This window comes from Corallococcus silvisoli, from assembly GCF_009909145.1.
Classification (GTDB): Bacteria; Myxococcota; Myxococcia; order Myxococcales; family Myxococcaceae; genus Corallococcus; species Corallococcus silvisoli.
Genome location: NZ_JAAAPJ010000001.1, coordinates 1 through 57,671, shown reverse-complemented (window position 1 = coordinate 57,671; position 57,671 = coordinate 1). Strand labels below are relative to the sequence as shown.

Below are 57,671 nucleotides of genomic sequence, written 5' to 3'. Positions count from 1 at the left end.
ATGGGCGGGAAGAACCCCAACGTCATCTTCGCGGACTGCGACTTCGACGAGGCGCTGGCCACCACGCTGCGCTCCTCGTTCGCGAACCAGGGGCAGATCTGCCTGTGCGGCCCGCGCATCTTCGTGCAGCGCCCCCTCTACGCGCGCTTCCAGGAGGCGCTGGTCGCGCGCACGCGGGCCCTCAAGGTGGGCGACCCGCTGGAGGCGGGCACGGACCAGGGCGCGCTGGTGTCGCGCGAGCACTTCGACAAGGTGATGGGCTACATCGCGCTCGCGAAGCAGGAGGGCGGCAGCATCCTCACCGGCGGCAAGCGCGCCAGCGTCCCCGGCCGCTGCGAGAACGGCTGGTTCGTGGAGCCCACGCTGGTGGAGGGCCTGACGCCCACCTGCCGCACGAACCAGGAGGAGATCTTCGGCCCGGTGGCCACGCTCATGCCCTTCGACGACGAGGAGGAGGTGCTGTCGTGGGCCAACTCCACGCGCTATGGGCTGGCGGGCAGCGTGTGGACGAAGGACCTGGCGCGCGCGCACCGGTTCGCCTCGCGGCTGCACAGCGGCATCGTCTGGGTGAACACCTGGATGCTGCGGGACCTGCGCACGCCGTTCGGCGGGGTGAAGGAGTCGGGCGTGGGCCGCGAGGGCGGCTGGGACGCGCTGCGCTTCTTCACCGAGCCCAAGAACGTCTGCATCAAGCTTTGACCCCAGGAGCGACACAGTGAGCGCTGGCGAGCGGATTGATTCGAAGAAGGCCCCGGAGCCCGTGGGGCTCTACCCGCACGCGCGCCGCGTGGGGAACCTCCTGTTCCTCTCCGGCGTGGGCCCGCGGGAGCGCGGCAGCAAGGCCATCCCCGGCGTGGAGCTGGACGCGCGGGGCGACGTCGTCTCCTACGACATCGAGACGCAGTGCCACTCCGTGTTCCGCAACGTGCGCTACATCCTGGAGGACGCGGGCTCGTCGTGGGAGCGGCTGGTGGACGTGACCGTGTACCTCACGGACATGAAGCGGGACTTCCCCACGTACAACCGGCTGTGGGCCGAGTACTTCAAGAACGACCCGCCGTGCCGCACCACGCTGGAGATCAACCGGCTGCCCACGCCCATCGCCATTGAACTCAAGTGCATCGCCACCATTGGAGACGAATGACATGGGCCGACTGACCCCCATCAACTTCAAGAAGTGGATCGACGAGCACCGCCCGCTGCTCAAGCCCCCGGTGGGCAATCAGCAGGTGTGGGCGGACCGGGACTTCATGGTCACGGTGGTGGGCGGCCCCAACTCGCGCACGGACTTCCACGTCAACGAGGGCGAGGAGTTCTTCTACCAGTTGGAGGGGGACATCACCCTGCGCGTCATCGACGAGGGGCAGGTGCAGGACATCCCCATCCGCGAGGGGGAGATCTTCCTGTTGCCCCCCAAGGTGCCGCACTCGCCGCAGCGGCCCGCGGGCACGGTGGGCCTGGTGCTGGAGCGCCGCCGCCAGCCGCGGGAGCTGGACTCGTTCCTGTGGCTGTGCCCGAAGTGCGGCGACAAGCTGTACGAGGAGTCCCTGCACGTCACCAACCTGGTGACGCAGCTGCCGCCGGTGTTCGAACACTTCTACGGCAACCCCGAGCACTGCACCTGCAAGCGGTGCGGCACGCAGGTGACGCGGGGTGGTGCGCCCCAGTGAAGGTCGACATCCACACGCACCTCCTGCCCCCGGAGCTGCCCCGCTTCGCCGAGCGCTTCGGCTACGGCGGCTTCATCACGCTGGACCACCACGCGCCGTGCCGCGCGCGGATGCTGCGGGATGACGGGAAGTTCTTCCGCGAGATCGAAAGCAACTGCTGGGACCCGAAGCAGCGCGTCGTGGAGTGCGACGCGCACGGCGTCCAGGTGCAGGTGCTGTCCACGGTGCCGGTGCTCTTCAGCTACTGGGCGAAGCCGCAGGACGGCCTGGAGGTGGCGCGCTTCCTCAACGACCACCTGGCCTCCGCGGTCGCCGCGGCGCCCAGGCGCTTCGTGGGCCTGGGCACGGTGCCGCTCCAATCCACCGACCTGGCGGTCAAGGAATTGGAGCGCTGCGTGCGCACGCTGGGCTTCGCGGGCGTGCAGATTGGCAGCCACGTCAACGACCTGAACCTCTCCGACCCGGCCCTCTTCCCCTTCTTCCAGGCGGCGAGCGACCTGGGCGCCGCCGTCTTCGTGCACCCGTGGGACATGATGGGTGAGGCGAAGATGGCGAAGTACTGGCTGCCGTGGCTGGTGGGGATGCCGGCGGAGGTGTCGCTGGCCATCTGCTCGCTCATCTTCGGCGGGGTGATGGAGCGGCTGCCGAAGCTGCGGCTCGCGTTCGCGCACGGCGGCGGCGCGTTCCCCGGCACGCTGGGCCGCATCCAGCACGGCTTCGAGGTGCGCCCGGACCTGGTCGCGGTGGACAACCCGGTGGCGCCGCGCGACTACCTGGGGCGCTTCTGGGTGGACTCGCTGGTGCACGACGCGGAGACCCTGCGCGCCATCGTGAAGCTGTTCGGCGCGGACAAGGTGGCGCTGGGCAGTGACTACCCCTTCCCGCTGGGCGAGGAGCGGCCCGGCACGCTCATCGAATCGCTGACGGACCTCTCCCCCCCGGTCCGTGAGCGGCTGCTCTATCGCAACGCCCTGGAGTGGCTGGGGCGCTCGCACGAGGACTTCGCACCATGACGGCCCCTGTCTACGAAAGCTCCGACGCGTTCGCGCACCGGCTGGACGCCGAGGATCCGCTGCGGCCGTTCCGCGACGAGTTCCTCCACCTGGCCGCCCCCTCCGGCGCGCCCGCCATCTACCTGGCGGGCAACTCCCTGGGGTTGCAGCCGCGCAAGGCGCGCAAGTACGTGCAGATGGAGATGGAGGACTGGGAGCGGCTGGGCGTGGAGGGCCACGTGCACGGCCGCCACCCCTGGCTCCCCTACCACGAGCTGCTGACCGAACAGGTGGCGCGGCTGGTCGGCGCGCAGCCCCTGGAAGTCGTGGTGATGAACACCCTGTCGGTGAACCTGCACCTGATGATGGTGTCGTTCTACCGGCCCACGCGCGAGCGCTACAAGATCCTGGTGGAGGGGGGCGCCTTCCCGTCGGACCAGTACGCGGTGGCGTCGCAGGCGCGCTTCCACGGCTACGACCCGAAGGACGCCATCATCCGGCTGATGCCGCGCGCGGGCGAGGACACGCTGCGCCCCGAGGACGTCCTGGAGGCGGTGGAGCGGCACGGGAAGGAGGTCGCGCTGGTGATGCTGGGCAGCGTGAACTACCTCACCGGGCAGGCGTTCGACCTGAAGGCCATCACCCGCGTGGCGCACGCGCAGGGCTGCAAGGTGGGCTTCGACCTGGCGCACGGCGCGGGCAACCTGAAGCTGTCGCTGCACGACGACGGGCCGGACTTCGCGGTGTGGTGTTCATACAAGTACCTCAACGGCGGGCCGGGCAGCCTGGGCGGCGTGTTCGTGCACGAGCGGCACGCGCACTCGCCACAGCTGCCGCGCTTCGAGGGCTGGTGGGGGCACAACAAGGCCACGCGCTTCGAGATGGGCCCCACGTTCGACCCGCTGCCCGGCGCGGAGGGGTGGCAGCTGTCCAACCCGCCCATCTTCCAGCTGGCGGCGCTGCGCTCGTCGCTGGAGCTGTTCGACAAGGCGACGATGGAGGCCCTTCACGCCAAGAGCGTGAAGCTGACCGGCTTCCTGGAGTTCCTGCTGGACCGGCTGCCCGCGGGGTTCGTCACCATCACCACGCCGCGCGATCCGAAGCAGCGCGGGGCGCAGCTGTCGCTGCGCTTCCGGGGCGAGCCCAAGCGGCTGCTCCAGCGGCTGGCCGCGGCCGGCATCCTCTGCGACTTCCGCGAGCCGGACATCATCCGCGCCGCGCCCGCGCCGCTCTACAACACGTACCTGGACGTCTTCCGCTTCGTGCGGACGCTGGAGGCCCATGCCCTCGAATGAGTCCAAGCTGACGGTGGTGGGGGCGGGGCTCGTGGGGTCGCTCCTGTCGCTGTACCTGGCCCGCCGCGGACACACGGTGGAGGTGCTGGAGCGCCGCCCGGACATGCGCCGCGAGACGCTGGACGCGGGGCGCTCCATCAACCTGGCCATCTCCACGCGCGGCCTGCACGCGCTGTGGCAGGTGGGGCTGGAGGAGGAGGCGCTGAAGCACGCCATCCCCATGCGCGGGCGGGTCATCCATCCGGTGCGCGGCGAGCTGGCGTACCAGCCCTATGGGAAGGACGACTCGCAGCACATCAACTCGCTGTCGCGCGGGTGGCTGAACCGGTTCCTGATGACGCGCGCGGAGGAGACGGGCCGGGTGCACCTGCGCTTCCGCCAGCGGGTGACGCACGCCGACCCGGCTGCGGGGAACCTGACGGTGCAGGACGAGGCCACGGGCGAGACGCGCGAGGTGCGGGACGCGGTGGTGTTCGGCACGGACGGCTCCGGCTCCGCGGTGCGGCAGGCCCTTCAGCCCCAGCCGGGCTTCCACGCGTCCCAGGAGACGCTGGGGCATGGCTACAAGGAGCTGACGATTCCGCCGGGCGAGGGCGGGCGCTTCCAGATGGAGAAGCACGCGCTGCACATCTGGCCGCGCGGTTCGTACATGCTCATCGCGCTGCCCAACGAGGACGGCAGCTTCACCTGCACGCTGTTCCTGCCGTGGCAGGGGCCCATGAGCTTCGCGGCGCTCCAGACGCCCGAGTCGCTGGAGGCGTTCTTCCAGGAGCAGTTCCCGGACGTGAAGGCGCTGATCCCCGGGCTGGTGGAGGAGTTCTTCTCCCGGCCCACGGGGCAGATGGTGACGGTGAAGTGCGCGCCGTGGCGCGTGGGCGGGCGCACGCTGCTGCTGGGCGACGCGGCGCACGCGATGGTCCCCTTCTACGGGCAGGGGATGAACTGCGGCTTCGAGGACTGCGTGGTGCTGGACTCGCTCCTGGAGGCGCGGCCGGACTGGGAGCAGGCGTTCGGCGCATTCGAGGCGCTGCGCAAGACGAACGCGGATGCCATCGCGGACATGGCGGTGGAGAACTTCATCGAGATGCGCGACAGCACCGGGGATCCGCGCTTCCTGTTGGAGAAGGGCGTGGAGAAGGTGTTGCTCAACGCCTTCCCGGGGGAGTTCGTCAATCGCTACACGCTGGTGAGCTTCAGCCGCGCGCCCTACCGGTTGGCGTACGAGGTGGGCACCATCGCGGGCGGCATCGTGGCGGAGCTGTCGCGGGCGCTGAAGCGCCCCGAGGACGTGGACCTGGACGCGGCGGCGAAGCTGATCCGCGGCCGGCTGACCCCTTTCATGAAGGAGCACGCGGATGGATTTCGGCTTGAAGGGTAGGCGGGCGTTGGTGACGGGCGCGTCGTCCGGGTTGGGGCGCGCCATCGCGCAGACGCTGGTGCAGGAGCGGGCGACGGTGGCGGTGTCGTCGCGCGGTGGGGAGAAGCTCCAGAAGGCGGCGAAGGAGCTGGGCGCGGCGCTGGCGGTGCCGTGTGACTTGACGCAAGCCGGGACGGCGCGCGAGCTGGTGCGCGAGGTGACGGAGAAGCTGGGCGGGCTGGACGTGCTGGTGGTGAACACGGGCGGGCCGCCGTCCGGTGGCTTCGAGGCCATCACGGGCGAGCAATGGCAGGCGTCCTTCCAGAGCCTGTGGCTGTCCACGGTGGAGGCGATTCAGGCGGCGCTGCCGGGCATGAAGGCGCAGGGCTGGGGCCGCATCGTGCTGGTGACGTCCACGGCGGCGCGTGAGGCGATGAACAACCTGACGGTGTCCAATGGCTTGCGCGCGGGCCTGCTGGGGCTGGTGAAGAGCCTGAGCAACGAGGTGGCGCCGTATGGCATCACGGTGAACGCGGCGCTGCCGGGCTACCACGCGACGGACCGGATGAAGGACCTGGGCCTGTCCGACGAGAAGGTGGCGCCGAACATCCCCGCGCGCCGGCTGGGGAGGCCCGAGGAGTTCGCGGCGCTGGTGACGTTCCTGGCGTCGGAGCCGGCCGCGTATATCAGCGGACAGTCCATCGCCTGCGACGGTGGAGCGCTGAAGGGCTTCTGAGGTGACGTCCGTGTCCTTCCGGGGGGAGGAAGGGGGCGCGGAAGAACAGTTCCGCGCCCCACGGTGTGCCCCCTGCTGAAGGGCCAGCCGTCCCGCGCTAGAGCCCCAGCACGGTCAGCGTCCCAGGCCCCGCCGCGGCCGTGAAGCCCAGGGGGCTCAGGCACTTCGTCAGGTCCAGCTGCGCCAGCGCCACCGTGTGCTCGATGAAGGCACCCACGAACCGGGTGCCGCTCGTGACCGTCCCGGACACCGAGGATACGGACGCGCCCGCCCGCGCCGTGATGACGGTGGCCTGGTCCACCGTGCTCGTGCTGCCGTCACTCCAGGTCACCGTGAAGCGGCCCGCGCTCCCATTCGACAGACACGAGACCAGGCCCGTCCCCTGGAAGTCGAAGCTCGCGTAGACCAGGTCCACCGGGAGCCCCACGCACGGCCCGAAGAGCGCCTTCTCCTCCGACGCCGTCTGACGCGGCGTCAGCGTCACCCCCGGCGTGAACTTCGAGACCGATGTCCCCACCGGACACGTCAACAGCACCGTCTCCGCCTGCGCCCCCGTCGCCATCACCACCGCCAACACCACACCCATCATCACCTGCCGCACCCCATCCAATCGCATCGCCGTTCTCCTCGTTCCCACATCGAAGCGCCGCGACTCCCATCGCGGCCCCGGATGGATGCGACCTCGCCACTCCCGCCGCCATCACCCCGCGGACACGGCCTGCTGCCCTCCAGTGCCTGACGCACCCGGCCAGGACTTCGCGGCCCTGACAGCAAAATCCAGTTCTTTAGGTCTGGTGGATTTCTCACGTTTTGCGACAGAGTGCGCCGCCTTCGCCGGGAGGGGCCTCAACGTGTCCAGTCGTGTCCGTGTCATCCGTGGGCTGTGGCTCATGGTCCTGCTGTGGGGAACCGGGGCGTTCGCCCAGGGCAACTCGGTCATCACCGGGACCCTGGTGAACACGCTCGACAAGCAGCCGCTGGCGGACGTCGTCGTCACCGCCACCTCGCCGCAGTTGCAGGGCGAGCGCACGGTGCTCAGCGACAAGACCGGCCTCTACCGCCTCCCGCAGCTGCCCTCGGGCACGTACACGCTGCGCTTCGAAGGCCAGGGCTTCCAGCCCTATGCGCGCACGGGAATCCTGCTGCGCATCGACCGGACCATCCGCTTCAACGCGGAGCTGGTCCCGGACACGCTGAGCCTGGACGTCGAGGTGGTGGGCTCGCCGCCCACGCTGGACGTGGGCTCCAGCGCCGCGGGCATCACCGTGGACCAGGAGTTCATCCGCAACATCGCCGTCATCCGGCCCGGCACCAAGGGCGCCGCGTCCCGCTCCTTCGAGAGCCTGGCGGAGCTGGCCCCCGGCGCCACCGAGGACCGCTACGGCGTGAGCATCAGCGGCAGCTCCTCACCGGAGAGCCAGTACGTCGTGGACGGCCTGTCCGTGAACGACCCCGGCGTGGGGACGCTGGGCACGCCCCTGTCCGTGCAGTTCGTGAAGGAGGCCAACATCATCACCAGCGGCTACATGCCGGAGTACGGCCGCTCCACCGGCGGCGTGCTCAACGTCACCACCAAGTCCGGCTCCAATGAATTCCACGGCTCCGTCTTCGCCAACATGGCGCCCGGCGGCCTCCAGGCGCCCGGAAGGGAGATCCTGCGGGAGGGCAGCGTCATCTCCGCGCAGGGCAGCGCCCACAACCTGGGAGACTTCGGCTTCGACCTGGGCGGCCCGCTGCTCAAGGACAAGCTCTGGTTCTACGTGGGCGTCGCGCCGTCCTTCAATCGCATCCAGGTGGACCGGCAGCTGAGCAGCTATGAGGTGTGCACGGAGGTGGACCCCGCCCAGGGCTGCTCCGCCGTGGGCGCGCGCCGCAAGGACCCCACCACCGGCTTCTCGCGGGTGACGCCCATCGACGGCAGCCGCGTCAGCCGCTTCGCGGACGAGCGCAGCATCCAGTACCTGGGCAAGCTCACCTACAACTTCAACCCGGACCACAGCCTCGCCGTCTCCATCTTCGGCACGCCGCGCACGTCCGGCGGCAGCGGCAAGTACTCCTTCAGCGACGACGGCGAGCCCGAGGTGTGCTTGAGCCTGTCATGCACCGCCTTCGTGCAGGGCGCCTATGAAGCCATCGCCACCCGGCGCAGCAACAGCACGCTGGACCTGGTGGCGAAGCAGACGTCGGCCTTCTTCGACAAGAAGCTGCTCGTGGACGCGACGCTCGGCTGGCACCACCAGGCGGACTCCATCCTCCCGTCGGACGGCTCGGGCCTGGGCTCCGGCGAGGGCCTGTCCGCGAAGTCCAACATCGCGTGGCGCCGCACCCGCAACCCCGGCTTCCACACCATCAACGAGTTCGAGACGCTGCCCGACCCCGACGCCTGCGGCACCACGCCCGCCGAACAGGCCGTGCGCTGTCCCGTCGCCGCCTACTCCACCGGCGGCCCCGGCACCATCAGCATCCAGCGGCTGGACCGCGTGCAGGGCAAGGTGCTGGGCACCTACCTGGTGGAGGCCCTGGGCCACCACATCCTCAAGGCCGGCGCGGACCTCGAGCGCATGAGCTTCTACAACAACCGCGCGCGCACCGGCCTCACGCCCTGGCAGGAGTGCACCGGCGGCGACTGCTTCTTCAGCCTCAACCAGTACGGCTACCTGGAGGGCCCGGACCAGCCCGTGTTCCTGGCCAGCAAGGAGGGCACCTCCACGTCCACCACCGTGGGCGGCTTCCTCCAGGACAGCTGGTCCATCCTGGACAAGGTCACCGTCAACGTGGGCGTGCGCTACGACGTGCAGACCATCTACGGCCTGGATGGACAGGTGGGCCTGCACCTGCCCAACCAGTGGTCCCCGCGCCTGGGCGTCATCTACGACCCGACGCAGAAGGGCCGCGCCAAGCTCTTCGCCAACTACGCGCGCTTCTTCGAGAACGTCCCCCTGGACATGGCGGACCTGTCCTTCCCCCAGCAGCAGCTGCTGTCCGCCACCTACGCGGCCCCTCCGTGCAACCCGTCCCGCGAGGGGTCGCTGCTCGTGGACTGCACCCTGGACGCCAACCGCCAGCCCATTGGCAACCGCGAGAGCCCCAACCAGCTCTGGGACGCGCAGGGCGGCGACCGCGTGCCGGTGGATCCGAAGATCCGCGCCCAGTCCGCGGACGAGTTCGTGCTGGGCGGTGAGTACGAGCTGCTGGCCGCCAGCCGCCTGGGCACCACGTACACCCGGCGCTACCTCAACGACGTCATCGAGGACATGAGCCGCGACGACGGCAGCACCTTCTTCCTGGGCAACCCGGGCAAGGGCTACTCCACGGACTTCCCGCTGGCGAAGCGCAAGTACGACGCCGTCAACGTCTACTTCCAGCGCAACTTCACGGATGGATGGCTCGCCCAGGCCAGCTACACGTGGTCCACCCTGCGCGGGAACTACTCGGGGCTGTTCCGCGCGGACACCGGCCAGCTGTCCCCCAACCTCACGCGCGACTTCGACCTGGTGTCGCTCACCATCAACCGCGAGGGCCCGCTGCCCGGCGACCGCACCCACGCGTTCAAGCTGTACGCCGCCAAGGAGCTGATCCTCACGTCGAAGACCCGGTTCGTGGTGGGCGGCAACTACCGGGCGCGCTCCGGCACGCCGCTCAACTACCTGGGCGCGCACCCGCGCCGCAGCGGTTCGGAGACGTTCATCCTGCCGCGCGGCAGCGCGGGCCGGCTGCCCTGGGTGCACGGCGTGGACGGCCACGTGGGCCTCGTCCAGGGGCTGTCCAAGGGCTACGCCCTCACGGTGTCCCTGGACGTGTTCAACCTCTTCAACTTCCAGCAGTACACGGACGTGGACCAGACCTTCACCTTCACGCGGGTGTACGCCATCGAGCAGGGTGGCACGCCGGATGACCTCACCGCCTGCCTCAGCGCGAAGAACCCCCACTGCAAGGTCATCTCCACCGCCACGGGCCTGCCCATCGGCGTGCAGGACATCAACCCCAACTTCAAGCGGCCCACCGCCTACCAGGCCCCGCGCTCCATCCGCCTGGGCGCGGAGCTGAGCTTCTAGGCCACCGCCCATGAGGACCCCCGCGATGAAGCTTCGATGGATGGCAATCAGTGCAGGGCTCGCGGCCGCCGCTGTCGCCGTGGGCGCGTGCGGCAGCGAACCGGAGCCCGAGTGCGTGGTGGCGCGCGCCGTGTCGGACGGCTCCACCGGCTCGTTCGCCGCGACGTACCAGCTCAAGGCCGGGCAGAACCCGGACCTGGTCTGCTCGCGGCTCAAGCCGGAGCCGCTGGGCCTGCAGAAGTTCTTCAGCCCCGCACCGGAGGCCCCCGACACGGTGGGCGTGCGCAGCGCGCGGCTGGGCAAGCTGCTGGAGGACTTCGCGTCCCGGTTGTCGGCGGACTCCACCGCCTCCGCCACGGCGGTGGGCGCCTTCGCGTCCCCGACGCCCGGGGCGGACCACTTCTGCTCGGTGCCGGAGCTGACGCCCACGCGGCTGGAGGTGGCCGCGGCCCAGGCGTCCGACGGCGGCGTGCTGCCCGCGCAGGAGTACGGCTACGCGTGGAGCCACCTGCGCATCTACAACACGCCGGAGATTCCGGGCACGCAGTTCACCGCGGAGCTCGTCTACACGGAGAACGGCTGCACCGCCGCCTACGACGTGAAGGGCATCTGGCCCGTGGTGAAGTGCCAGAACAGCAAGACGAAGCTGCCGGACGACACGCTGTGCGACCCGTACGCGGACTACGACGCGGGCCGGCTGCGCGGCTCCGGCATCAACCCGCTCTTCCCCGTGAAGTGCGACCCGGACGCGTTCATCTGCGTGCTCACGGGTGAGGTCCCGTCGGCGCCATGAGGCCCTGACCTCCGGGGCGCAGCGCCGCGGGCAGGTCCCGGAAGTCCTTCACCAGCCAGTCCGGCTTCTCCCGCGCCAGGACGTGGCGCGGGAACGAGGTGGCCACGGCGACGCACGCCGCGCCCGCGGCCCGCGCGGCCCTGAGGCCCGCCACCGCGTCCTCGAACACCACGCACGCCTCGGGGGCGACGCCCAGCGCGGAGGCCGCCTTGAGGTACACCTCCGGATGCGGCTTGCCCCAGGTGACGTCCCGGGAGGTCACGCGCACGGGGAACAGGTCCTCCAGCCCCACGCGCTCCAGGGCCAGCTCCGCGTTCTCCGCCAGGGCGCTGGTGCCCAGGGCCCAGGGCACTCCGGCCTGACGCAGGGAGCGCAGATAGGCCTCCACCCCGGGGACCGCGACCACCGGCTCGTGGGCGAGCAGGCGGTGGAAGGCCCGCTCCCGGTCGTTCGTGAGCGCCTCCACCTCCTCGTCGCTCAGCTGCGTGCCGAACCACGCGCGCAGCGTCTCGCCCGCCCGCCGCCCGTTGGTGGCGAGCAGCTCCTCCCGCGTGGGCGCGTAGCCCCGGTCCCGGGAGAACTCCTCCCAGACGCGGTAGTGCAGCTCGGTCGTGTCGATGACGACGCCGTCCAGGTCGAACAGGACGGCATCGAAGAGGGCGCTGTTCGAGGTCGATGGGGACATGGAGTTCGGGCTCTCTCGAAGATCCACACGGCGGACGGTTCAACACTATTCACGGGGTGGGGCGCGGGCGCGCTCCTCGCCCCCACGGGCCTGGGCCCACCGGACGGGCAGCCATGGGGAAGCCCCCTGGCCGGTCCCACCGGAAAGGACCATCCCCAATGAAGCAGAAGGAGGGAGGCAACCCGCCTGGTGGGCCCAGGTGCAGCCAGCCCGTTGTAGGCTTCCCCGGAGGTCCATGCCGCCCAAGAATCCCGCCGAATTCTCGACGACCGCCGTCCGCACGCACGGAACGCCCTCGCAGACCGCCCAGGCGGTGCCCGCGTTGACGCTCATTGGCCATGCCCAGCCCCAGCGCGTGGGGGAACGGCTGCTGCTGGAGGGGCTGCTGTCGGGGGAGCGCGCGGTGGAGCTGTCGCGCAACGCCCCGGACTTCAGCCGCCCGGGTGGCGTGCTGTCGCTGCCCCTGGGGGACCCGTTCCTGAGCCGCACGCCGGTGCGCTTCGAGGCGGGGACGCGTGGCGGGGTGCGGCTGCTCGTGCCGCAGGATGGGACGCCCGTGCTGGTGGGCGGAGAGCCGGTGCGCGGCGGGCGGGAGTTCCCGGCCGAGGCGCTGGTCGCGGGCGTGCCGCTGGTGCTGGCCGGGCGCGTGGCCCTGCTGCTGCATCAGGCCCGCGCGCGCGGCCCCAGCCCCCAGGGCGCGGCGGAGCTGGCGGCGCTGGGCATGGTGGGCGACAGCGAGGGCATCGTCCGCGTGCGCGAGGACGTGCTGCGCGTGGCGGACCTCCAGGTCCCCGTGCTGGTGCGGGGTGAGACGGGCACGGGCAAGGAGCTGGTGGCGCGCGCGCTCCATGCGCACAGCCCCCGCCGCGCCGGCCCCTTCGTCAGCGTCAACCTGGGCGCCCTGTCCCGGGACCTCATCGCCGCGGAGCTGTTCGGCGCGCTCCGGGGGGCCTTCACCGGCGCCACGCGCGACCGCGACGGCTTCTTCCGCGCGGCCCACGGCGGCACCCTCTTCCTGGACGAGGTGGCCGAGGCGCCCCCGGAGGTCCAGGCCGCGCTCCTGCGCGTGCTGGAGACGGGCGAGGTGCACCCCGTGGGCGGACACGCCCCCGTGCGCGTCGACGTGCGGCTGGTCACAGCCACGGACGCGGACCTGGAGGCGCGCATCCAGGACGGCCGCTTCAAGGCGCCCCTGCTGCACCGGCTGGCGGGCTTTGAAATCGTCGTGCCCCCGCTGCGCGAGCGCCGCGCGGACATCGCGTCGCTGTTCCTCCACTTCGCGCGCCAGGAGCTGGAGTCCACCGGCGAGGCGGAGCGCCTGACGTCCGCGGACGCACGGGCCGAACCGTGGCTGCCCGCGTCCCTCGCCGTGCGGCTGGTGCGCTCCGCGTGGCCCGGCAACGTGCGCCAGCTCCGCAACGTCGCGCGGCAGCTCGTCATCGGCAGCCGGGGCCTGCCCGGGCTGCGCGTGGACGCCCGGCTGGAGCAGGCGCTGGACGCGGACGCCCTCCCCATCCCGGGGCAGGTCCTGCCCGTGGACGGGGGCGCTCCGGCGGCGGAGAACACCCCGGCGGGGGTCCGCACGCCCGCGCGGCGCAAGCCCGCGGACGTGAGCGAACAGGAGGTGCTGGAGGCCCTGCGCGCCTGCGCGTGGGACCTGAAGGCCACCGCGGACTGGCTGGGCATCCCGCGCTCCTCCGTGTACGTGCTCATCGACAAGAGCTCGCTGCTGCGCACCGCGCGCGACCTGAGCCCGGAGGAGATCACCCGCTGCTTCCACGAATGCGAAGGCGACCTGGACCGCATGGTGCAGAAGCTGGAGGTCTCCCGCCGCGCGCTCCAGCGGCGCGTGCGCGAGCTGGGCCTGGAGGGCACCTGATCCGACGCGTCAGCCCTGGTCGGTGACGTGTCACTGACACGTCAGTGGACATGTATCACCTGTCTCATGCGTGTCTCACGCATGAAACACGCAGGGGCGCCGTAAAAGCATGCGCTCTGGTACGGGCGCTGCAATGCTCGGGGGCACCATGGCAAACATCACCATTGATATCTCCACGACCCCCGTCACCTATCTCCCCGGCCCGGAGGTGAAGCACGGCGACACGGTGGTCTTCACCCTGGGCACCGCCACCCTCCTCAGCGCCACGGTGACGTTCCCCCGCGGCAACTGCCTCACCACGCCCGGCCCGTACGACCTGGGAGGCGCCACCCTGGCGACGTCGCCGTTGACCGTCTCCGCCACGGCGCCGCGAGGCACCTACGACTTCGACGTGGTCTCCAACGATGACCGGGAGCTGAACACCCGGGCGAACCACCGCCATGAGTGGGACCGGAAGAACGGCGGCATCGAAGTGACCAGTGACCCGCCGACGGAGTTCCTCCGCTAGGCGGGCCCGACACGTCAGCCCCGGACCGTGACGTGCCATTGACGCGTCCGGGCGCCCGTGTCACCTGCCGCACCTTTGAAGCACCCGGCGCCCGTACTGGCATCCTCGCTGGTACGGGCGCTGCAATGCTCGGGTGCACCATGGCAACCATCACCATCGATGTATCGGCGACCCCCATCACCTACGACCCGGGCCGGGAAGTGAAGCATGGCGACGAGGTCGTCTTCGAGCTGGGCGCCGGCCCCACCGCCAGCGCCACCATCACGTTCCCGATCGGCTCGTGCTTCACCACGACGGGCCCGTACAGCCTGGGCGGCCACATCCTGCGGACGGACCCGCTGACCGTCTCCCCCACCGCGCGCCGGGGCCCCTACCTCTTCGACGTGGAGACCCGCGATGGCGCGAAGGAGGACGCCGCGCGCGCCCACCCCCACGAGCGGGACCGGAAGAACGGCGGCATCGAGGTGACCAGCGATCCGCCGGAGGAGTTCCTCCGGTAGGCCGTGCTCAAGGCTCCCGGGCGTCCGCCGCGCGCTCCCGCACCGGGGCGCGCGCGCCGTCGCGGAGCTTCAGCAGACCGTCCCTCACCTCGCGAGCCCGGACCCACCGGGGACGGGCCGCCACCACCGCTTCAGCCAGCTCCAGCCCCCGCGCCACCCCGGCGGTCGCGTCCCGCCCCTCGCCCAGGCGCCACCGGGCCCACGCGCCGTGGAGGTCCGCCGCCGCCAGCCGGTACTCCAGCCGGGGGTCGCGCTTCAGGGCCTCCTCGAAGGACTGGGCCGCGCGCGCGAAGTCCCCCTCCGCCTCGCCGTGGCCACGCGCCGTCCAGCGCGCCCGGAGGCTGTCGGCCTCCGCCAGGTAGCGCCACGCATTGCCCAGCCGGGGGTTGAGTTCGCGCGCCCGGCTCAGCGCCGTGTCCGCCTTCGTGAGGTCCGCCGCGGGGTCGCGCCCCTGGAGCAGCGCCCACTGCGCCTGACGCACCCACGCCTTGCCCAGGTTCGCCAGCAGGTCCGCGTCGTCTGGCAGCCGCTTCAGCGCCTCCGAGTAGTCGTCCACCGCGGCGCGCAGCGCGGTCCCCGGGTCCGCGCCCTTCTCCAGCAGCAGCTCCGCGCGGAAGACCTCCCACTCCCCCAGGTTGTTGAAGGCGAAGCCCTGCGTGGGCGCCAGGGCGCGGGCCCGCTCGAAGGACGCCCTCGCCTCGTCGAGCAGGGCCTTCGTGTCCCCGCCCTCCTCCGCGCGCAGCTCCGCCTGCCAGAACACCGCGGAGCCCAGGGCGTTGTGGAGCGCGGGCTGCTTCGCGTTGAGCGCCAGCCCCTGCCGGTACAGCGACAGGGCGCGCTCCAGGTCCACGCCCACGTCCTCGCCCTTCAGGTAGCGGGCGCGCGCGAGCTGTTCGGCCACCTCCGCGCCGTTGAAGCAGGCCCCGAAGTTGTCCGGGTTGAGGGACAGGGCCCGGGTCAGCGCGCTGTTCGCGCGGCGCAGGTCCCCCGCCGCGTCGGGGGCGTCCGGCGCGTCGGCCCGCTTGCGGTACGCGACCCCCAGGTTGATCCACGTGTAGGGCTGCTGCTCGCTCAGCTTGAGGGCCGCCTGGTACGCGTCGATGGCCTTGTCCAGCAGGGGCAGCACGTCCCCGCCGCGCGCGGCCTCCGCGTCCGCCTGCCCCTGCCACGTGAGGCCCAGGTTGGCGTGGTAGGCGTAGTCGCGCTCCTCGGGGCGCAGCTGTTCGAAGGCGGCGACGGCGAGCCGGAACTGCTCGCGCGGATCCTGTCCGTGCATCAGCTGGTGGCGCGCCCACAGCCGGTACGTGAGGGCCCGCTCCAGCGGGACGCGGTCGCTCGTCGTGGCCACGGCCTCCGCGGCGCCGAGCGCGGCCAGGGCCTTCTCCAGGAGCGCCTCCACGCCCTCCCCGCCCTGGATGATGCGCTGCTCCGCGAGCCGGCGGTGGAAGCGCGCCACCAGCACCAGCGAGCGCGCGTGGTCCGGCGCGGCGGCGAGCGCGCGCGACAGCGCCTCCAGGCCGCGCTCGTAGTGCGGCAGGACATGGCCCTCGCCGTACAGCTCCATCACCAGCGCGGCCAGCTCCAGCCGGCCCAGCACCGAGTGCACGACGGGCTGGCTCTCCGCGGTGGCGACCGCGGCGGAGTACGCCTCGCGGCTCAGCGCCAGGTCCGCCTGCGAGCCCGCGCGGTCGCCGCCATTCCACCGGCGCATGGCTCGCGCGAGCAGGATGTCGCCGCGCAAGAGCGGCGCTTCGTAGAACCACGGCGCCTGCGTTCCGGGCGCGTCCAGCAGGGCCAGCGCCTCCTCCGGGCGGTCCTCGTAGAAGGCGAACAGGGCCTGCACGAACGAGGGCGGCGCCGGCACGTCCGGCCCCTCCGCCTGACGCAGGTACGCGAGCGCGGGGTCGCGGTAGCGTCCGTTCAGCTCCTTCAGGCGGGCCTCGCGCTGCTCGGGGGCCCGGCGCTCCACGTCCAGCAGCAGCTGTTCGCGGTAGAGGTGGCCCAGCACCTGCGCCAGCGCCCACGCCACGCGGGGCTCGCGGTAGCCCAGCGCCCACGCGGACTCCAGCCGGGTCCGGGCGCCGTCCAGGTCATCCAGCGCGAAGAGGGCGCGACCCAGCGCGTACTGCCCGGGCCCCTCCGCCTGCACGCCCGCGCGGCGGATCTCCTCCTCCAGCGAGGCCATGCTCGCGCGCAGGGCCTTCCGGTCCTCGCGCGTGTCGTGCAGGCGCGACAGGGCGGAGTAGCGCGCGGAGGACTCGATGCGCTCCACGCGCTCGGTGAACGCCCGGGCCAGCCGCTCGCGCTCCGCCACCTCGGCGCGCGCCAGCTCCGCCTGCGTGAGCGCTCCGGCCACCACCGCGACCACCACGCCGCCCAGCGCCAGCAGCGCGCGGTGCTTGCGGACCTTCTTGCGCAGCCAGTAGCGCGCCCCGTGGCGCGCGCGCACGGGCTCGCCCGACAGGAAGCGCTCCAGGTCCTCGGTGAAGGAGCGCACGGAGTCGTAGCGGAGGGCCCGCTCCTTCTCCAGGCACTTGAGGACGATGGCCTCCAGGTCCTCCGGGATGTTCGGCTCCAGGGCGCACGGGCGCAGCGGCGCTTCGGATTGGAGCCGCGCGAGGACCTGCTTCTCCGTGTCGCCGGTGAAGGGCGGCTGCCCGGTGAGCAGCGCGTACAGCGTCGCGCCCAGCGCGTAGACGTCCGCGCGGCGGTCCAGCCGGTGGCCCTCGCCCCGGGCCTGCTCCGGCGGCATGTAGTGCGGCGTGCCCAGGATGGCGTTCGGGTTGGCGCCCTGTTCGCGCCAGTCCCGCGCGAGTCCGAAGTCCATCACGAACGGCAGGAAGCCGCCGTCCTCCGTGCGCTCCACCAGGATGTTGCCGGGCTTCAGGTCGCGGTGGACCAGCCCCACGCGGTGCGCCGCGTGCACGCCCTCCGCGGCCTGGCACAGCACCCACACCCGCTGCTCCAGCGTGAGCGTGTTGGAGAGGTGCCCCAGCGACGGGCCCTCCACGTAGCGCATGGCGATGAAGGCCTGCCCACGCACCTCGCCCACTTCGTAGACCTCGCACACGCGCTCGTGGCGCACGCGGGCCTGGGCCCGGGCCTCCGACAGGAAGCGGCGGGCCAGCTCCGGGTCCCCGTCGCGCACGAACTTGAGGGCCACGTTGCGGCGCAGCAGCGGGTCATAGGCCAGGAACACCTGCCCCATGCCGCCCTGCCCCAGGAAGCGCACCGGCTCGTAGCGGTCCCAGCCGGGCACCGGGAAGGAGGGCACCGCCTCCGCGGCCAGCGCCGACGGGGGCGAGGACGACAGCGTCGGAGCCTCGATGGCGCCCCCCCGGTCCGTGCGACCCCGGCCCAGGTCCTGCCGCAAGAGGTCCAGGGTGTGCTCCGTCAGCCGGCCTCGCTCCTTCAGGAGCTCCAGGGGCCCGCGGTGAAGGCGGAGGGCTTCCTCGCGCAGGGCCGCCGCCTCATCGGAGGACAAGAGCCCTTCGTCCAGCGCGAGGAGGACCTCCTCCTCATACGACTCCTGATGGCCTGCCCCGTGCACGGACGGAGCATACGGGGAAGGCCGGGGAACGCGGGAGCACCGCCGGAAGGGTGCCCATGGAAGGGGGCGAGGGGGCGCCCCCAGGGGGACTCGGGCAACCCCTCCGGCGGTCTCCGCGAGACGCTATGCGACCTGTCGCCGACGGCGGCGCAGCCCCGGCACCCCCAGGAGGCCCAGGAGGGCCAGCCAGGAGGCATCCGGCGCGGCGCTGCACCCGCCACCCGCGAGGGCGCGCGTGTTCGTCACCGTCCACGTGTGCTCCGCGGGCGAGGTATCCGTGTTGCCTACCCCGTCCACCGCGCGCACGCGCAGGGTGTGCTCCCCTGGCGCCACGGTGTAGCGGTCCTGGCACGGGACCCAGGGGCCCCCATCCAGGCTGCACTGGAACGTCGCGTCCGCGTCGGAGGAGCCGTACTCGAACTCCGCCGTGCGGCTGGAGGTGGTGGGCGCCGGGCCCTTCACGATGAAGGTCTCGGGGGCCTGGGTGTCCACGATGAACGGCAGGGTATTGGACACGGGGCTGGTCCCACCGAACGGGGTCTCCGCCGTCGCCGTCACGGCGTGCGGGCCCTGCGCCAGCGGCGCCGTGGGCACGCAGCTCCAGGCGCCCGCCGCGTCGACGGTGGCGGTGCAGAGGACCGTGGTGCCTTCGCGCACCGTCACCTGGCTGCCGGGCTGGCCGGTGCCGGAGATGGCGGGCGTGGCGGTGTTCACGGTGCTGTTCGCCGTGGGGCCCGCGATGACCGGGGCCTGGGGCGCGGGCTCCTGGCCGAGCACGAAGTCCACCGGCGTCCCGTGCTCCGTGGCGCCCAGCACCGTGGAGGTGACGGTGGCCGAGTGGTCGCCATCCGCCACACCGGAGAGCGTGCACGTCCACTGGCCGCGGTCGTCCGCGATGGCGGTGCACGCGGGCGTCGGGGAGCCATCCACGTAGACGGACACGGACGCGCCCGGGGACGCGGTGCCGCCGATGTCCGGCCCCGTGCCGCCGCCCTGCGTCGGGTGGGTGATGGCGGGCAGCCGCTGGCAGATGGACAGCGCGTCCACGCGGTAGATGACCTCCGTGTCGGAGTTGTTCCCGTTCGCGCAGTCGACGTCGATGAGCGCCACGCGCACGTCACCCGAGGCCGCGTCGAAGTCCCGGCGCTTGCCGAAGCCCTGCGCCACGGCCTCCTGGAAGGAGGCGTACGCGGGCTGGCTGTAGCCCAGCGAGAAGCCCTGCACGCCCGTGCCGGGGTTGGACTGCGCCCCGAGGATGCCGGGGTGCCAGGACGCGCCGCCGGAGTACTGCACCGCGCCGGAGACATAGGCCATGCGATAGCGGCCCGGCACGGTCAGCTCCGGCCGCGCCGCGCCCGGCGGGAGGACGGGCATGTTGATGTTGGACACGTTGGTGCAGTCCGCGCGCCCCAGCCGCGAGTAGAAGACGTGCACGTCGCGGTTCTTGCAGCCGGACCCCACCTCCACGGTGCACGTGGCCGAGCAGCCATCACCATTCGCGGTGTTGCCGTCGTCGCACGCCTCGGCGGCCGCGCGGACGCCGTCGCCGCACGTCACCGCGCACGCGGACGGGTTGCTGCCCGCGCAGCTGTAACCCGCCTCGATGCCACAGGCCGCGTCGCAGCCGTCGCCGTTCGTGGTGTTGGCGTCGTCGCACTGCTCGCCCTCGTCGAGGAAGCCGTTGCCGCACACGTCCGCCGCCACGCACAGCTGGGTGTTGGGGTTGCAGGCCCCCTCGCAGACGTTGGACGCGGTGCACGCCTGGCCCACCTCCAGCAAGCAGCGCGGCGAGCAGGTGTCGCCGCCCACCAGGTTGCCGTCGTCGCAGACCTCCGCGCCCGCGCGGATGCCGTCGCCGCACGTCGTGCCGCAGAGGCTGGGCGCGCCGCTGCACGTGTAGCCGCTCTCCACCGTGCAGGCGCTGGTGCAGCCGTCGCCGTTGACGGCGTTGCCGTCGTCACACGTCTCGCCGGGGTCCACCACGCCGTTGCCGCAGGTGTTGAAGCACGCGGTGCCGGGCGCGGGGCAGCTCCAGCCCGGCTCCACCGCGCACGCGGTCGAGCAGCCGTCGCCATTGACGGCGTTGCCGTCGTCGCACGCCTCGGCGCCCGCGCGGATGCCGTCGCCGCAGAGGGTGACGCAGGTGCTGGGCATCCCCGAGCAGCTCCAGCCCGGCTCGACACGGCAGCCGTTGGAGCAGCCGTCGCCGGACTGCGTGGCGGCGTCGTCGCAGGTCTCGCCCGTCTCCAGGGTGCCGTTGCCGCACGTCTGGGCGCACACGGAGGGTCCCGCCGCGGGCGCGGTGCAGGCGTAGCCCGTCTCCACGCGGCACTCGGTGGCGCAGCCGTCGCCCGACACGAGGTTGCCGTCGTCGCACTGCTCACCGGGGTCCACGTTGCCGTTGCCGCAGGTCTTCGCGCAGGGCTGGCCCGGCGCGGCGCAGGCGTAGCCCGCCTCCAGGGTGCAGGCGTTGGAGCAGCCGTCGCCCAGGGTGGTGTTGCCGTCGTCGCACAGCTCGCCCGGGTCCAGCACGCCGTTGCCGCACAGCGGGGCGCAGGTGGACGGGGCGCCGGTGCAGGCGTAGCCGGACTCGATGCGGCACGACGCCGAGCAGCCGTCGGAGTCGTACGTGTTGCCGTCGTCGCACTGCTCCCCGGCGTTGATGACACCGTCGCCGCAGGTCTTCACGCAGGCCTGCCCCGGCGTGGGGCAGGCGTAGCCGGCCTCCACGCGGCAGCTCGCGTTGCAGCCGTCGTTGGCCTGGGTGTTGCCGTCGTCGCACTGCTCGCCCGGGTTCAGGTTGCCGTTGCCGCACGTCTTCGCGCAGGCGCTGGGCTGGCCCGCGCAGCCATAGCCGGGCTCGATGCCGCAGGTGGCGCTGCACCCGTCGCCGTTGGCGCTGTTGCCGTCGTCGCACTCCTCGCGCGGGGAGATGACGCCGTCGCCGCAGTGGTCGTCGAACGCGTCCACGAAGAGGTAGCGGAAGGCGTTCGGGGGCGAGGCCGCGTTCTCGTTGCACAGCTCGATGCGGTTGATGCCCGCGTGCCAGGGGGCGCTGGTGCCGAACTCGCGGAAGATGTTCTTCTGCCAGGGCTGGCCCGGAGGCTCGCTCACGGTGACGGGGGTCACGGACACGCCGTTCACCTTCGCGCTGTCGAACGCGTTGTCATTGAAGGTCGCCAGGCGCAGGCGGAACTGGGAGATGGTCGTCGTCGAGGGGACGAGGAAGTCCTGGTAGACGCACGTCTGCGCGCCCTTGGGCGACATGAAGCGCGCGGTCTGCATCTCCAGCGGCCAGTCGTTGGCGTTGCGCACGCCGGTGTCCGCGCCGGTGGAGGTGCCCGCGTAGAACCAGTGCGAGTCCACCCCGCCCGTGGGCAGGCGGCGGTTGTGCGCGTCCACGCCGGTGTTGAACACCGCCACGCCCGCCCTCACGCAGCGGCTGGGGCTGCCCGCGCAGGCGAAGCCGGGCTCCACCTCGCACTGCCGGCTGCACCCGTCGCCCTCGAAGCGGTTGCCGTCGTCGCAGACCTCCTGCGCGAAGGACGGGTACTGGCGGTTGTCGAACGTGCCGTTGCCACACAGGGACAGGTCGCACGTGGCCGAACAGCCGTTGCCGTTGTCCACCGTGTTGCCATCGTCACACAGCTCGCCGGAGTCGGTGACGTTGTTGCCGCACAGGCTGGCCAGCGAGCACGGGTTGCCGGGCACGTTGCACAGGTAGCCCGGCTCCACGGTGCCGGTGGACGAACAGCCGTCCCCGCTCACCGTGTTGCCGTCGTCGCACTGCTCGCCGGGCTGGAGCCGGCCGTCGCCCATGAGCGCCGACGACTGGCGCGCGAGGACGGGCTCGGGCGTGGAGGGGTGCGAGGGGTTCGACTCGCACCCGCTGAGGAGGAACAGCGAACACAGGGCCGCGGCGCTGAAGCCCGCGCGCAAGGCCATGCGTGCCGTCTGTCCCCGGAAGAGGGAATCCATCACGGTCATGAACATGAAGGGTCTGCCTTACTTCTGAAGGGTTTCCGGGGAAGAGGAGGAGGCCGGCGCCGTCTGGACGCCTTCGGCCTCTCCGATGATCTTGAACTCGACGCGGCGGTTCTTCGCGCGTCCGTCCGCCTTGGCGTTGTCCGCGATGGGCTGCGTGGGCCCGAAGCCCTTCGCCTCCAACCGCTCTCGCTGCACGCCCTTGCCCACGAGGTAGTCCACCACCGCCTCGGAGCGCCGCTGGGACAGGTCCAGGTTGTACTGGGCCTTGCCGGTGTTGTCGGTGTGGCCCTCGACGCGCACCTTCGCGATGTCCGGATGGGACACGAGGATGGCCGCGACCTTGTCCAGCACGGCGTTGCTGCGCTTCTGGATGACGGCCTGGTTGTTCTCGAAGAAGACGGCCTCCAGGATGCGGATGCTCCCCGAGTCGATGCGCGCGAGCGGCGCCTGCTTGCAGCCGCCGTTGGCCTCGGTGCCGGGCTCGTCCGGGCAGTTGTCCAGCCGGTCGACGATGCCGTCACCGTCGCGGTCGGGCTCCACGTCCGGGCAGCCGTCGTCGTCCTTGTAGCGGTTGAAGGTCTCCGGCTCGTGCGGGCACTGGTCCTTGGAGTCGACGATGCCGTCCCCGTCGGAGTCAGGGTCGTCCGGGCAGCCGTCCTCGTCCTCGAAGCCGTTCTTGTTCTCCGGCTGGGTGGGGCACTTGTCCGCCAGGTTGGGGATGCCGTCGTGGTCGTCGTCCTGGTCCGGGCAGCCCTGGAGCTGCGCGACGCCCGCGGTCGTGGGGCACTGGTCCACGCCGTTGCGCACGCCATCGCCGTCGGCGTCCAGGTCGGGACAGTCGGCCATCACGTACGGCTTGCCCTCGACACAGACGGGGGCCGGGGACGCGGGGGGCGTGCCGAAGGACACCCCCGCGAGCACGCGGAAGCGCGGCGTGCCCGGCGTCCGGCCAAAGCCAGGACCGCCCATGACGTACACCTCGGTGCCGTCGGCGGTGGGGGCGCGCAGGCCCGCGAGGACCTCCATCGAGCTGGGCGAGTCCTGCGTGGGCACGGTGCCGCGCACGATGACTTCCTCGCGCAGGCCCCAGAGGGCGGCGGACAGGTTGACGCCGCCGTTGAGCTCCACGCCCATCTCATCGAGATAGGGCCGCGTCTGCGGCGTCAGCGCGTACGTCTTGGTGCGCACGAGCGCGCCCACGTCGGCGCCCACGCGGAAGGTGCCGCCCAGCTGCTTCCCGGCGCCCAGGCGCGGGGAGAAGGTGAAGCCCTCGTCGCGGGTGAGGGCGGCCTTGCTGCCCAGGGGCAGGGCCGCGCCCAGGTGCAGCCCCAGGTCCAGCGGTCCGCCCCGGTTCTCGGCGAGGAAGCCCAGGCGGGCCTGGAGCCACGGCGTGCCCAGCGCGCTGGTGGTGGGACGGGTCAGGCCCAGTCCGGCGGTCTCCGGGCCCCACTGCGCCACGATGGGCACCTGCGCGCCCACCTCCAACCAGTTCGTGAGCGCGTACGCGGCGCTCACGTGCGCCGTCACGCGGTTGGAGATGACGTCGCCCTGCCGCTGGTCGTCCTCCACGACGACCAGGGGGCGGTTCTCGTAGTGCGCGGTGAGCCCGACGCGGAACTGGCCCGCGGAGAGCAGGTCCCCGGTGGACAGCACCAGGCTGTCGCGCATGCCGGGGTTGAGCTGCAGGCGCTCCAGTTCGATGCCCGGAATGGTGCTCTGGGCCTGGGCGCTGAAGGCGCAGAGGACGGCCAGTCCTCCGAGCCCAAGGTGATGCCTTCGTGCGAACAAGCGTTCCTCCACATCCACACGCAGGCGTAGGAATGCCCGCGATGGTGCGCGGGCGGTTGCACGCCAGGGGCCAGGGGATGTTGGGAGGAAGACAGTGAGGAAATGCGCGGGGATGCGGCGGCGAAGGGGCCGCGGCCCCGGGCGGCTGACACGTCAGGAATGGGGCGCTGACACACGGCCCCTTCCCGCTGACGCGTCAGCGACGCACAGGGTAGGTCACAGGTCGAAGTGGCCGGCGGCTTCGGGCTGGTAGGGCACGGCGACGATGCGCAGGCGCCGGGTGCGGCCGTTGGGCAGGGGCCACTCCACGGTCTGGCCCACGGACAGGCCAATCAGCGCGCTGCCCACGGGCGCCAGGATGGAGATGCGGCCCGCGTCGCTGTTGGCGTCCTTGGGATAGACGAGCGTCACCTCGCGCGTCTCGCCGGCCTCTTCGTCCTCGAAGACGACGGTGCTGTTCATGGTGACGACATCCCGGGGGATGGCGGCGGAGGACGTGACGACGGCGCGGGCCAGCTCGGACTCCAGCTGCTCCACGACGTCGGCGTTGCGAGCGTTGCCGTACTGTTCGACGACGCGCTCCAGGCGCTGGAGGTCGGTGTCGGTGACAAGGAGGGGATGGTCGTGGGTCATGGTCATGGGCTGCCTCCAGCGTGGGAAAGGAATGGCGGCGAAACGCATTCCCGGAAGGACGGGAGCGCGTGGCGCGGGTTCAGCGGGGAGAAGCGGAACGCCGTCCGTCGAGAACTACGCGAGACGGGCGGCGTGGGTGACAAGCCAGGCGGTGGCTCGGCCGTGCGCGGGCAGCGTCCGGCGGACAGAAGTCCGGCGCGGAGCACGCTGCATGCAGGCTGTGAGCGAAACCGTCATCTGACGAGGGACCCGGGGGAACGCGAACGCGTGAAGCCCTGAATGTAGCCGCGCCGTCCCTGAATGCAACCGACCCTGGGAAAACGAGCGGCCTGGCGAGCAGCCGCCGTGACGGCCGGAGGCGCGAAATCAGCGGAAATACGACAGCGGCTCCGGGGGGCGGTGAGGTTTACCCGGCGCGTGGGGATGTGGCATGGGTGGAAAACTCCTGGCCCGCCATGAAACGCCGCCCCGAATTCGACAGCCTGCGCGGAGTGCTCCTCGTCCTGATGACGCTGACGCACCTGCCCACCCGGTTGAGCGTCCTGGGCAACCAGCCCTTCGGCTTCGTGTCCGCCGCGGAGGGCTTCGTGTTCCTCTCCGCGTTCCTCGTCGGCGTGGTGCACGCGAAGAAGCTGGGCACGTCCAGCCCCGTGGCGATGGTGAGGAGCCTCTGGGCGCGGGCCCTCAAGGTGTACGGCTACCACGTCGCCCTGCTCGGCTTCGCGTTCACCATCATCGCGGCGCTCGGCGTCGCCGCGCGCAGGCCGGCCATCCACAACCTGCTCGGGTTCTTCCATCAGGATCCGTTCACCGCCCTGTGGAGCAGCCTCTTCCTCCTCTACTGCCCCCCGCTGCTGGACATCCTCCCGCTCTACGTCGTGCTGCTCCTGCTCACGCCCGCGGTGCTGCTGGGCGCGCGCAAGGAGGGCTGGTCCCGGGTGCTGGGCCTGAGCGCGCTCATCTGGGTCTGGGCGCAGGTGGGCCTCAAGCGCGCCCTCTACGACCTGCTCGTCGCCATCCCCGTGCTGCCGTGGCCGCCCCTGAGCATCGACCTGTCGGGCGCGTTCGACCTGTTCGCGTGGCAGTTCCTCTGGGTGCTGGGCGTCTGGCTGGGCGTCGCCCGCGCCACCGCGCCGGAGCAGCGCGAGCCCGTGTCCCGCAGGCTGCTGACGGGGGCGCTCGTCGTCAGCGCCGGGTTCTTCGTCGTGCGCCACCTGGACGTGGACCTGGGCGCCGCGTCGGTGTTGTTCGACAAGTGGTCGCTCGCGCCGCTGCGCCTCGTGAACTTCCTGGCCGTGGCCCTGCTCGCGAGCTGGCTCATGCCCCGGGTGTTCCTCTGGCTGCGCCCCAGGGTGCTGGAGGCGCTGGGACAGGCGTCGCTGCCCGTGTTCGCCGTCCACGTCGTGCTGTGCCTGCTCAGCCTGTCCCTGCTCGACGAGAACGAGGACCCGCTGGACTACTGGGATGAGATCGCCGTCCTCGTGGCGACCTTCTGCAGCATGTACTTCGTGGCGCTGCGGCAGCGGCTGTCGGGCCGGAGCATGGGCCCGCCCTCGCCGTCGTAGGCCCGGAGCGTCAGCCGCGCACGGCCGCCAGCGCGGCCTCCGTCTCCGCCACCAGGGTCCGCACCAGCTCCGCCGCCGGCCCCTCCCGCGACAGCCCCACGCCCTGCCCCGCCCACAAGGCCATGAAGCGCGTGTCGTTCTGCTTCGACGCCGCGGCCCGCAGCGCGCGCGTGGCCCCGTGCTGCTGGGGGAACGGCAGGATGACGCCGGCCTCCTCCAGCGTGGTCGTGAGCTCGTTCGGGATCGCGCGGGCGGGCCGTCCGGAGAAGGCGCGCGTGATGCGCGACGACTCGTCCCGCGCGTCCCGCAGCAGCGCCTTGTGCGCCGCCGCAGCGCTGGACTCCTGGCACCGCAGGAACGCCGTGCCCAGCTGCACCCCCACCGCGCCCAGCATCCGCGCCGCCGCGATGCCGCGCCCATCCATGATGCCGCCGCTGGCGATGACCGGCACCCGCACCGCGTCGACCAGCTGCGGCACCAGCGCCATCGTCCCCACCATGCCCGCCTCGAAGGAGCCACCGAAGGAGCCGCGGTGCCCTCCGGCCTCCGAGCCCTGCGCGACCACCGCGTCCACGCCCGCGGCCTCCAGCGCCAATCCCTCACGCACGTTCGTCGCCGTGCCCACGATGAGGATGCCGCGTGACCGGAACGCCTCCAGCACCGGCGCGGGCGGGATGCCGAACGTGAAGCTGAACACGGTGGGCGCCGCTTCGAGCACCGCCTCCACCTGCTTCGCGAAGTCCGGCATCACCACCGCGGGGACCTGAGGAGCGGGCAGACCCAGCGCCGCGTGGAAGCGCTCGAGGACCGCCAGCGCGCGTCCCGGGTCCTCGGGCGCGACGGCGGGCACCGGCGCGAAGAGGTTGATGGCGTACGGCCGCGACGTCCGCGCACGCACCGCCCGGGCCTGCTGGACGATGTCCTCCGGTGACACGTAGGCGGCGCCCAATGAGCCCAGCCCGCCGGCCTCCGCCACCGCCGCGACCAGCTCCGGCGGGGTCAGCCCGCCCGCCATCGGTGCCTGGATGAGCGGGTGCTCCACGCCGAGCCGCTCCGCGAACCCGCGCCAGGTCTGGGGATTCCTCATCGCGACACCTCCCGTGTCCCTGTCCGCCGTAACGGTCCGGCGCCACGGGGGCACCCCGTTCGCGTCGGGAGCATCAGTCTCGCTTCCGCGAGCCATGATCCACCGCGCGCCACGGGATGGCGATGGCTCCCGCGCGCTTCGTCCGGGGTCGCGGGCAGGTCCGTTCAGCGCCGTGCACTTCCCTGCGTCATTCGCAGTCGTAGTCCGGCACGGGCGCCCCTGGTTCCAGCACCACCGGCGCGGGGCCTCCCGCCTTCGCCAACGCGTCCCCACAGTCCAGCGCCGGCTGCTTCGACAGGTGCCGGTAGAGGACGCACGACGCGCGCTCCACGACGAACGCCTGCTTCGGCCAGTCCGGCCCGCGCGAGGCCAGGATGGCCACCGCGTACCGGCCGCCGTCCGGCAGCGTCACCAGCCCCACCTCATTGAGCACGTTGTAGCGCGCGTCATCCGAGCAGCACCCCGGCGGCAGCCACCCGCCCTTGTGCTGGAGCGACGCGCGGGCGCTCGCGGGCAGGCGCGTTCCCAGCCAGCCGCCGCAGCCCTCGCGGGGTGTCAGCTCCATCCAGCCCAGCAGCCGCGCCGTGGGCTTCGGCGTCAACAGCTCCCGCCGGTCCAGCCGCGCGAGGAACGACACCATGTCCTCCGCGCAGAAGTAGTTGTCGTTCTGCATCACGCGCGGGGAGTTCGTCGCCCACCGGGGCTTGCCGTAGTTCCACTTCGTCAGCGCCGTGTTCCGAAGCCCCAGGCCCTGGAGATAGACATTGATGGCATCCGGCCCGCCCACCCGGTCGATGACCTCTCCGGACGCCTCGTTGTCCGACGTCCGGAACACCTTCTCCGCAAGCGGCGCGACCGTCTCCACGTCATGCTGCCTCAGGGCCGCCGCCACCCAGAACACCTTCGCGGAGCTGGCGGAGATGTGGGGCGTGGCGCCCGCGAAGCTCGCGGACTCCCCCGTGCGCAGGTCCGTCACCGCCAGCGCCAGGTCCGTCCCGGGCGACAGCCGCGCGGCCTCCTGCCCCAGCGACTCCACCACCGTCCGCAGGGTCTCCCGAGGCGCTCCCGCTTCCGGCGCCGTCGCGCAACCGCCCATCGCCAGCAGCCCCGCCGCGAGCAGCACCTTCCGCATCAACGACTCCTCGCCCACGTCAGTGGATCCACCGGTACACCTGCTCCAGCATCAGGGCCGTCACCAGCCCACAGTAGGTCCCCAGCACGTACCCCAGCACCGCCAGCAGCACGCCCACCGGGGCGAGCGCGGGGTGGAAGGCCGCCGCCACCACCGACGCGGAGGCCGTGCCGCCCACGTTCGCCTGCGAGCCCACCGCCGCGAAGAACACCGGCGCCCTCAGCCACCGCCGCGCGCCCATCGTCACCGCCGCGTGGATGCACATCCACACCGCGCCCACCGCCACCAGCGCGGGCGCGTCCCACAGCCGCCGGAACTCCGCCTGCGCGCCAATCGTCGCCACCAGCAGGTACAGGAACAGCGAGCCCATGCGGCTGGCCCCCGCCCCCTCCAGCCGGCGCACCGGCGTGAACGACAGCACCACGCCCACCGTCGTCACCAGCAGCACCACCCAGGTGAAGCCCGTCACCACGCTGCCCAGGTCTGGCAGCCGCTTCGCCAGCGCCGTGCACGCCATCGTCACGCCGAAGGCCACCGCCAGCATCGACAGCAGGTCCGACAGGCTCGCGGGCCGGGCGGTGGCCGCCTGGAGCCGCGCGGACTCCTCCCGCACCCGGTCCAGCGCCGTCCTGTCCGCGCCGATGCTCGCATCCATCGCCTGCTCCCGCCCGGCGAAGGACAGCAGCACCGCCGTCCACACGTTGGACACGCCCACGTCCACCACCACCAGCATGCTCAACGTGCTGTCCAGCGCCCCCACGCTCTGGCCAATGGCCACGAAGTTCGCGCTGCCGCCAATCCACGACCCGCTGAGGGCCGCCAAGCCCTTCCACGCCTGCTCCCCCAGCTCCGCCGGCACCAGCCACCCCAACGCCAGATACGCCAGCGGCCCGCCCACCATGATGCCCACGGAGCCCGCCAGGAACACCCCCAGCGCGTCGCGGCCCAACCGGGCGATGGCGGGCAGGTCCACCGACAGCACCAGCAACACCAGGCTCGCCGGCAGGAGGTACACGCGCGTGAAGCGGTACAGCTCCGACTCCGTGGGGATGACGCCCGTGTTCGACAGCAGCGTCGGCACGAAGTACGCGAACACCAGCAGCGGCACGACGTTGAAGAACCGCTCCACCGCCGGGAGGCGCTGCAAGGCATACAGCCCCGCCAGCACCGCGAGCAGCACGGCGAGGACCGCCATCGGATCCTGGATGAGCGGCGGCGTCACCGGAGCTCCACGCCCAGGCCCGCGCCGTCCCCCAGCTGGATGCGGCCCGCCACCACCGGGTGCGCGCGGTACGGGTCATCCGCGAGCAGCAGGTTTCCGTCCAGGTCCACCCAGTCCACCAGCGGCGCCAACTGCGCGCCCGCCGCGATGCCCAGGCCCGTCTCCACCATGCAGCCCAGCATCACCTTCAAGCCGCACGCGCGCGCCGTCTCGATGATGCGCAGCGCCTCGCGGATGCCGCCGCTCTTCTGGAGCTTCACGTTGATGCCGTGAAAGCCCTCCGCCAGCTTCGGCACGTCCGACGCCTTCGTCAGCGACTCGTCCGCCACCAGCGGCAGTGGCGAGCGCGCGCGCAGCCACTTCGCCCCGTCCACGTCCGCCGCCGGCAGCGGCTGCTCCACCAGCTCCACGCCCTGCGTGGACAGCCACTGGATGTGCGCCAGCGCCGCGTCCGGCGTCCACGCCTCGTTCGCGTCCACGCGGATCGCCTGCGCCGTCAGCGCGCGCACCGTGCCGAACACCTCCCGCACGCGGTCCGCCTCCAGCTTCACCTTGAGCACGGGAAAGTCCGCCGCCTCGCGCACCTTCACCGCCAGCGTCTCCGGCGCGTCGATGCCAATGGACATGCTCGTCACCGGCTGCTGGCGGGGATTGACGCCCAGCATCCGGTACAGCGGCACGCCCAGCACCTTGCCCGCCAGGTCATGCAGCGCCAGGTCCACCGCCGCCTTCGCCGCGGGGTTGTCCGGCAGCGCCGCGTCCAGCGCCTCGGACACGTCGCGGAAGGCGCGCAGGTCGCGGCCCTCCAGCACCGGCGCCAGCTGGTGGAGCGCCGCCTCCACCGTCTCCCACGACTCGCCATAGCGCACGTTGGGCGCGGCCTCGCCGTGGCCCACGTGTCCCTCCGCGCGCAGCTCCACGAACACGTTGCGCTTCACCGTGCTCGTGCCTCGGGAGATGGTCCAGGCGTGGCGCAGCGGCAGTTCCACGGTGCGAAAGCTCAACGGCGAGGCCATGGGCGGACTCCCTCCAGGGCCGCACCCTTAACATGGCACTCCCGGTAAACGCCGCTTCCGTTGCCTTCCGGGTCCCGAGGCGCGAGCCTCCCGCGCATGCGCTTCCTGCCCCTCGTCGCCGTCCTGCTCGCGCTGGGTCCAAGCCACGCCGCGTCATCCCGCCCGGCGCCGAAGGACGCGCTGCGGACCCTGCTCGCGGAGCTGGTCGCCGCGGACACGTCCAACCCGCCCGGCAACGAGACGGCCGCGGCCCAGGTGGCGGCGCGCTGGCTGCGCGACGCGGGCATCGAGTCGGAGCTCATCGAGCCCTCGCCCGGACGCGGCAACCTGCTGGTGCGCCTGAAGGGGAATGGACAGGGCAGGCCGGTCCTCGTGCTCGCGCACCTGGACACGGTGCCCGCCGTGCCCGCCGAGTGGGCCACCGACCCATGGAAGCTCACGGAGAAGGACGGCCTGCTCCACGGGCGCGGCGTGCAGGACAACAAGGGCATGGCGGCGGCGAGCATCCTCGCGCTGCGCCGCCTGAAGCAGGAGGGCGGCCCGCGCTCGCGCGACATCCTCCTGTACCTGGGCGCGGACGAGGAGGTGGGTTCGGGGCAGGGACTGGACTGGATGATGGAGCACCGCCCGGAGCTGAAGGAGGCGGAGTTCGCGCTCAACGAAGGCGGCCTCACGGAGCTGTCCCCGGACCGCGGGGCGGTGCGCTTCGTGGCGCTCCAGGCCGCGGAGCGCGTGTCCCGCAACGTGACGCTCAAGGCCACGGGACCTGGAGGTCACTCCTCCGCGCCGCCCGTGGACGCGGGGCCGCTGGTGCGCGTGGCCGCGGCGGTGGCGCGCGTGGGGGCCCTCACCTTCCCCGCCCACCTCACGCCCGCCGCGCGGCTCCACGTGCAGGGCCGAGCGCCTTCGACGCCGGGGGAGCTGGGAGAGGCCCTGCGCCGCATCGCGGCCGCGCCGGACGCACCGCCGGAGGAGGCGGTGGCCACGGTGGCGAGGCTGGAGCCCGCGCTGGGGGCCGTGCTGCGCACCACCTGCGTGCCCACCGTGTTCAAGGCGGGCACGCGCTCCAACGTCATCCCCGCCACCGCCGAGGCCACCGTCAACTGCCGCCTCCTGCCGGACGCGGACGCGCAGGCCGTGCGGGAGCGCATCGTCGGCGCGGTGAACGACCCGGACATCCAGGTGGAGATGGACGTGTCGCCGCCGGACTCGCCCATGTCGCCCGTGGGTGACAACGCGATGTTCCGCGCGGTGAAGGCCGCCGCGGCGCAGGTGTGGCCGAAGGCGCCGGTGCTGCCGCGCATGTCCACCGGCACCACCGAATCCGCCACGCTGCGCCGCGCGGGCATCCACGCCTATGGCATCGACCTGTTCGCCCTCACGCCCGAGGACGCGCGCACCGCCCACGCCCCCAACGAGCGCGTCCCCGTGGCGTCGCTCCAGCCCGGCGCGGAGTTCGTCTACCTCACGCTGAAGCACCTGACGCGCTGAGGGGGCGGAAGCCGTGCGGCCCTGGGACGCGGGCCACACGGACTCCACCTCCCGTCGGTCTACATGTCCTTCACGGTGTCGAAGAGGCTGCCGGCCGTGTCGTAGCTGAAGTACGGGCCCTGCCACTTGTAGACGTGGCTGGGGTCCGGGTTCCAGAACAGCCAGCTGTTGACCGAATACAGATACGCCCAGAACGTCTGCCCATAGCTCTCCAGCCACGGGCCGCCGCTGGCGCCGCCCGTCATGGTGCAGCTGATGGTGGGGAAGCCCCCTTCGTTCCAGGTGCTGCCATTGCAGTAATAGAGCTGCGAGCCGTCATAGGGCGGGTTCGACGGGTAGCCGAACTGGTAGATGTATTGCCCGTAGCCGATGCCCCACTTGATGCCCTGGCCGCCCACCGCGTCCACGATGCGCACGCCGTTGCGAGGGTTCATCACCACCGCCGCCACGTCGTAGGCGCGGTCCCCGTTGTTGATCCACCCGTTCTTCGCCCACAGCTGGTACGACGTCCAGACGCCGTACGGCGACCCCGCGTGGTACGCCGGCACGAAGACCCAGTTGGTGTGCCAGCCCCGCCCCGCCCCGCCGCCGTGCACGCAGTGGCCCGCGGTGAAGACCACCCGCTTGCCATTGCTGTTCACCGTGCTGCCCGAACAGGAATAGTTCCCGCCCTGGTCGCCCGTGTAGAAGATGCGGCCGCTCATCGAGTGGATGTCCGCCGCCCCCATGGGCACGCCACCGCGAGGCTCCGCGCCGTCCACGACCCCCACCGCCTTGTCCTCCGGCGTCCGCCGCAGGCTGATGGGCGCCGTCCCCGACGTGGCCGGCACGTCCGCGGGGATGGCGGCGGCCATCCGCTCCGGCGTCCAGTACGCGAGCACCGCGGCGATCTCCGACTGCGCCGCGAACGTGCGCGAACCCGCGTTGTCCGAGGGGTCCGCCGAAGCCCCCGGCGCCGCCTGGGCCGCGCCCCCCGCCACTCCCAGCACGAACACCGCGGCGGTGAAGGCGGTACGGCATTTCGACAAGAGGTGCATGACTGCCTGCCTTTCCTGCGACTTCGAGTGAAGGGCGGCAGACTATAAGTAACGTCTGACAATCACTGTCGCGGCGCTGTGATTGCGTCCGGGCGGTATTCTTGAAGCCAGACTTTCTCGAAGCCCCAGGTGAAGAGCATCCAGTGGTGAACCTGTCTGGTGAAGCCTTCCGCCAGGATGGGGCGCGTGACCGTGATGATGCGGGTTCCGGGTGAGCAGGTGCGAAGGTGGGAGACGAGGCGAGCCTTCGTCTCTGGGCTGAACGCCACCCAGTTGCAGAAGACATGGGTCGCATCCGTGAGCGGTTCGCGGGTCATGTCGCCCACGGTCAGGGTGATGCCCGCGGGCCTCAGCCAGGGCTCCACGCGCGCCACGTGGTCCGCGAGCAACTCCACGCCATGCGCCCCGGCGCCCAGCCAGCGCGCGGCGAGCAGCACCCGCCCTCGCCCCGCGCCCAGGTCCACCACCCGGCTGCCAGGACCCACGCCCGCCTGCTTCAAGAAGCGCAGCGCCGTCACGAGCGGCGTCTCGCCGTACATCAGCTCGCGGAACGACTGGCCCGACGCCTGGAGCACGCGGGCCATCTCAAAGGTGCGCCGCGCGCGGTAGGGCGTGCGCAGGATGCGCTGCCACCACAGCCCCAGGTACGGCCGCAGGAGCCGGGGTCGAAAGAGGAGCAGCAGCAGGTCGGTGACACGCAGCACGACGGCGATGACGACGCCCTGGAGCTGGAGCGAGAGCCGCTCCAGGAACGGCAGGTCGTACGCGTCCAGCGCGTCGTCGTGACGCGGGCCCGGTACAGGGGGAGGGGCGTTGTCCGTCATGCGCCGCGGAGGCTGGCGGGATTCGGGAGCCCACGCAATGCCCCGCGCTCAGCTCCCAGCGGAACACCTGCGCGCGGGTGGAGCCCGCCGCCGCGGACAGGGCGGCGGACTCGAACGCCTCAGAGCAGCTTCTTCGCCAGCTTGGACAGGGCCTTGTCGTCCGCCACGGAGGGCAGGGCCAGGAGGCGCGCGGCCACCTGCTTTCCCACCGCCGCGTTCTGGGCCGCGACCTTCAGGTACACCGCCGCGCGGTCGACGAGGTCCGTGCTTTCGCGCGACGCCTCCACGCGCGCGAGCAGCTCCTTCGCCAGGGCGGCCGGGTTGAACTTCTCGAAGAGGCCGCGCAGCGCCTGCCGCTCCAGCACCTCCGGGCGCGTCTCCGCCAGGTTCAGCGCGGGCTGGAGGAGGGCCAACCCCAGCGTGCGCATGGCCTCCGCGACCACGCCGGGCTTCCACCCATCCGCGAACGCCACCAGCAGGGCCTCCGCGCCACGCACATCGCCCAGCATGCCCAGCGCGTACACCGCGTGCTTGGCCTCGGTGTCGTCGTGGCTCCGGCCCTGCACCAGTTGGACGAACCGGTCGATGACCTCCGCGTCCCCCATCCGGGCCAGCGCCTCCGCCGCCTCGCGCCGCACCTCGCGCGAAGGGTCTCCATGCAGCACCTGGCGCAGCGCGGGCATCGCCGCCGAGCCCAGCTCCGCCAGCCGCCCCACCGCCGCGCCCCGCTCCTCCTTCGTCGTCTCGGAGAGCGCGGCCTGCACCAGCGGCACCGCCCGCTCCCGGCGGCGCTTCAAGAGCTCCGCCACCGCCGCCTCGCCGGTCTCCCGGGCGTGCACGTCCTCCAGCGTCTCCTTCGCGAACAGGCGCAGGCCCGCGTCATGCCCCTTGCGCGTCATCGCGTCCAGCTCGCGCCGCGCCTGGACTCCGCCCATCGCGCCCAGCACGCGGATGGCGGTGCGGCGCACCATCCGGCTGTGGTGCTCCGCCAGCGCGTCCCGCACGGCGTCCAGCGCCGCCTCGCCCCGCGCCGCCACCGTCCGCGCCACGAAGGCGCTCGCCGCGCCGTCGCTCCAGGCGGGGTAGTAGTCCCGCGTGAGGGCGTCCGCGCCCAGGCGGGCGTAGTAGCGCGCCGCGTGCGCCGCCGACTCGTAGCGCGTCAGCTCCCCGCGCGCCCGGCGCACCATGGCCTCGCCCGGCGACAGCACCTCCTCCGACCGGTGCACGCGGATGCTCGGGTGCGTGGGCACGGACTCCAGCGCGGACGTCTCCACCTGCACCGCGCCCGACAGCCGCACCAGCGCGATGCCCAGCACCTGGTACACCTTGATGAAGTCGTCCAGCCGCTCCACCAGGTCCGGCCGCCGCGCCAGCGCGTCCAGCAGCGCCCCCGGCTTCTCCAACCCCAGCTCCTGGAGTCGGGCCACCAGCGGCTCCACCGCGCGGGGCCCCACCGCGGACAGGCCGCTCGCGAACGCATCCGCCAGTTCGTCGCGAACCTCCGCCAGCGCGATGGCCGCCCGCGACGCGCCCGCCGCTCGCGCCGCCTCCGCCCACCCGCTGCGGGGCAGCGCGTTCGGCGTGACGGGCGCGCGGACACGGCCTCGACGCCGGGGCGACACGGGCGCGTCCTCGGAGCGGCCCAGCGGGCGCAGGTCCAGGCCCTCCGGCGTCCGCACCACCAGGGCGGTGGGGAACAGCGTGGGGAGCGCCGCCTCCAGGCCCACGTCCCCCAGCACCGCCAGCAGCTTCGCGTCCTCCAGGGCCCCGGCCAGCGGCTCCTCCAGCGAGGCATCCACGGGCAGGAAGAGCCCCCGCCCCGCGCCGTCCACGAACTGGGAGCGGGCCCCGCTGGCCAGCAGCGTCTCCACCCGCACCGCCACCGGCAGCAGGTCCGGCGCGAACACGTCCTTGCGGTGCTCCTGGAAGGCCGCCATCACCGCGCCTACGTCCGGGAGCGCGACCTCCACCAGCCGCTCCAGCGACGCGCGGTCCACCGGCGTCCCGCCCGTCCACGACTCCAGGTCCAGCCGGTGCGGCGCGAAGCCCGGGTACTGCCCGCCCACCGCGCCCTGGAGCACGAAGCCCGCGCGGCTCTTCTTGGGCTCCACCGTCTTGAGGGACGCGGGGAGGATCTGCTTCTCGCTGTAGTGGCCGCCCGACACCAGGTCCACGAAGCGGCTCTCCCGGACGAGGAACCTGTCCGGCGTGACGCGCGAGGAGAACGCGTACTCCACCAGCGTCAGCCCGGTGACGGGCGTCCGGTCCTTCTTCGTCCACGTCCTTCCAATCAGCTCCTCCACGTGGCGGGGCTCCAGCGCGTCGCCGCCCAGGTGCTTCTCCACCTTGCGCGCCGTGAGCAGCATGTCCGCCACCAGGTCCGTGTACACCGGCGCCTCGAACGTCCCCGTGCGGGCCGCCGCCGCGTCCAGCAGGCCCGCCAGCTCCACCGCCCGCGCCGACAGCCGCCGCAGGCCGTTGGCCCGCAGCGCCTCGCCCAGGGCCCGCACCTGCTCGGGACGCTCCGCGCCCAGCGACGCCACGCCCGACAGGCCCAGCTCGCGCACCAGCGTGGACACCTGCGCCACGCCCGCCTTCATCAGCTCGCCCGTCTCCGCCTTGCCCTTCTTCACGCTCTTCTTCGCGCCGCCCGTCCCCGCCGGCGCGACCGGGGCGGCCTCCGCGGTGACGAAGGCCTGCGGCGCCCGCGCCCACGCCACCAGCAGCGCCGCCGCGTGCTTGCAGAAGGGACGCGAGCGCGCCGCCATGCACGAGCACCGCCCCTTCACGTCCGAGCGCGCCTCGCCGAAGACAAGCGAGACCTTGTACGGCGTCGCCCCTGAACCCGCCGCGTCCGCGAACAGCCGGTTCTCATACCGGGACAGGTGGGTGAGCTGCTTGCCGTCGAACAGCGCCGCGCCCTTCGCCAGCTCCGTCTTGTCGCTGATGATCTCACCCAGCGCGCCCATGCCAATGATTGGCCGCACGTCAGCCATGGCGGTCCCCCTTCTCCGCTGACGCGATGAGCGGCGTCAGGTCCTGGTTGCGCATCACCCGCTCCACCACGTCCACCAGCTTCCGGGGCGTGCACCCGAAGCACGGAATCCCGAGCGCCGTCAGCTGCTCCGCCATCGCGTGGTCGTAGGAGGGCCGCCCGCTGTCCGACAGCGCCAGCAGGCACAACACCTTGGAGCGCGAGTCCACCAGCTGCCGCAGCCGCGCCACCAACGCCTCCGCGTCGCCGCCCTCGTACAGGTCGGTGATGAGGATGAAGAGCGTCTTCTCCGGCCGGCGCACGTAGTGCTCCTGCGCATAGGCCACCGCCCGGTTGATGTCCGTGCCTCCGCCCAGCTGCGCGGAGAAGAGCACCTCCACCGGGTCCGCCAGCACGGGCGTCATGTCGACGATCTCCGTGTCGAACAGCACCAGGCTCGTGCGCAGCACGTCCAGCGACGCGAAGATGGCCGCCATCACGGAGCTGTACACCACGCTCTCCGCCATGGAGCCGGACTGGTCCACCACCAGCGTCACGTCCCACTCGTGGTGACGGCGCTGGTTGGGCCAGAAGTAGAAGCGCTCCGGGATGAGCCGCTTGCGCTCCGCGTCCCAGCCCTTGAGGTTGGAACGGATGGTCCGCCGCCAGTCGATGTTGCGCGCGATGGGGATGGGGCTCGTCCTGTCCCTGCGCAGCGCCCCCAGCACCGCCGTGCGCAGCGGGGACTCCAGCTTCTTGCGCAGGTCCTCCACCACCTCCCGGATGATGCCGCGCGCCGCGTCCTTGGCCTGCTCCGGGATGAGCCCGCGCGCGCTCACCAGCGTCGTCACCAGCTCCAGGTTCTTGTCCAGGAAGGGCAGCGTCTCCGGCTCGAAGAGCAGCTGGGTCAGCCCCTTGCGCTCGATGGCGTCCTTCTGCACCAACGCGATGACGTCCTCCTGGAAGAAGTCACGCAGCGCGCCCAGCCACTTGGGCAGGTAGGGCCGGGAGCCGCCGCGGCCCGCCGAGCGCTCGCCGTAGACGAAGGAGAGCGCGTCATCCAGGTCCTCCAGGCTGTCGCCCTTCAGGTCCACCGTGCCCGCCCCGGCGCCCAGCGCGCTCAGGGATGGACAGGCCCCGGTCTTCTCCGCCTCCGGGCCCAGCGCCAGCCGCCAGCGCAGCAGCGCGTCGCGGTCCTTCGGGTCCAGGTCCTTGGGGTCCACGCTCATAGCAGGTCGTCCAGGTCGTCGAGCGCCTTGCTCAGGTCCGCGCTCATGTCCTTCAGCGTCGCCTTGTCCTTCTCCTCCAGCACCGCCTTCACCGCGCGGCCCTTGTCCTTCAGCTGCCGCACGCCCATCACGTTCTCCATCAGGTAGCGCCGCTCCGTGGCGCCCAGCGTGCCCAGCGCCCGGCGGAGCACGGGCAGCGTCTGCCGGAAGCGCTCCGGCTCCACGCTGACCAGGAAGTCGTCCAGCGCCTTCACCACGTCGCGGCTCTTGACCAGCACCAGCGCGTTCACCTGGAGGAAGCCCTCCAGGTACGCCGCCGCGTCCGCCGGCTCCACCGCCAGGGACAGCCGCCGCCCCACCTCCAGCGCCACGTCCGCCTCGGGCAGCTCTCGCGCCAGGTACAGGAGGCCCGTCGCCAGCCCCGACGTCGCCGGGTGCACCGCGTGGCTCTCCATCAACCCGCGCGCCTCCGCGAGCCAGCCCTCCTTGTCCGCGCGCGGCTGGGACAGCGCCACCTCATGCAGCGTGCGCAGCGCCTCCAGCACCTTCGCCACCGCGTCCGGCGCGCACGCGCTGGCCTCGCGCACGCGCAGCAGCGCCCGGCCGAAGGTCTTCTCTCCCAGCGCCGCCACGGCGTCGTCCCCCACCTCCGAGTGCGCCCGCGACGTGCCATAGGCCATCAGCCCCGACAGCGCCCGCGCCGCCGAGGCCAGCGACGGCAGGTCCGCGTCCGTGGCCGCGTGCGCGTCACACGCCTGGAGCGCCGTGGCCACCGTCTGGGGGCACCCGGTGATGACGGACTCCAGCAGCACGTCCGCGGCGTCGGCCGTCGACTTCGCCTGCGCCAGCCGCTCCTGGAGCACGCGCGTCGTCACGCCCTCCAGCGAGTCGCCCAGGACGATCTTCTCCACCAGCGCCACGTCCGTGGACGGCGTCCACTGCGCCTGCCAGGACTCGCGCACCCGCGTCAGCGCCGCGTAGCCGCCCGCATCGGACTCCGCCGCCTGCTTGCGCGAGGAGCCCGTGCCCGACAGCGACGCATATGGGATGCCGGCGACGCGCAGCCGGTGGAGGAACACGGAGGAGCCCACCTCCACCGGGTTGTTGAGCCGGAGCGCGAACGTCTCCGGGCTGTCGGTGCGCGGCAGCCGCCGCTCGCCCACCTCGCGCCAGAACTCCGCCTGGAGCGAGTTCTGCCCGATGCGGCTCGCCACCTGCCCCACCTCGTGGCCGATGACGCTCTTCCACAGGAAGCCGTCCACGTGCGTCGCGTCGCCCCGGCACAGCGTGGCCACCGTCGCCTCGCGCAGCTCATCCAGCCCCGGGGCGCTCTTCTCGCGCAGGTCCGACAGCGTCACCGCCAGCCGGTACGCCTCCAGCACGTCCGACAGCGACGCGGAGAAGCCCCGCATCCGCAGGTGACTGGCGAAGTCCAGCAGCACCTCCAGCGTGGCGCGCCGGAAGTCGCAGTGGGCCTCATGGGCCTTCTGGTAGAAGTGCGGCGCCCGGTTGCCCGCGCCGTATCCCAGCTGCTCCGCCAGGCGCGGGAAGCTGAAGGGAATCACCGTCACCGCGCAGGGCACGCCCGCCGGCAGCCGCGCCTCCAGCGCGGGCTCCACGTCGTTCGCCAGGAACGCCGCGGTGTGCGCCGCGCCCGCCACCACCGCCACCTTCTCCGGCGCCACCCCGCCCGCCACCACCTCCAGCACCTTGCGCGCCATGAAGGCGTCGCGCTGGCGGTGGTAGCCCGGCCGGGGGCCCGCGTTGACGACCTCCGCCCACGCAATCAGCATCGGGCGGAACTGCTCGGGGCTCCAGTCCGGCGCCTCGAAGGCCGCCTCCCAGAACTCCTCGAAGGAGCGGTAGCCCCGCGAGCGCGCGAAGGCATCCGTCAGCGGCACCGCGTCGTCGGGGACGGGCGCGCCTGCCTCCGCCTCCTGCTCCGCGCCGGGCGCCTGACGGTCCACCGCGAGGCTGACCCCCACCGGGATGTCGATGAACTCCACGCGCACGCCCTTCGCGCGGGCCCATTTCAGCGCCTGATACTCCGGCGAATAGGCCGCGAAGGGCCACAGGGAGGACGCCGGGGTGCCGTCCGTGCGGTAGCCCAGGATGGCCACGGGGGGCCGCGTCTGCGCGTCGCACAGCACGTCCACCATCCCCGTGGCGTCGCAGGGCCCCTCCACGAGGACGACCTCTGGCCACACCCGCTCCAGCCACTGCTGGAGGACGGCGGTGGTGCGCGGCGAGTGGTGACGCACCGGGAAGTGCAGCACCCGGGAGAGCAGGGCGAAGTCCATCAGCCCCTCAGCAGCTTCTTGCTCGCGGAGTACAGGTCCTTCCAGGGACCGGTGCGGCTCTTGGCCACCGTCTCCATGTATTCGCGCAGCGCCTTCACGTCGTCCTCCTGCTCCTTCACCACCGCCCCCACCAGCGAGGCCGCCAGCTCCTGCGGCGTCACCGTCCCGGTGCCGAACTGCTGCGCGAGGATGGAGCTGTTGAACAGCACGCTGATGGCCTCCGCCGTGGACAGCACCGCGCCCGGGGTCCGCACCTTCGTCTTCCCGTCCTTCGTCACGCCCTTGCGCAGCTCATGGAAGAGCGTCAGCAGCACCCGCGACAGCTCCTCCGGCGGCGGCACGCCCACCTGGTAGTCCGTGCGCAGCTCCGCCTCGCGCTTGGTGACGATTTGGATCTCCTGCTCCAGGTCCTCCACCACCGGCACGGTGACGAAGTTGAAGCGGCGCTTGAGCGCGGCGCTCATCTCATTGACGCCGCGGTCGCGCGTGTTCGCGGTGGCGATGAGGTTGAAGCCCCGCTGCGCGCTCGTCACCTCCCCCAGCTCCGGCACCGACACCTGCTTCTCCGACAGGATGGAGATGAGCGAGTCCTGGATCTCCGGCGACGTGCGGGTGACCTCCTCGAAGCGGGCGAACTTGCCCGTGCGCATGGCGCGGAGGATGGGCGAGGGCACCAGCGCCTCCGGCGTGGGCCCCTGCGCGAGCAGCAGCGCGTAGTTCCAGGAGTACTTGATGTGGTCCTCGCTGGTCCCCGCGGTGCCCTGCACGACGAGCCCGGAGGTGCCGCTGACGGCCGCGGAGAGGTGCTCCGACAGCCAGCTCTTCGCGGTGCCCGGCTCGCCCACGAGCATCAACGCGCGGTCCGAGGCGAGCGTCGCGATGCAGACCTGCACGATGCTCCGGTCCCCCACGTACTTCGGCGTGATGGCCACCCCACCCACGGGCTTGGGGCTGCCCAGGATGTAGGTCTCCACCGCGCGAGGCGACAGCGCCCAACCCGGTGGGCGGGCCTTGTCATCATGCGCGGCGAGGGCGTCCAGTTCGTTCTTGTACTTCGCTTCGGCAGGCAGGCGGATGTCCGGCATGAGTCGCACGCTATCCAGGCCATCTGACATCCGGCAAACGCGCTGACTGCCTTCATGGGTCCGGCCAGGACGTGACGGTTTCCTACCCACGAACCGCGGGTACACACCCCCGCGAGCGTCCGGGCAGGAGCGTCAGGAAGTCAGCCGTCCCCCTCAGGTTTCTGACCCTCCCCCGCCCTCCGGGCGCCCCGCTCCGAGGGAGCCGACGGTGAAGGGCTCCTGGCATCCGCATTGCTCCAGGCCCCGGGCACCCTTCCGCCTGGGAGTCATCCTTGAACGTCCACCGGCTGCGGCACCTCTTCTCACGGGCGCTGCGCACGACCCTCGCCACGCCGCTGGTGCTGGCGGGCTGTGGCGGCGCGGACCTGGAGGGCTACTCGCGGATCGAGTGCGACCAGGGCCACCCCGCGCTCGGGGACCTGCGGATCTCCCCCGCGCCGGACTTCGTCCAGCTCCGCTCTCTCAATCCCTATCAAGGAGCCGCCGGGTCCAATCCCGCCTCCACCTCCGGCCGGGCCTGCGCGACAGCCATCGACGTCCCCGCCTGCGAGGCAGCCCTGGAACAGGCGAACGTGGCCTCGGGCTTCCACAGGGACTGCATCGATTCCTGCACCGAATACTTCCTGGTCACGACGTCCGGTGACGAGGTGAAGACCTACGCGACGCAGGACGCCCTCCAAGGCCTGCTGGGGAACATCGACACCGAACAGGAGGCCGTGCTCCGGACCTTCGCGGCGGGCTACGCGCTGAGCTGCTCCACGCTGGAGCAGGGCGCGGTGAAGAAGAACGCGGATGGCAGCTTCAACGTCATCGGGAACAAGGGCTATGCCTGCGGAGCCGGCACGGCGCTGACGCAGCACGTGGTGCGGGTGTCCGCGTCGGGCGAGGTCCAGGAGCTGGAGGAGCATGTCCTGGAGAAGGGCAGTCCCAACTGCAACATCGGCCGGCGGCCCGTGGGGCTCCAGGTCGCGGACGCGTGCGGGGGCGAGGACGCGCTGGGCCGCTACTTCGCGAACGCGGCGCACCTGGAGGCGGCGTCCGTGCATGCGTTCCTGCGGCTGCGCGACGAGCTGGCCCTGCACGGCGCGGACATGGGCCTCCAGGACGCGGCGCACCGGAGCGCCATGGAGGAGGTCCAGCACGCCCAGGTCACGGACCGGCTCGCGCGGCGCTTCGGTGCCACGCCCCCGCGCCCGGTGGTGACGGAGCTGCCTCCGCGCTCCCTCGTCGACGTGGCCCTGGAGAACGCCGTGGAGGGCTGCGTGCGCGAGACGTACGGCGCGCTGCTCGCCCACCACCAGGCCCTGCACGCGCGCGACCTGGAGGTGCGCGAGGCCATGGCCCGCATCGCGGAGGACGAGACGCGGCACGCGGCCCTGTCCTGGGACATCCATCAGTGGGCCCAGCCACGCCTCTCCGACAAGGACCGCGAGGGCCTGCGCGAGGCCCAGCGGCGCGCGGTGGGGGTGTTGCGCGAGGAGGTCGCCGTGCCGCTCGACGCGAGCATCGTCACCGAGGCGGGCATGCCCACCCCCGAGGCCGCCCTGGCCCTGCTGGACACCCTGGAGCAGGAGCTCTGGGCCTGAGCGACGTCCCTCGACAGCCCTCGGAAAGCAACCCCTGTCGTCCAACCGGACTTTCAAGGAATCCCATCTTGTAGGCCCCTGCGAGCGTTTGAGAGAATCGGGCGCGTGAACGCCCGCGCCCGCGTCCTCTCCGCTGTCCTGCTCGCCTCGTGCGTCTGGGCGTGCGCCTCCTCGCCCCCGTCGCCTCCCGTGGACACACCCACGGAGGCGGGCTCCCCGGCGCGGCTCTGGCAACGGACCGCGATGACCGGCGACCTCGCGCGCTTCACCCGCGACGGCACCCGCGTCTCCGCCGACGGCGCGCTGGAGCTGGACCCCGGCACCGCGAAGCAGGGCACGGATCCGTTCCCCGCCGGCGGCTGGACGGACGGCGGCAGCTTCTACAACGGCGGCGCGTTCCACGTCGGCACCGCGACCTCGGAGCTCCAGTCCGTCCCCGGCGGCTTCGACAGCGTGGTGCCCTCGTTCGACGCCCAGACGCCTCCCGGCACCTGGGTGAAGCTCACCGTCGCCGCCCGCATCGAGGGCACCTGGACGAAGGACTACGAGCTGGGCATCTGGGCCTTCGACACCGCCACCGTCGCGCGCCACAGCGTGGACGGCCAGGGCGACGGCGACGGCAACGTCCTCACCGACACGCTCAACCTGAAGCGCCGCGCGGACGCCCTGCGCGTCACCGTGTCCCTCTTCTCCGAGCGCCCCGGCGTGAGCCCCCGCGTCCGCGCGCTCGCCGCCGCCCTCACCGACACGCGCCTGACGCCCCAGGACGCCACCGCGGACCGCACCGCGTGGGGCACCGTGCTGGACGTGCCCGGCTACTCGCAGATGGTCTACCCCGACGGCGGCGAGGTCTGGTGCTCCCCCACGTCCACCACCATGCTGCTCGGGTACTGGGGCCGGAAGCTCCACCGCGCGGACCTGGAACACCCCGTCCCCACCGCCGCCGCCCACACCTATGACTGGGTCTACAAGGGCACCGGCAACTGGAGCTTCAACACCGCCTACGCCGCCCACATGGCGGACGGCGCGCTGCACGGGCTCGTCGCCCGCTTCGACTCCTTCGCCCCCGTGGAGCGCCTCATCGCCGCCGGCATCCCCGTCAGCATCAGCATCGCCTACGAACCCGGGGAGCTCCCCGGCGGCGCCGCCCGCCGCACCGACGGCCACCTCATCGTCGTGAAGGGCTTCACCGCCACCGGCGACGTCGTCGTCAATGATCCTGCTTTCTCCTCCAACGAAACCACCGGCGCCACGTACCCGCGCGCCGAGCTGTGGCGCGCATGGCAGCACTCCCGAGGGGCCGCCTACGTGCTCTGGCCCGCCGGCACCGCCCTCCCCGCCCAGGGGCTCACGCCGCTGCCCTAGCTCCGTCCAGAGGCGGACATGCGGACGACGCAACGCGGCGCGGAGTGTCCACTGGCCCGGACCTCGGGCGCCCCGTCCCTTGACGTGGGGCCGTCCGTGGGCGACCCGACAAGGCCTTTAGCCTTCAGTTCACCGAAATTAGGCTTGATTTCAACGCGCGGAATGTAAATACCTGCGCGCATGGATTTCGTTGTCCCCACCGGGCTTCCGGCGGGGGACACGCCTGGAGGCAGGACCATGGAGCAGAAGCCGCTGCGGGACTTCCTGGAGATTCCCTACGACGAGTTGGAGGAGCTCAACCTCAAGGTGAAGGAACAGCGCCTGCGGCGCGAGTCTCCGGACAAGATTCGCGAGGAGCGGATCAAGTACCTGACGGACGAGAAGCGCATCAAGGCCATCACCGTGTGCTTCACCGACCTGGAAGGTCGGCTGCACATGCTGGACTACGACAAGAAGTTCCTGCTCAAGAGCGCGGACAACCTCACGTTCGACGGCTCCTCCATCCGCGGCTTCTCCGCGCAGGCGGAGAGCGACCTGCGCCTGAACGTGGACTGGAGCGCGTTCTACTGGCTGCCCTCCGACATCTTTGGCCCCGGCAAGGTGCTGGCCTTCTGTGAGGTGCTGGAGCGCGACGGCACGCCGTACCACTCGGACATGCGCGGCCAGCTCAAGCGGGCCACCGAGGCGCTGTTCCAGAAGGACGGCACCGTGTTCCACGCGGCGCCCGAAATCGAGGGCTTCCTCTTCAAGAGCCGTGACGCCGAGCGCCACTACCACGAAGAGGGCAAGTTCGAGTTCATCTCCATCGGCGGCTACTACCACGCGCTGCCGGGCGACGGGCTGCGCACCTTCATCGACAAGGCCGCGGAAGCGCAGCGCGCCATGGGCTTCCAGAACGAGAAGGACCACCCGGAGGTCGCGCCCTCCCAGTTCGAGATGAACTTCTCGTACAGCGAGGCGCTCATCGCCGCGGATCAGATCCAGCTCTACAAGCTGCTCTGCCGCCAGGTGGCCGCGCAGCAGGGGCTGACGGCCAGCTTCCTGCCCAAGCCCGTCACGGGCGTGAATGGCAATGGCATGCACATCAACATGTCGCTGTCGAAGAACAACAAGAACCTGTTCTACGACAAGGGCGGGCAGGACAACCTGTCGGGGATGGGCTGGGAGTTCATCGACCGCCTCCTGAACAACGCCAACGACATCTGCCTGGTCCTCAACTCCAGCGTGAACTCCTACCGCCGGTTGGATCCGCACTACGAGGCGCCCAATCAGATCAAGGCCTCCGCGAACAACCGCGGCGCCATGGTGCGCATCCCGTTCGGCAACGAGCGCAGCGCGCGCATCGAGTGCCGTTCGGTGGCCCCGGACGCGAACCCTTACATGGTGCTCTTCACGCTCCTGAAGACCGGCCTGGAGGGCCCCGCGCCGCAGGAGGACGCGGAGACCAAGCGCAGCCGCACCCGCTTCCTGCCGGACAACATCTACGACGCGATCCGCTTCTTCAAGGGCAGCCAGTTCATCGCCCAGACGCTGGGTGAGCAGGTGCAGGGCAAGTACGCGGAGCTGAAGGTGGGCTCCGCGGACCGGTGCCCCAAGCAGCTGGGCACGCGCGTGAAGGAGGCGGAGATCCAGTTCCACCATGAGGTGACGAACCAGTACCTCTGGAACCTCTTCTAGAGCACCCGCGGCGCCGCGGGCCCCGCGCTCAGCGCAGGGTCCGCACCGCCTGCACCACGCGGGGCCACTCCTTCGAGCGCGGGTCGATGAGCTCGTAGTGGCCCGCGCCCTTCAGCGGCACGAGGTGCACGGGGTCCTTCTGCTGGAGGCCGCGGGCGTGGAAGGCCTCGCTGATCTGAAGGGGCACGGTGTCGTCCTCGGAGCCGTGCACCAGGACCTGGGGCAGCTTCAGCGGCTGGAGCGCGGAGGGTGACGCGACGGCGTAGCGCTCCGGCACCTGCTCCGGCGTGCCCCCCATGAAGGTCTTCACGATGCCCTGGCCCAGGTCCAGCGCCGCGCCCCGCGCCAGGTCCAGCACCCCGGCCAGGGACACCACGCCCTTCAGCTTCAGGGGCGCGTCGCGGTAGAGGGGCTGCCTCGCCGTCAGCTGGTGCCGCGCGGCCAGCCACATCGCCAGGTGCCCGCCCGCGGAGTGGCCCATCGCCACCACGCGCGTCAGGTCCAGCCCCAGCGACGGCGCGGCGTCCATCAGGTGATCCGCCGCGGAGGCGACATCCTCCAGCGTGCCGGGAAAGCCGCCGCCGTCATGGCCCACGCGCCGGTACTCCACGCTCCACGTCGCGAAGCCGCGCTTCGTCAGGTCCGCGCACAGGTGGCCCGCGTGCTCCAGGCCGTACTCCGCGCGCCAGAAGCCGCCGTGGACGAAGAGCACCACCGGGTGCGGGCCCTTGCCCTTCGGCCGGCGCAGCTCCGTGAACTGCTGCGGCGCTTCGCCATAGGCGATGCGCGCATCGGGCGGCGGCGGCGGCGTTTCCAGGACCCACGTGGAGCTCATGCTCGCATCTTGGGAACAGGCGGCGGGGCGCCGCAAGCCGCGCCGCGACGGACGCAGGGGGACCCGCCGTTGGCGTGAGTGCGTGGCGGGCGGAGCCTCCGCTACGCTGCCCGCGATGGGAGCATCCCTGCGTGCTTGAGTCGAACGAAGCGGAGCTGCGGCTGGCCCTGGCCGAGGGCCTGCTCTCCCGCGAAGAGGTGGACGCCCTGCGTGAGGAGGCCGCGCGGCACGGCGCCTCTCCGCTCGAGCTGCTCGTGAAGCGGGGGCGGCTCACGCCCGGCTCGCTCACGTCGCTGCGCAAGGAGCTGGAAGCAGGGACCGAGACGCCGCCTCCCGCGAGCCCTCCCTTCAACGGTGAACGCCCGCACGACGGCTCGCGGCCCTCACTCCCCCCGGACAGCGGCGAAGGCCCGCACGACCGGGCCCAGCCCGCCACTCCCGGCGCCGCACCCTCTCCAGGCGAGGCTGGACCTCCGCACGACAACGCGCCACGGCCCGCCACTTCGGAGGACACGCTCCCTCCGGGCGGTGCGCCGCCCCCGGGTGGAGACGGGCCCGCGTTCCCGGTGCCACACTGGGAGCGCTACCAGCCCCTGCGCTTCCTCGGGCAGGGCGGCATGGGCCGCGTCTTCCTGGCGCGGGACCCGCGGCTGCACCGCGACGTGGCGCTGAAGTTCGTGCGCGACGAGGACCCGGAGCTGTCGCGCCGCTTCATCTCCGAGGCCCGCGCCCAGGCCCGCGTCGACCACGCGCGCGTCTGCCGCGTGTACGAGGTCGGCGAGGTCCAGGGGCGCGCGTACATCGCCATGCAATACGTCGCGGGAGCGCCGCTGCACACCCTGGCCGGCGCCCTGTCCGTGGAGCAGAAGGCGCTCGTGCTGCGCGACGCCACGCTGGGCGTGCACGCCGCCCACCTCGCGGGACTCATTCACCGGGACCTCAAGCCCTCCAACATCCTGGTCGAACGCGCCGAGGACGGCGCCCTCCACCCATACGTGATGGACTTCGGCCTCGCTCGCGACTGGACCGGCGGCGATGGCGCCACCGCCACCGGAACCGTGCTGGGCACGCCCCAGTACATGGCGCCGGAGCAGGCCCGGGGCGAGGTCGCCCGCCTGGACCGCCGCGCGGACGTCTACAGCCTGGGCGCCACCCTCTATCACCTGCTCACCGGCCAACCTCCTGTCACTGGCGCCAATGGATTGGAGTTGCTCGGCCGCATCTCCACCCAGGAGCCCCGCCGTCCTCGCGACCTGGACCCGACCCTCCCCGCGGACCTGGAGGCCATCGTCCTCAAGTGCCTGGAGAAGGACCGCTCGCGGCGCTACGGGTCCGCGCGGGCGCTGGCGGACGACCTCACGCGCTTCCTCGACGGCGGCCGGGTCCTCGCGCGCACCGGCCCGGCGTACCGCGTCCGCAAGTGGGTGACCCGCCACCGGGTGGCCGTCCTGGTCGCGGGCGTCGCCGGACTCGCGGTGGCGGGCACGGTGGGCCAGGGCGTGATGGCGCGGCGGGAGGTCTCGCGCCGCGAGGCCCTGACCCGGCGCTTCACCGAAGGCGTGGAGCGCATCGAGGCCCAGGCCCGCTACTCCGGTCAGGCCCCCCTGCACGACACGCGGAGGGACCGCGAGGCGATGCGCGCCCGCATGCGCGACATCGAAGCCTCCATGCGCGAAGCGGGCACCGTGGCGGCGGGCCCGGGCCACTACGCCCTGGGGCGCGGGTTCCTGGCCCTGGGTGACGCGGAGGCCGCGCGCACGCACCTGGAGGCGGCCTGGGCCACCGGGTTCCACGAACCTCGCGTGGCGTATGCGCTCGCGCGGGTGTTGGGCCGCCGCTACCAGCACGAGCGGCTGGAGGCGGACCGGATCCCGGATGCCACCCAGCGCGCGGCGAAACAGAGAGAGGCCCAGGTCCACTCTCGCGACCCGGCGCTGGACTTCCTGAAGCGGAGCCAGGGCGCGGAGCTGCCCGCGCCCGAGTACGCCGAAGCCCTGCGCGCCTTCCACGAGGACCGCTTCGAGGAGGCGCTGAAGGCGCTGGACGCGCTGGGCTCGCGGCTGCCGTGGTTCCACGAAGCGCCCCAGCTCCGGGGCGACATCCTGCTCGCCCGCGCCGTGCGCCACGCCCTGGCGAGCGAGCGCGACGCGGCCCGGGACGACCTGGAGGCCGGGCGCCGGGCCTACGACGCGGCGGCGAACATCGGCCGCAGCGTGTCCGCCGTCCACCGGGCCCGCGCGGAGCTGGAGCAAGAGGCCCTGCTGCTGGAGGTGTCCGGACAGGGCGACGTGCTGCCCGCGTACACGCGGGGCCTGGAGGCCGTGGAGCGCGCGCGGACGGCGGCCCCCGACGAGGCGGACACCTGGGTGCTGGAGGCCCGGCTCCACCGGCGCCTCGCCCAGGTGCGCGTCAGCGGCGGTGGCGAGGTGGAGCCCCTGCTGCTGCGCACGCTCGACGCGGCGAAGGAGGCGCTGAGGCTCGCGCCGGACAGCGTGGACGCACGCCACGCGCTGGCCATGGGCTGGTGGCAGTGGGCCCGCTACCGGCAGGACCGGAACGAGGACGCACGCGAACAGCTCCAGGCCGCCGTGGCCGGCTTCGAGTCCATCCCAGAGTCCGCGCGCGACTACGACTTCCACCTGGACCTGGGCCTCGTCTTCAAGGTGTGGGCGGACTCCGAGGACGGACGCGGCGGGGACTCGCTGCCCTTCCGAGCGAAGGCCATCGAGGCCTACCAGCGGGCGCTGGCCCTGGAGTCGAAGCGGCCGGACGCGTGGATCAACCTGGGCACCGCGTACGTGAACCGCGCCAACCACCCGAAGGCCCCGTCCCCGGACCGCGACCTGGAAGAGGCACGAACAGCCCTGGAGCGCGCCAGCGCCCTGGACCCGGGCCACGTCGTGCCGTGGTTCTACCTGGGCGAGGTCCACCGCACGCTCGCCCTGCGCCAGCGCGACCACGGCGGCGCCGCGGGGCCGGGGCTCGCCCGCGCGCTGGAGTGCTATCGCCAGGGCGTCGCCATCAACCCGCGCCTGCCTCCGCTCTTGAATGGCGTGGGCACCGTGCTGCTCGACCAGGCGCGCGAGGCGTGGGACCGGGGCGACGCGCCAGCGCCCCTGCTGGACGAGGCGGAGCGCGCCTTCACGCAGGCCATCGCCGCGGCCCCCTCCGTGGGCTTCGCGCACAACAACCTGGGCGAGGTGCGCATGTGGCGCGCGACCTGGACGCTGCTGAGCGGCCAGGACCCCACCGCGAGCGCGACGCAGGCCCAGGCCGCGCTCCAGCAGGCCACGGCCCTGCTGCCCGGGCTCGCGCAGCCGTGGGCCAACCTGGGACAGGTGCACCAGACGGTGGCCGCCTTCGCGCTGAAGCAGGGGAGAGATCCGCGGGCCGCGCTCGCCCAGGCCACGCAGGCGCTGGAGCGCGCGCTGAAGCTCAACCCGTCGCTCGCGCAGGCGTGGCGATGGAAGGCGGAGACCCAGGCGCTGGAGGCACGCGGGAGGGCCCTGCATGGCGAGGCGCCCGACGACGCCTCCTTCGAGGCCGCCGCCCGGAGCTTCCAGCAGGCCGTGGACCTGGAGCCCGCGAACCTGGACTCGCGGCTGGCCTACGGCGCCTTCCTGCGCGAGTGGGGCGCGAGGAAGGCGTCGCGCGCCCACCTCCAGCGGGGCCTGACGCTGACCGAGGCCGTGCTCACCGCGCGGCCGGGATGGAAGGACGCGAACCGCCTGCGAGACGACCTGCGCCAGGCCCTCGCCCGGATGCCGTCGGACTAGTCCTCGCCGCGGCCCGTGACCTCGAGCGTGCCGTTGATGGTCTCGGTGATGCCCTGGGGCTGGGTGCACTTCGAGCAGTCGCTCGTCGCGCACGACCACAGCGAGTGCTGCCCTTGCGCGTCCTTGTTGCGCAGCGTCCACGAGGCGCTCTGGCAGGCGGGCACCGGCAACGGATTCACCGCGCCTTCCTTGAAGAGCGACGCGTCCGACACACCGATGCAGCGGTCCTGCTGCACCTGGGACACGAACACCACCGTCTGGCCGGGCTCCACCTTCACCGTCTTGGAGCTGAAGTGCACCTTGCCGTCGGAGTCCGCGGTGATGTCCACCACCACATCGGCCGTGCCCGCGTCCGGGCTCGACGCGCAGGGCTGCACCGGCTCGGCCTCGCTCCGCGCGGTGTCGGACGAGGAACGGGACACGGACGCACAGGCCCCGAGCAGGGCTCCAGCCAGGCACAGCGAGAAGAGGACGCGGTTACGCGACATGAGACGTCTCCAGGAAGAGTTGAACCACCGCCTAAGCAGGCAGCGTGCCACGCGTCACGCGCGTCCGCTCAAGGTCCCTTCGCGCTCAGCCCCAGCTCCTTCAGCCTCCGCCCCAGCGCGCGCTTCGACACCTCCAGCGTGCGCACCATCGCGTCCAGGTCGCCGCCACACGCCTCGAAGCAGCGGGCAATCTCCTCCGCGTCCAGGTCGCCCGCGGTGCGCAGGTTCGGGCTCTTGTCGATGAGGTCGTAGACCGACGGCCGCGGAATCCCCAGCGCGTCCGCCGCCGCCTTCAGGTCCCACGCGCTCGCCCTCAGCGCGGCCAGCAGCTCCGCCTCTGTCACCTGCGAGGGCTTGCGACGGGGCACGCCCGGCTCACGGGCCTCGGGAGCCTTCGCGGCATCGCCGGGCATCCCCCGCGCGTCCGGCGCCGGCCCGGTGGTGGCCTCCCCCCGCGCGCCCGGGGTCGTCGGCACGGGCACGTCCGGTCCCCCGAGCGCTTCATCCAGCTGCGGGTCCGCCTGCAACAGCGCCTGCCCCCGACCGCCGATGACCAGCTGGCGCGTCAGGTTCCGAAGCTGCCGGATGTTGCCCGGCCACGCCGCCCGCACCAGCCGCGACGCCAGCGGCGCGGGCAGCCAGGGCTCCGCGTGCGGATCCTCCGTGTCCAGCCGGCCCACGTCCCCCAGCGCCGCCAGCTCCTCGCGCGCGAAGTGGAAGAACAACCGGCCCAGGTCCTCGCGCCGCTCGCGCAGGGAGGGCACGCGCAGCTCGTAGCCCGCGAGCCGATGGAGCAGCGGCGCCTTGAAGCGCCCATCGCGGATCTGCGCCTCCAGGTGCGCGTCCGTGGCGGCGATGAGCCGCACATCCACCGCCACCGGCTGGCTGGCGCCCACGGGGTACAGCTCCCCCGTCTCCAACACGCGCAGGAGCATCACCTGCACCTCGGCGGGAGCCTCGCCCACCTCATCCAGGAACAAGGTGCCGCCGTGCGCGGCGCGGAAGAAGCCCTCGCGGTCCCGCGTCGCCCCCGAGTACGCCCCCTTGTGCGAACCGAACAGCTCCGCCGCCGCCAGCTCCTTGGGGATGGCCCCCAGGTTGACGCTGACGAAGCGCCCGGCCCGGCGCGACCCGAGCCGGTGGATGGCCTGCGCGACCAGCTCCTTGCCCGTGCCCGTCTCGCCCCGGATGAGCACGGACACGTCCAGGTCCGCCACCCGCTCGATGTGCCGGCGCAGCCGCCGCAGGCCCGCGCTCTCCCCCACCATGCCCAGCGTGTCCCCAACGCCCTCGCCGTCCAGCTCCACCTGATGCAACAGCAGCACCACGCGGCCCGCCAGCTCCAGCGCCACGCCTTCCGCCACCTCAGCGGGCCCGAAGTCCCGCGTCCCCTGAAGCAGCGCGCCCGCGACGGCCACGTGCGTGCCGTCCTCCGGCACCCGCAGCCGCACGCCGCCATCAGGCAAGGCGGAGAGCTCCAGCGGCTTGCGGCTCACGAAGGGGTCCGCCAGCGGCAGCCCCAACGCGCTGCCCGGCTTCGCGAAGTCCGGTCCGTTGCGAGACAGGGCCACCGTGCGCCCCGCCGCCACCGCGTCGAGCACGCTCCGCTCTCCCACGCGCCGGGGCACCGGATGGGACACCACCGTCAGCGCGGGGATGGCACGGGGAGCGCTCCGGGGACCTCCGCGCTCCTGCATCGCGGCCGTGGAGACATCGGCGAAAGGGTCGTGCGGCATGCGACCGCCACCCTACCGCCAAGCCCTCGCCGCACGGGTGCGCCGCGCCCCCGCGGCTCCCATCCCCGCACCCTTCGACACGTCGACCGACCCGTCGAACCTCCTGCCGCACCGCGTTTTCAAACAATCCCCGTAAAGTTCTCGAATTCTGGGAACCTACCGGGTTGAGACAGCCCCGCTCACACGGGTAGCGTGGGAAGGCATGCCGACTCTCGAACGCCTTGTCTTCCAGCAGAGCTTCGAAGGGCTGATTCGGGCCCTGGGTGACCGCCTGGACGAACCGTGCGCGCGGCAGCTGCGCGAGGCAGGCATCGACCCGCGCGGGAAGCTAGCGGTCGCCTATCCCCTGGAGGTCTGGGTGGAGTCGCTGAAGCTGGCGGCGTCGGTGCTGGCACCGACGGCCTCGCTGGACGACGGCGCGGAGGTGGTGGGTCGGCGCTTCCTGGAGGGCTACGGGGCCACGCTGATTGGCAGCGCGCTGCTGGCGGGCGTGCGGCTGTTGGGCCCGCACCGGATGCTGGAGCGGATGACGCGCAACCTGCGCACGGGCACCAACTACCTGGAGGCGCGGCTGGAGCAGACGGGGCCCACGCGCTACGTGCTCACGTGCCGGCCGGTGGTCATCTCGGGCTTCTACCGGGGCCTGTTCGCCGCGGGCCTGGAGATGAGCGGCGCGCGCGGCGCGTCCGTCGTGCTGATGCGCAGCGCGGGCGACGCGGCGGTGTATGACCTGTCCTGGCTCCCGGAGCGCGCCGCCGGAAAGCCCCCGGAGACGAAGGCGCCCGCGCCCAAGGGCCCCGAGCCGCGGACCTGAGCGGGCCCTATATTCGGCCCATGCTCCGCATCCCAACCCCCGCCGCGGTGGTGCTCACGCTGGCCCTGGCCTCCGGGGCGCTGGCCGCCGCGAACGGCAGCCCCCAGCTCCAGACCTACTTCCAGGGCTCGCTGGACAGCCCCACCTACCAGCAGCAGACCTTCCAGCGCGTCGCGAAGGCCTGGAAGCAGCCGGGCCCCAAGGGAACCCCGGCGCTGGGGAAGAAGACCATCGTCCAGGCCATCCTCGACAAGGACGGCAAGCTGCTCTCCACCGCCATCCTCACGGAGTCCGGCTCCAAGGCGTGGGACGCCGCCGCGCTCGCGGCGGTGAAGAAGGCGGCGCCGTTCCCTCCGCTGCCGAAGAGCGCCACGGCGCCCACGCTGGAGGCGCACTTCCACTTCGCGTGGGTCAGCCCACCCGGATGACAATCTTTCCGAAGTGCGCGCCCTGCTTCATGTGTTCAAAGGCGGCGCGCGCCTCCGCGAAGGGAAACACGCGGTCCACGACCGGGTGGATGTCATTGAGCGCGAACGCGCGGGTCAGGGCCTCGAAGGACTCGCGGTGGCCCACGAGGACGCCCTGCACGCGCAGGTTCTGCATCAGGATGGGGATGAGTGACACCGTGCCGGCGCCGCCGGAGAGCACGCCGATGACGGACACGGTGCCGCCCACGCGCACCGCCTTGAGCGAGCGCTCGAAGGTGCCCGCGCCGCCCACCTCCACCACGTGGTCCACGCCCACGCCCCCGGTCAGCGTGCGCACCGCCTTCTCCCAGTCCGGCGTGGTGCGGTAGTTGATGCCCTCCTGCGCGCCCAGCTTCAAGGCGCGCTCCAGCTTGTCATCGCGGCTGGAGGTGACGATGACGCGCGCGCCGAACAGCCGGGCGATCTGCAGCGCGAAGATGGACACGCCGCCCGTGCCCTGGACCAGCACCGTGTCGCCCGCCTTGAGCCCGCCCTGCGTGACGAGCGCGCTCCACGCCGTCACCGCCGCGCAGGGCAGCGTGGCGGCCTCTTCGTCGGACAGGTACGCGGGCGTGGGCACCACGCCGTCCTCGTGCAGCAGCACCGTGTCCGCGAGCGCGCCATCCAGCGGGCCGCCCAGCGTCGTCCCCACGATGGCCTTCGTCGGCTCACCGGCCTGCCACGCCTGCGCGAACAGCGTCATCACCCGGTCGCCGGGCTTCACCCGGGTGACGCCCGGGCCCACCGCGTCCACCACGCCCGCCCCGTCCGAGTTGGGCACGAGCGGCAGCTTCTGGCGCGGGTTGTAGCGGCCCTCCACCATCATCAGGTCGCGCGAGTTGAGGCTCGTGGCCTTCACCCGCACGCGCACCTGGAAGGGGCCAGGCGTGGGGTCCGGCCGCCCCGCGCGCGTGAGGTTCTCCAGGCCGAAGGCACCGCGAATCTCATAGACGTTCATGGCCCGCGACCTTAAGGCCGCGCCGGTGCCCGGAACAGAGGCTCCGCGTGGCGCCCCCCAACAATACACGCCACGGCGCAAGGAGTGTCTGCGATCACCTGCCAAGTCCTTTCATGGGAAACGCGGACCCGGCATCTTCGCCTGGCCACTCCACCCGGGAGGACCCACACAGATGAAACGATTCCCGCGACGTCCCTCGCTGCTCGCCCTCGCGCTCGCCCTGGGACTCCAGGCCTGCGGCGGCCCCGAGGCCGCCCCCGAAGCCGCCGTCCCGAACGCCGTGGAAGAATCCCAGACACGGGTGCGCGCGCAGGACGCGGCGCCGGACATCCTGACGCAATTGCAAGCCATCCCGGGCCTCGCGGTGCTGGAGGCCGCGTCTCCGGCGCCGGGCGTTCGCTTCTTCCTGATGAGCTATGATCAGCCAGCGGACCACTGGCATCCCAACGGCGCGCGCTTCCTGCAGCGGATGACGCTCCTCTACCGGAGCGCGGAAGCGCCCATGGTCCTGGCCAGCACGGGCTACGGCATCAGCCCGTTCTTCTCCCAGTACGAGCCCACCCGGCTGCTCGGGGGCAACCAGCTGCTGATGGGGCACCGCTTCTTCGAGCCCTCGGGTCCGACCCCCGCGGACTGGAAGCTGCTCTCCATCGAGCAGGCCGCGGCGGACCATCACCGCGTCGTCCAGGCGTTCAAGCCCCTCTTTCCCGGCAAGTGGATCAGCACCGGCGGCAGCAAGGGTGGCATGGCGTCCGTGTATCACCGGGCGTTCTACCCGAACGACGTGGACGCCACGGTGGCCTACGTGGCGCCGAACAGCTACGGCACGAAGGACCCGCGCTACGTGCGGTTCCTCGCGAAGCTGGGCACCCCGGAGTGCCGGGAGAAGATTCGCGTCTTCCAGCGCGAGACGCTGGAGCGGCGCGCGGAGGTGGAGCCCCGCTTCGTGGAGACCACCCAGGCGCAGGGGCTGACGTACAACATGCTCGGCGTGGACAAGGCGCTGGAGTTCACCGTCCTCGAGTTCGCCTTCGCGTTCTGGCAGTACGGCGACGCCTCGCTGTGCGATGCCATCCCCGCGCGGGGCGGCCCCGCCCAGGACATCGTGGACTTCCTGGACTGGGTGGTGGGCCTCTCGTACATGAGCGACTCCGACTCGGAGTACTACGCGCCCTATGCCTTCCAGGCGGCCACGCAGTTGGGCAGCTATGACTCCGAGGAGCGCCACCTGCGCGGCGTGCAGCGCTACCCGGGCCAGTACGTCCCGTCCGCGCTCGTGCCGTTCGACATGACGCCGTACCGGTTCAACCCCTTCGCCATGCCCCTCATCGAAGGCTGGGTGAAGGCGTTCGGACAGCGCATGCTGTTCATCTACGGGGAGAACGACCCCTGGTCCACGGGCGCCTTCTCCGTGCGCGCCAGCAATGACTCGTACCGGTTCTACGTGCCGGGCGGAAATCACGGCTCGGGCATCAGCCAGCTTCCCAGCGCGGAGCGCGCCGTGGCGTTGGCGCGGCTGCGCGACTGGGCGGGCCTGCCCCCCGCGAGCGCCGCCGCGATGGAGCAGCGGTCGCTGGCGGTGAGCTCCGGCGAGGAGCTCGTCACCACGGGCGCGGTGGATCGCCGCCGCGGCCCGCCCGCGACTGACGTATCAGGCGCGTTCGGTCGTCCATGAAGCCGGCGGCGAGGGGCGGCGACAGGTCGCCCTTCGCCATCGGCCTCACGCGCCGGGGCTGACCCGCAGGGCGAGCATCGGGCGGTACACCGCCCGGTAGGACCAGGCCAGGAAGAGCTCGCTCACCAGGAGGACCACCGCCAGGCCCAGGCCCGCCGGCGCCAGGAACGCGTGGGTCAGGAAGATGTTCACGATGACGGGCGCGATGAGCGCCAGCGCCAGCGGGACGAAGCGGTTGGTCAGGAGCAGCGCGCCCACCACCGTCTCCGTGCCCTTCACCAGCCAGAACAGGAAGCCCGTCGCCTTCATCGCGATGCCGAAGGCCACCGCCGGATCCGCCGGATCCATGGGCGGCTGCGGGATGAACTCCAGGAAGCCGTTCAGGCCGAAGACGAAGAAGATGAGCCCCATGAAGACGCGGGCCACCGTCGGCAGGTGGCGGGTCAGCGACTTCTTCTTCGGGGAAGCCTCCGTCGCGGAGGAGGAGGCAGGAAGGGGGGTGTCCATGGGGTGCTCCAGGAAGGGGGCGTGCTGCGTTCGGAGGAAGTGCGCGGGCTTCTATCCCCACGTCGAATGAGAAGCACCCCAATCGACACCCTCCTCGCGTTTCCCCTCCAGGCATATCCACACAGGGTCCCACATGGGCCTCACGCCTGGAGGTGCGACCGCGCCCGCGCCTCCGCCCGCAGCCGCACCAATCACCCGATACGCGGCGCCGCGGAAGAACAGCCCCAACAAGCCCGCGAGGACACCGCTCCTCCCTCGTCGATGGCGACCGCGAGCCCGTCCTACAGCGAGCGGGTCTCGTAGCTGGAGGGGGCATCGATGTGGAAGGCGAGGTCCACGTCGCGGCTCTCGCCCGGCGCCAGCTTCACCCTCCAGGTCGCGATGCCATCCGCGGCGT

Annotated in this window: 42 protein-coding genes (1 of these 42 running past the window's edge); 21 read left to right on the top strand and 21 right to left on the bottom strand. The window is 72.0% G+C overall.

Features of this window, described 5'->3' with window-relative positions:
* The 7 genes in view from GTY96_RS00210 to GTY96_RS00180 are tightly spaced (at most 16 nt apart) and all read left to right on the top strand, a layout consistent with a single transcriptional unit that may run on beyond the window.
* A protein-coding gene (locus tag GTY96_RS00210; protein WP_161663555.1) for an aldehyde dehydrogenase crosses the window boundary here: on the top strand, nt 1-699 show its final stretch. The gene continues 744 nt to the left of window position 1, outside the view; only the last 699 of its 1,443 coding nucleotides appear in the window; the start codon falls outside the window, past its left edge; its stop codon occupies nt 697-699.
* Nucleotides 700-715: 16 nt separating this feature from the next.
* Nucleotides 716-1,144, top strand: a complete 429-nt coding sequence (locus GTY96_RS00205) for a RidA family protein (protein ID WP_143907918.1) — start codon at nt 716-718, stop codon at nt 1,142-1,144.
* A 1-nt stretch (nt 1,145) separates the two neighbouring features.
* Entirely contained in the window at nt 1,146-1,670 is a 525-nt protein-coding gene (gene nbaC / locus GTY96_RS00200; protein WP_143907916.1) for a 3-hydroxyanthranilate 3,4-dioxygenase, read from the top strand.
* Nucleotides 1,667-2,683 carry an amidohydrolase family protein gene (locus tag GTY96_RS00195; RefSeq protein ID WP_161663554.1) on the top strand — a complete coding sequence of 339 codons (1,017 nt, stop codon included), beginning with the start codon at nt 1,667-1,669 and terminating at the stop codon, nt 2,681-2,683. Before nbaC ends, GTY96_RS00195 begins: the two co-directional genes overlap by 4 nt.
* Complete coding sequence (kynU, locus tag GTY96_RS00190; protein WP_143907912.1) at nt 2,680-3,957, top strand: kynureninase; 1,278 nt, start codon at nt 2,680-2,682, stop codon at nt 3,955-3,957. The genes GTY96_RS00195 and kynU overlap by 4 nt, the downstream gene beginning before the upstream one ends.
* Nucleotides 3,944-5,335: an FAD-dependent oxidoreductase gene (locus GTY96_RS00185; RefSeq protein ID WP_161663553.1), complete on the top strand. Its 1,392-nt coding sequence runs from the start codon at nt 3,944-3,946 to the stop codon at nt 5,333-5,335. The genes kynU and GTY96_RS00185 overlap by 14 nt, the downstream gene beginning before the upstream one ends.
* Nucleotides 5,325-6,050 carry an SDR family oxidoreductase gene (locus GTY96_RS00180; protein ID WP_235685269.1) on the top strand — a complete coding sequence of 242 codons (726 nt, stop codon included), beginning with the start codon at nt 5,325-5,327 and terminating at the stop codon, nt 6,048-6,050. The genes GTY96_RS00185 and GTY96_RS00180 overlap by 11 nt, the downstream gene beginning before the upstream one ends.
* A 97-nt stretch (nt 6,051-6,147) precedes the next feature.
* Here the strand turns inward: GTY96_RS00180 and GTY96_RS00175 are convergent, their stop codons facing one another.
* Complete coding sequence (locus GTY96_RS00175; RefSeq protein WP_161663552.1) at nt 6,148-6,666, bottom strand: hypothetical protein; 519 nt, start codon at nt 6,664-6,666, stop codon at nt 6,148-6,150.
* A 274-nt stretch (nt 6,667-6,940) separates the two neighbouring features.
* Here GTY96_RS00175 and GTY96_RS00170 point away from each other — a divergent pair, with 274 nt between their 5' ends.
* A complete protein-coding gene (locus GTY96_RS00170) occupies nt 6,941-10,105 on the top strand; it encodes a TonB-dependent receptor (protein WP_201755794.1) in 3,165 nt (1,054 codons plus the stop codon).
* A 40-nt stretch (nt 10,106-10,145) separates the two neighbouring features.
* Nucleotides 10,146-10,898 (top strand): hypothetical protein, encoded by a 753-nt coding sequence (locus tag GTY96_RS00165; RefSeq protein ID WP_235685268.1) that lies wholly within the window; start codon nt 10,146-10,148, stop codon nt 10,896-10,898.
* On the opposite strand, the gene GTY96_RS00160 is transcribed toward GTY96_RS00165, so the two are convergent.
* On the bottom strand, nt 10,870-11,583 hold the full coding sequence (locus tag GTY96_RS00160) for an HAD family hydrolase (RefSeq protein WP_161663551.1): 714 nt from the start codon (nt 11,581-11,583) through the stop codon (nt 10,870-10,872). The genes GTY96_RS00165 and GTY96_RS00160 overlap by 29 nt on opposite strands.
* 235 nt (nt 11,584-11,818) lie before the next feature.
* Here GTY96_RS00160 and GTY96_RS00155 point away from each other — a divergent pair, with 235 nt between their 5' ends.
* The 3 genes from GTY96_RS00155 (at nt 11,819) to GTY96_RS00145 (ending at nt 14,470) form a co-directional block, all read left to right on the top strand.
* A complete protein-coding gene (locus GTY96_RS00155) occupies nt 11,819-13,462 on the top strand; it encodes a sigma 54-interacting transcriptional regulator (protein WP_161663550.1) in 1,644 nt (547 codons plus the stop codon).
* A gap of 148 nt (nt 13,463-13,610) precedes the next feature.
* Nucleotides 13,611-13,970, top strand: a complete 360-nt coding sequence (locus GTY96_RS00150) for a hypothetical protein (RefSeq protein ID WP_235685267.1) — start codon at nt 13,611-13,613, stop codon at nt 13,968-13,970.
* Between the two features lie 140 nt (nt 13,971-14,110).
* Nucleotides 14,111-14,470: a hypothetical protein gene (locus GTY96_RS00145; RefSeq protein ID WP_235685266.1), complete on the top strand. Its 360-nt coding sequence runs from the start codon at nt 14,111-14,113 to the stop codon at nt 14,468-14,470.
* Nucleotides 14,471-14,477: 7 nt separating this feature from the next.
* Here the strand turns inward: GTY96_RS00145 and GTY96_RS00140 are convergent, their stop codons facing one another.
* From GTY96_RS00140 to rnk, 4 genes are all read right to left on the bottom strand, one after another.
* On the bottom strand, nt 14,478-17,954 hold the full coding sequence (locus tag GTY96_RS00140) for a serine/threonine-protein kinase (RefSeq protein WP_235685265.1): 3,477 nt from the start codon (nt 17,952-17,954) through the stop codon (nt 14,478-14,480).
* Nucleotides 17,955-18,143: 189 nt separating this feature from the next.
* Nucleotides 18,144-22,013 carry a DUF4215 domain-containing protein gene (locus GTY96_RS00135; RefSeq protein WP_161663547.1) on the bottom strand — a complete coding sequence of 1,290 codons (3,870 nt, stop codon included), beginning with the start codon at nt 22,011-22,013 and terminating at the stop codon, nt 18,144-18,146.
* Nucleotides 22,014-22,025: 12 nt separating this feature from the next.
* Nucleotides 22,026-23,795 carry an OmpA family protein gene (locus GTY96_RS00130; RefSeq protein WP_161663546.1) on the bottom strand — a complete coding sequence of 590 codons (1,770 nt, stop codon included), beginning with the start codon at nt 23,793-23,795 and terminating at the stop codon, nt 22,026-22,028.
* 216 nt (nt 23,796-24,011) lie between these two features.
* On the bottom strand, nt 24,012-24,428 hold the full coding sequence (rnk, locus tag GTY96_RS00125; protein ID WP_143908077.1) for a nucleoside diphosphate kinase regulator: 417 nt from the start codon (nt 24,426-24,428) through the stop codon (nt 24,012-24,014).
* Between the two features lie 455 nt (nt 24,429-24,883).
* On the opposite strand from rnk, the gene opgC reads away from it, so the two are divergent.
* Entirely contained in the window at nt 24,884-25,993 is a 1,110-nt protein-coding gene (opgC, locus tag GTY96_RS00120) for an OpgC domain-containing protein (RefSeq protein WP_143907879.1), read from the top strand.
* 10 nt (nt 25,994-26,003) lie between these two features.
* Here opgC and GTY96_RS00115 read toward each other — a convergent pair whose 3' ends face one another.
* From GTY96_RS00115 to GTY96_RS00100, 4 genes are all read right to left on the bottom strand, one after another.
* Nucleotides 26,004-27,080 carry an NAD(P)H-dependent flavin oxidoreductase gene (locus GTY96_RS00115; RefSeq protein ID WP_143907877.1) on the bottom strand — a complete coding sequence of 359 codons (1,077 nt, stop codon included), beginning with the start codon at nt 27,078-27,080 and terminating at the stop codon, nt 26,004-26,006.
* A gap of 187 nt (nt 27,081-27,267) precedes the next feature.
* Nucleotides 27,268-28,212, bottom strand: coding sequence for a serine hydrolase (locus GTY96_RS00110; protein ID WP_161663544.1), 945 nt, complete (start codon nt 28,210-28,212; stop codon nt 27,268-27,270).
* 19 nt (nt 28,213-28,231) lie between these two features.
* Complete coding sequence (locus GTY96_RS00105) at nt 28,232-29,434, bottom strand: DUF819 family protein (RefSeq protein ID WP_328700748.1); 1,203 nt, start codon at nt 29,432-29,434, stop codon at nt 28,232-28,234.
* Nucleotides 29,431-30,450 (bottom strand): dipeptide epimerase, encoded by a 1,020-nt coding sequence (locus GTY96_RS00100; protein ID WP_161663542.1) that lies wholly within the window; start codon nt 30,448-30,450, stop codon nt 29,431-29,433. Before GTY96_RS00100 ends, GTY96_RS00105 begins: the two co-directional genes overlap by 4 nt.
* 96 nt (nt 30,451-30,546) lie before the next feature.
* Between GTY96_RS00100 and GTY96_RS00095 the strand changes: the two genes are divergently transcribed.
* Complete coding sequence (locus tag GTY96_RS00095; RefSeq protein WP_161663540.1) at nt 30,547-31,941, top strand: M20/M25/M40 family metallo-hydrolase; 1,395 nt, start codon at nt 30,547-30,549, stop codon at nt 31,939-31,941.
* A gap of 59 nt (nt 31,942-32,000) precedes the next feature.
* On the opposite strand, the gene GTY96_RS00090 is transcribed toward GTY96_RS00095, so the two are convergent.
* From GTY96_RS00090 to GTY96_RS00065, 6 genes are all read right to left on the bottom strand, one after another.
* Entirely contained in the window at nt 32,001-32,978 is a 978-nt protein-coding gene (locus GTY96_RS00090) for a trypsin-like serine peptidase (RefSeq protein ID WP_161663538.1), read from the bottom strand.
* A 62-nt stretch (nt 32,979-33,040) separates the two neighbouring features.
* Nucleotides 33,041-33,802, bottom strand: coding sequence for a class I SAM-dependent methyltransferase (locus GTY96_RS00085; protein WP_235685264.1), 762 nt, complete (start codon nt 33,800-33,802; stop codon nt 33,041-33,043).
* Between the two features lie 119 nt (nt 33,803-33,921).
* Nucleotides 33,922-36,798, bottom strand: coding sequence for a HEAT repeat domain-containing protein (locus GTY96_RS38140; RefSeq protein WP_161663536.1), 2,877 nt, complete (start codon nt 36,796-36,798; stop codon nt 33,922-33,924).
* Nucleotides 36,791-38,005 carry a VWA domain-containing protein gene (locus tag GTY96_RS00075; RefSeq protein WP_143907865.1) on the bottom strand — a complete coding sequence of 405 codons (1,215 nt, stop codon included), beginning with the start codon at nt 38,003-38,005 and terminating at the stop codon, nt 36,791-36,793. Before GTY96_RS00075 ends, GTY96_RS38140 begins: the two co-directional genes overlap by 8 nt.
* Nucleotides 38,002-40,305 carry a DUF5682 family protein gene (locus GTY96_RS00070; protein ID WP_161663534.1) on the bottom strand — a complete coding sequence of 768 codons (2,304 nt, stop codon included), beginning with the start codon at nt 40,303-40,305 and terminating at the stop codon, nt 38,002-38,004. Before GTY96_RS00070 ends, GTY96_RS00075 begins: the two co-directional genes overlap by 4 nt.
* The gene (locus GTY96_RS00065; RefSeq protein WP_161663532.1) at nt 40,305-41,390 is read right to left on the bottom strand and encodes an ATP-binding protein; all 1,086 of its coding nucleotides are present in this window, start codon (nt 41,388-41,390) and stop codon (nt 40,305-40,307) included. The genes GTY96_RS00070 and GTY96_RS00065 overlap by 1 nt, the downstream gene beginning before the upstream one ends.
* Nucleotides 41,391-41,662: 272 nt before the next feature.
* Here GTY96_RS00065 and GTY96_RS00060 point away from each other — a divergent pair, with 272 nt between their 5' ends.
* From GTY96_RS00060 to GTY96_RS00050, 3 genes are all read left to right on the top strand, one after another.
* Complete coding sequence (locus GTY96_RS00060) at nt 41,663-42,976, top strand: ferritin-like domain-containing protein (RefSeq protein ID WP_161663530.1); 1,314 nt, start codon at nt 41,663-41,665, stop codon at nt 42,974-42,976.
* A 105-nt stretch (nt 42,977-43,081) separates the two neighbouring features.
* Nucleotides 43,082-44,341, top strand: coding sequence for a C39 family peptidase (locus GTY96_RS00055; RefSeq protein WP_161663529.1), 1,260 nt, complete (start codon nt 43,082-43,084; stop codon nt 44,339-44,341).
* Between the two features lie 237 nt (nt 44,342-44,578).
* On the top strand, nt 44,579-46,018 hold the full coding sequence (locus GTY96_RS00050; protein ID WP_143907855.1) for a glutamine synthetase family protein: 1,440 nt from the start codon (nt 44,579-44,581) through the stop codon (nt 46,016-46,018).
* A gap of 28 nt (nt 46,019-46,046) precedes the next feature.
* Here GTY96_RS00050 and GTY96_RS00045 read toward each other — a convergent pair whose 3' ends face one another.
* Nucleotides 46,047-46,853 (bottom strand): alpha/beta hydrolase family protein, encoded by an 807-nt coding sequence (locus GTY96_RS00045; RefSeq protein ID WP_161663528.1) that lies wholly within the window; start codon nt 46,851-46,853, stop codon nt 46,047-46,049.
* A 131-nt stretch (nt 46,854-46,984) separates the two neighbouring features.
* Between GTY96_RS00045 and GTY96_RS00040 the strand changes: the two genes are divergently transcribed.
* Complete coding sequence (locus tag GTY96_RS00040; protein ID WP_328700747.1) at nt 46,985-50,629, top strand: protein kinase domain-containing protein; 3,645 nt, start codon at nt 46,985-46,987, stop codon at nt 50,627-50,629.
* Here the strand turns inward: GTY96_RS00040 and GTY96_RS00035 are convergent.
* Together GTY96_RS00035 and GTY96_RS00030 are read right to left on the bottom strand one after the other, a co-directional pair.
* Nucleotides 50,626-51,117, bottom strand: coding sequence for a hypothetical protein (locus GTY96_RS00035; protein ID WP_143907851.1), 492 nt, complete (start codon nt 51,115-51,117; stop codon nt 50,626-50,628). The two genes, GTY96_RS00040 and GTY96_RS00035, sit on opposite strands and share 4 nt — an antisense overlap.
* Before the next feature lie 68 nt (nt 51,118-51,185).
* Entirely contained in the window at nt 51,186-52,853 is a 1,668-nt protein-coding gene (locus GTY96_RS00030; RefSeq protein ID WP_161663527.1) for a sigma 54-interacting transcriptional regulator, read from the bottom strand.
* 202 nt (nt 52,854-53,055) lie between these two features.
* Here GTY96_RS00030 and GTY96_RS00025 point away from each other — a divergent pair, with 202 nt between their 5' ends.
* Both GTY96_RS00025 and GTY96_RS00020 read left to right on the top strand, forming a co-directional pair.
* Nucleotides 53,056-53,667 (top strand): DUF2378 family protein, encoded by a 612-nt coding sequence (locus GTY96_RS00025; protein WP_161663526.1) that lies wholly within the window; start codon nt 53,056-53,058, stop codon nt 53,665-53,667.
* Between the two features lie 20 nt (nt 53,668-53,687).
* Nucleotides 53,688-54,095, top strand: coding sequence for a TonB family protein (locus GTY96_RS00020; RefSeq protein WP_201755746.1), 408 nt, complete (start codon nt 53,688-53,690; stop codon nt 54,093-54,095).
* Here the strand turns inward: GTY96_RS00020 and GTY96_RS00015 are convergent.
* On the bottom strand, nt 54,079-55,092 hold the full coding sequence (locus GTY96_RS00015; RefSeq protein WP_161663525.1) for a zinc-dependent alcohol dehydrogenase family protein: 1,014 nt from the start codon (nt 55,090-55,092) through the stop codon (nt 54,079-54,081). The two genes, GTY96_RS00020 and GTY96_RS00015, sit on opposite strands and share 17 nt — an antisense overlap.
* 172 nt (nt 55,093-55,264) lie before the next feature.
* On the opposite strand from GTY96_RS00015, the gene GTY96_RS00010 reads away from it, so the two are divergent.
* Complete coding sequence (locus GTY96_RS00010; protein WP_161663524.1) at nt 55,265-56,767, top strand: S28 family serine protease; 1,503 nt, start codon at nt 55,265-55,267, stop codon at nt 56,765-56,767.
* Between the two features lie 45 nt (nt 56,768-56,812).
* Here GTY96_RS00010 and GTY96_RS00005 read toward each other — a convergent pair whose 3' ends face one another.
* A complete protein-coding gene (locus GTY96_RS00005; protein WP_161663523.1) occupies nt 56,813-57,274 on the bottom strand; it encodes a DoxX family protein in 462 nt (153 codons plus the stop codon).
* Nucleotides 57,275-57,671 lie beyond the last annotated feature (397 nt).

Excerpts from the sequence above, each read along its gene's own strand:
- GTY96_RS00135 (WP_161663547.1), bottom strand. The coding sequence starts at position 22,013 with ATGTTCATGACCGTGATGGATTCCCTCTTCCGGGGACAGACGGCACGC.
- GTY96_RS00090 (WP_161663538.1), bottom strand. The coding sequence starts at position 32,978 with ATGCACCTCTTGTCGAAATGCCGTACCGCCTTCACCGCCGCGGTGTTC.
- GTY96_RS00035 (WP_143907851.1), bottom strand. The coding sequence starts at position 51,117 with ATGTCGCGTAACCGCGTCCTCTTCTCGCTGTGCCTGGCTGGAGCCCTG.
- GTY96_RS00150 (WP_235685267.1), top strand. The coding sequence starts at position 13,611 with ATGGCAAACATCACCATTGATATCTCCACGACCCCCGTCACCTATCTC.
- GTY96_RS00025 (WP_161663526.1), top strand. The coding sequence starts at position 53,056 with ATGCCGACTCTCGAACGCCTTGTCTTCCAGCAGAGCTTCGAAGGGCTG.
- GTY96_RS00010 (WP_161663524.1), top strand. The coding sequence starts at position 55,265 with ATGAAACGATTCCCGCGACGTCCCTCGCTGCTCGCCCTCGCGCTCGCC.
- GTY96_RS00075 (WP_143907865.1), bottom strand. The coding sequence starts at position 38,005 with ATGAGCGTGGACCCCAAGGACCTGGACCCGAAGGACCGCGACGCGCTG.
- GTY96_RS00095 (WP_161663540.1), top strand. The coding sequence starts at position 30,547 with ATGCGCTTCCTGCCCCTCGTCGCCGTCCTGCTCGCGCTGGGTCCAAGC.
- GTY96_RS00050 (WP_143907855.1), top strand. The coding sequence starts at position 44,579 with ATGGAGCAGAAGCCGCTGCGGGACTTCCTGGAGATTCCCTACGACGAG.
- GTY96_RS00145 (WP_235685266.1), top strand. The coding sequence starts at position 14,111 with ATGGCAACCATCACCATCGATGTATCGGCGACCCCCATCACCTACGAC.
- GTY96_RS00015 (WP_161663525.1), bottom strand. The coding sequence starts at position 55,092 with ATGAACGTCTATGAGATTCGCGGTGCCTTCGGCCTGGAGAACCTCACG.
- GTY96_RS00070 (WP_161663534.1), bottom strand. The coding sequence starts at position 40,305 with ATGGACTTCGCCCTGCTCTCCCGGGTGCTGCACTTCCCGGTGCGTCAC.
- GTY96_RS00165 (WP_235685268.1), top strand. The coding sequence starts at position 10,146 with ATGGCAATCAGTGCAGGGCTCGCGGCCGCCGCTGTCGCCGTGGGCGCG.
- GTY96_RS00110 (WP_161663544.1), bottom strand. The coding sequence starts at position 28,212 with ATGCGGAAGGTGCTGCTCGCGGCGGGGCTGCTGGCGATGGGCGGTTGC.
- GTY96_RS38140 (WP_161663536.1), bottom strand. The coding sequence starts at position 36,798 with ATGGCTGACGTGCGGCCAATCATTGGCATGGGCGCGCTGGGTGAGATC.
- GTY96_RS00185 (WP_161663553.1), top strand. The coding sequence starts at position 3,944 with ATGCCCTCGAATGAGTCCAAGCTGACGGTGGTGGGGGCGGGGCTCGTG.
- nbaC (WP_143907916.1), top strand. The coding sequence starts at position 1,146 with ATGGGCCGACTGACCCCCATCAACTTCAAGAAGTGGATCGACGAGCAC.
- GTY96_RS00115 (WP_143907877.1), bottom strand. The coding sequence starts at position 27,080 with ATGAGGAATCCCCAGACCTGGCGCGGGTTCGCGGAGCGGCTCGGCGTG.
- GTY96_RS00160 (WP_161663551.1), bottom strand. The coding sequence starts at position 11,583 with ATGTCCCCATCGACCTCGAACAGCGCCCTCTTCGATGCCGTCCTGTTC.
- GTY96_RS00175 (WP_161663552.1), bottom strand. The coding sequence starts at position 6,666 with ATGCGATTGGATGGGGTGCGGCAGGTGATGATGGGTGTGGTGTTGGCG.
- rnk (WP_143908077.1), bottom strand. The coding sequence starts at position 24,428 with ATGACCCACGACCATCCCCTCCTTGTCACCGACACCGACCTCCAGCGC.
- GTY96_RS00085 (WP_235685264.1), bottom strand. The coding sequence starts at position 33,802 with ATGACGGACAACGCCCCTCCCCCTGTACCGGGCCCGCGTCACGACGAC.
- GTY96_RS00100 (WP_161663542.1), bottom strand. The coding sequence starts at position 30,450 with ATGGCCTCGCCGTTGAGCTTTCGCACCGTGGAACTGCCGCTGCGCCAC.
- GTY96_RS00045 (WP_161663528.1), bottom strand. The coding sequence starts at position 46,853 with ATGAGCTCCACGTGGGTCCTGGAAACGCCGCCGCCGCCGCCCGATGCG.
- GTY96_RS00170 (WP_201755794.1), top strand. The coding sequence starts at position 6,941 with ATGGTCCTGCTGTGGGGAACCGGGGCGTTCGCCCAGGGCAACTCGGTC.
- GTY96_RS00030 (WP_161663527.1), bottom strand. The coding sequence starts at position 52,853 with ATGCCGCACGACCCTTTCGCCGATGTCTCCACGGCCGCGATGCAGGAG.
- GTY96_RS00065 (WP_161663532.1), bottom strand. The coding sequence starts at position 41,390 with ATGCCGGACATCCGCCTGCCTGCCGAAGCGAAGTACAAGAACGAACTG.
- opgC (WP_143907879.1), top strand. The coding sequence starts at position 24,884 with ATGAAACGCCGCCCCGAATTCGACAGCCTGCGCGGAGTGCTCCTCGTC.
- GTY96_RS00155 (WP_161663550.1), top strand. The coding sequence starts at position 11,819 with ATGCCGCCCAAGAATCCCGCCGAATTCTCGACGACCGCCGTCCGCACG.
- GTY96_RS00020 (WP_201755746.1), top strand. The coding sequence starts at position 53,688 with ATGCTCCGCATCCCAACCCCCGCCGCGGTGGTGCTCACGCTGGCCCTG.
- kynU (WP_143907912.1), top strand. The coding sequence starts at position 2,680 with ATGACGGCCCCTGTCTACGAAAGCTCCGACGCGTTCGCGCACCGGCTG.
- GTY96_RS00005 (WP_161663523.1), bottom strand. The coding sequence starts at position 57,274 with ATGGACACCCCCCTTCCTGCCTCCTCCTCCGCGACGGAGGCTTCCCCG.